Annotated in this window: 53 protein-coding genes, 2 tRNA genes and 1 other RNA gene (1 of these 56 running past the window's edge); 22 read left to right on the forward strand and 34 right to left on the reverse strand. The window is 49.9% G+C overall.

The genetic code is table 11. The features are described from left to right. The first annotated feature begins 195 nt into the window (after positions 1 to 195). Complete coding sequence (locus LMG33818_RS12115) at positions 196 to 639, forward strand: GNAT family acetyltransferase (protein WP_442323655.1); 444 nt, start codon at positions 196 to 198, stop codon at positions 637 to 639. A 188-nt stretch (positions 640 to 827) separates the two neighbouring features. Here LMG33818_RS12115 and tyrS read toward each other — a convergent pair whose 3' ends face one another. Continuing rightward, positions 828 to 2,033 carry a tyrosine--tRNA ligase gene (gene tyrS / locus LMG33818_RS12120; RefSeq protein ID WP_442323656.1) on the reverse strand — a complete coding sequence of 402 codons (1,206 nt, stop codon included), beginning with the start codon at positions 2,031 to 2,033 and terminating at the stop codon, positions 828 to 830. Positions 2,034 to 2,227: 194 nt separating this feature from the next. Here tyrS and LMG33818_RS12125 point away from each other — a divergent pair, with 194 nt between their 5' ends. The 5 genes from LMG33818_RS12125 (at position 2,228) to metW (ending at position 6,524) form a co-directional block, all read left to right on the forward strand. Next, positions 2,228 to 2,941, forward strand: coding sequence for a YggS family pyridoxal phosphate-dependent enzyme (locus tag LMG33818_RS12125; protein ID WP_442323657.1), 714 nt, complete (start codon positions 2,228 to 2,230; stop codon positions 2,939 to 2,941). Positions 2,942 to 3,155: 214 nt separating this feature from the next. After that, complete coding sequence (gene proC, locus LMG33818_RS12130; RefSeq protein WP_442323658.1) at positions 3,156 to 3,980, forward strand: pyrroline-5-carboxylate reductase; 825 nt, start codon at positions 3,156 to 3,158, stop codon at positions 3,978 to 3,980. 153 nt (positions 3,981 to 4,133) lie between these two features. After that, positions 4,134 to 4,730 carry a YggT family protein gene (locus tag LMG33818_RS12135; protein WP_442323659.1) on the forward strand — a complete coding sequence of 199 codons (597 nt, stop codon included), beginning with the start codon at positions 4,134 to 4,136 and terminating at the stop codon, positions 4,728 to 4,730. Further along, positions 4,730 to 5,938 carry a homoserine O-succinyltransferase MetX gene (gene metX / locus LMG33818_RS12140; RefSeq protein WP_442323660.1) on the forward strand — a complete coding sequence of 403 codons (1,209 nt, stop codon included), beginning with the start codon at positions 4,730 to 4,732 and terminating at the stop codon, positions 5,936 to 5,938. The genes LMG33818_RS12135 and metX overlap by 1 nt, the downstream gene beginning before the upstream one ends. Next, on the forward strand, positions 5,931 to 6,524 hold the full coding sequence (metW, locus tag LMG33818_RS12145) for a methionine biosynthesis protein MetW (protein WP_442323661.1): 594 nt from the start codon (positions 5,931 to 5,933) through the stop codon (positions 6,522 to 6,524). Before metX ends, metW begins: the two co-directional genes overlap by 8 nt. A 69-nt stretch (positions 6,525 to 6,593) precedes the next feature. Here metW and sfsA read toward each other — a convergent pair whose 3' ends face one another. After that, entirely contained in the window at positions 6,594 to 7,322 is a 729-nt protein-coding gene (gene sfsA / locus LMG33818_RS12150; RefSeq protein WP_442323662.1) for a DNA/RNA nuclease SfsA, read from the reverse strand. A 182-nt stretch (positions 7,323 to 7,504) separates the two neighbouring features. On the opposite strand from sfsA, the gene dksA reads away from it, so the two are divergent. The 7 genes from dksA (at position 7,505) to panC (ending at position 14,978) form a co-directional block, all read left to right on the forward strand. Then, on the forward strand, positions 7,505 to 7,945 hold the full coding sequence (gene dksA / locus LMG33818_RS12155) for an RNA polymerase-binding protein DksA (RefSeq protein ID WP_442323663.1): 441 nt from the start codon (positions 7,505 to 7,507) through the stop codon (positions 7,943 to 7,945). A 735-nt stretch (positions 7,946 to 8,680) separates the two neighbouring features. Then, complete coding sequence (locus LMG33818_RS12160; protein ID WP_442323664.1) at positions 8,681 to 9,397, forward strand: phosphoribosyltransferase; 717 nt, start codon at positions 8,681 to 8,683, stop codon at positions 9,395 to 9,397. A 48-nt stretch (positions 9,398 to 9,445) separates the two neighbouring features. Continuing rightward, the gene (gluQRS, locus tag LMG33818_RS12165; protein WP_442323665.1) at positions 9,446 to 10,351 is read left to right on the forward strand and encodes a tRNA glutamyl-Q(34) synthetase GluQRS; all 906 of its coding nucleotides are present in this window, start codon (positions 9,446 to 9,448) and stop codon (positions 10,349 to 10,351) included. 784 nt (positions 10,352 to 11,135) lie between these two features. Further along, a complete protein-coding gene (gene pcnB / locus LMG33818_RS12170; protein WP_442323751.1) occupies positions 11,136 to 12,482 on the forward strand; it encodes a polynucleotide adenylyltransferase PcnB in 1,347 nt (448 codons plus the stop codon). A gap of 17 nt (positions 12,483 to 12,499) precedes the next feature. After that, on the forward strand, positions 12,500 to 13,009 hold the full coding sequence (gene folK / locus LMG33818_RS12175) for a 2-amino-4-hydroxy-6-hydroxymethyldihydropteridine diphosphokinase (protein WP_442323666.1): 510 nt from the start codon (positions 12,500 to 12,502) through the stop codon (positions 13,007 to 13,009). A gap of 292 nt (positions 13,010 to 13,301) precedes the next feature. Continuing rightward, positions 13,302 to 14,090, forward strand: a complete 789-nt coding sequence (gene panB, locus LMG33818_RS12180; RefSeq protein ID WP_442323667.1) for a 3-methyl-2-oxobutanoate hydroxymethyltransferase — start codon at positions 13,302 to 13,304, stop codon at positions 14,088 to 14,090. 21 nt (positions 14,091 to 14,111) lie between these two features. Further along, complete coding sequence (gene panC / locus LMG33818_RS12185; RefSeq protein ID WP_442323668.1) at positions 14,112 to 14,978, forward strand: pantoate--beta-alanine ligase; 867 nt, start codon at positions 14,112 to 14,114, stop codon at positions 14,976 to 14,978. A 115-nt stretch (positions 14,979 to 15,093) separates the two neighbouring features. On the opposite strand, the gene LMG33818_RS12190 is transcribed toward panC, so the two are convergent. The 16 genes from LMG33818_RS12190 to rlmE form a co-directional block, all read right to left on the reverse strand. Next, a complete protein-coding gene (locus LMG33818_RS12190; RefSeq protein ID WP_442323669.1) occupies positions 15,094 to 16,497 on the reverse strand; it encodes an amino acid permease in 1,404 nt (467 codons plus the stop codon). 487 nt (positions 16,498 to 16,984) lie between these two features. Beyond that, on the reverse strand, positions 16,985 to 19,111 hold the full coding sequence (gene pnp / locus LMG33818_RS12195) for a polyribonucleotide nucleotidyltransferase (protein ID WP_442323670.1): 2,127 nt from the start codon (positions 19,109 to 19,111) through the stop codon (positions 16,985 to 16,987). Between the two features lie 176 nt (positions 19,112 to 19,287). Beyond that, complete coding sequence (gene rpsO / locus LMG33818_RS12200) at positions 19,288 to 19,557, reverse strand: 30S ribosomal protein S15 (protein ID WP_442323671.1); 270 nt, start codon at positions 19,555 to 19,557, stop codon at positions 19,288 to 19,290. Between the two features lie 84 nt (positions 19,558 to 19,641). Further along, positions 19,642 to 20,583 carry a tRNA pseudouridine(55) synthase TruB gene (gene truB, locus LMG33818_RS12205; RefSeq protein WP_442323672.1) on the reverse strand — a complete coding sequence of 314 codons (942 nt, stop codon included), beginning with the start codon at positions 20,581 to 20,583 and terminating at the stop codon, positions 19,642 to 19,644. Beyond that, on the reverse strand, positions 20,583 to 20,999 hold the full coding sequence (rbfA, locus tag LMG33818_RS12210) for a 30S ribosome-binding factor RbfA (RefSeq protein ID WP_442323673.1): 417 nt from the start codon (positions 20,997 to 20,999) through the stop codon (positions 20,583 to 20,585). Before rbfA ends, truB begins: the two co-directional genes overlap by 1 nt. Before the next feature lie 90 nt (positions 21,000 to 21,089). After that, positions 21,090 to 23,618, reverse strand: a complete 2,529-nt coding sequence (gene infB, locus LMG33818_RS12215) for a translation initiation factor IF-2 (protein ID WP_442323674.1) — start codon at positions 23,616 to 23,618, stop codon at positions 21,090 to 21,092. A gap of 76 nt (positions 23,619 to 23,694) precedes the next feature. After that, entirely contained in the window at positions 23,695 to 25,191 is a 1,497-nt protein-coding gene (nusA, locus tag LMG33818_RS12220; RefSeq protein ID WP_442323675.1) for a transcription termination factor NusA, read from the reverse strand. A gap of 104 nt (positions 25,192 to 25,295) precedes the next feature. Continuing rightward, positions 25,296 to 25,757, reverse strand: coding sequence for a ribosome maturation factor RimP (gene rimP / locus LMG33818_RS12225; protein ID WP_442323752.1), 462 nt, complete (start codon positions 25,755 to 25,757; stop codon positions 25,296 to 25,298). Positions 25,758 to 26,119: 362 nt separating this feature from the next. After that, positions 26,120 to 26,196: transfer RNA gene (locus tag LMG33818_RS12230), tRNA-Met, on the reverse strand. A gap of 227 nt (positions 26,197 to 26,423) precedes the next feature. Further along, positions 26,424 to 26,510 (reverse strand) — tRNA-Leu (locus tag LMG33818_RS12235). A 279-nt stretch (positions 26,511 to 26,789) separates the two neighbouring features. After that, a complete protein-coding gene (gene secG, locus LMG33818_RS12240; protein ID WP_442323676.1) occupies positions 26,790 to 27,275 on the reverse strand; it encodes a preprotein translocase subunit SecG in 486 nt (161 codons plus the stop codon). 4 nt (positions 27,276 to 27,279) lie between these two features. Further along, complete coding sequence (tpiA, locus tag LMG33818_RS12245; protein WP_442323677.1) at positions 27,280 to 28,029, reverse strand: triose-phosphate isomerase; 750 nt, start codon at positions 28,027 to 28,029, stop codon at positions 27,280 to 27,282. A 99-nt stretch (positions 28,030 to 28,128) separates the two neighbouring features. Continuing rightward, positions 28,129 to 29,514 carry a phosphoglucosamine mutase gene (glmM, locus tag LMG33818_RS12250; protein WP_442323678.1) on the reverse strand — a complete coding sequence of 462 codons (1,386 nt, stop codon included), beginning with the start codon at positions 29,512 to 29,514 and terminating at the stop codon, positions 28,129 to 28,131. A 16-nt stretch (positions 29,515 to 29,530) separates the two neighbouring features. Continuing rightward, a complete protein-coding gene (gene folP / locus LMG33818_RS12255; RefSeq protein ID WP_442323679.1) occupies positions 29,531 to 30,421 on the reverse strand; it encodes a dihydropteroate synthase in 891 nt (296 codons plus the stop codon). Between the two features lie 204 nt (positions 30,422 to 30,625). Next, entirely contained in the window at positions 30,626 to 32,608 is a 1,983-nt protein-coding gene (ftsH, locus tag LMG33818_RS12260; protein WP_442323680.1) for an ATP-dependent zinc metalloprotease FtsH, read from the reverse strand. A gap of 464 nt (positions 32,609 to 33,072) precedes the next feature. Next, a complete protein-coding gene (rlmE, locus tag LMG33818_RS12265; RefSeq protein ID WP_442323753.1) occupies positions 33,073 to 33,750 on the reverse strand; it encodes a 23S rRNA (uridine(2552)-2'-O)-methyltransferase RlmE in 678 nt (225 codons plus the stop codon). A 222-nt stretch (positions 33,751 to 33,972) separates the two neighbouring features. On the opposite strand from rlmE, the gene LMG33818_RS12270 reads away from it, so the two are divergent. Continuing rightward, positions 33,973 to 34,284 carry a YhbY family RNA-binding protein gene (locus LMG33818_RS12270; protein WP_442323681.1) on the forward strand — a complete coding sequence of 104 codons (312 nt, stop codon included), beginning with the start codon at positions 33,973 to 33,975 and terminating at the stop codon, positions 34,282 to 34,284. 385 nt (positions 34,285 to 34,669) lie between these two features. Here LMG33818_RS12270 and LMG33818_RS12275 read toward each other — a convergent pair whose 3' ends face one another. The 9 genes from LMG33818_RS12275 to grpE all read right to left on the reverse strand — a co-directional run bounded on the left by LMG33818_RS12275 (position 34,670) and on the right by grpE (position 47,386). After that, complete coding sequence (locus LMG33818_RS12275) at positions 34,670 to 35,488, reverse strand: sulfite exporter TauE/SafE family protein (RefSeq protein WP_442323682.1); 819 nt, start codon at positions 35,486 to 35,488, stop codon at positions 34,670 to 34,672. A gap of 188 nt (positions 35,489 to 35,676) precedes the next feature. Continuing rightward, positions 35,677 to 36,153 (reverse strand): transcription elongation factor GreA, encoded by a 477-nt coding sequence (gene greA, locus LMG33818_RS12280; RefSeq protein WP_442323683.1) that lies wholly within the window; start codon positions 36,151 to 36,153, stop codon positions 35,677 to 35,679. Beyond that, complete coding sequence (gene carB / locus LMG33818_RS12285; protein WP_442323684.1) at positions 36,150 to 39,404, reverse strand: carbamoyl-phosphate synthase large subunit; 3,255 nt, start codon at positions 39,402 to 39,404, stop codon at positions 36,150 to 36,152. The genes greA and carB overlap by 4 nt, the downstream gene beginning before the upstream one ends. 162 nt (positions 39,405 to 39,566) lie before the next feature. Further along, positions 39,567 to 40,718 (reverse strand): glutamine-hydrolyzing carbamoyl-phosphate synthase small subunit, encoded by a 1,152-nt coding sequence (carA, locus tag LMG33818_RS12290; protein WP_442323685.1) that lies wholly within the window; start codon positions 40,716 to 40,718, stop codon positions 39,567 to 39,569. A 396-nt stretch (positions 40,719 to 41,114) separates the two neighbouring features. Next, positions 41,115 to 42,173, reverse strand: a complete 1,059-nt coding sequence (locus tag LMG33818_RS12295) for an MBL fold metallo-hydrolase (RefSeq protein WP_442323686.1) — start codon at positions 42,171 to 42,173, stop codon at positions 41,115 to 41,117. 171 nt (positions 42,174 to 42,344) lie between these two features. After that, positions 42,345 to 43,148: a 4-hydroxy-tetrahydrodipicolinate reductase gene (gene dapB / locus LMG33818_RS12300; protein ID WP_442323687.1), complete on the reverse strand. Its 804-nt coding sequence runs from the start codon at positions 43,146 to 43,148 to the stop codon at positions 42,345 to 42,347. A gap of 178 nt (positions 43,149 to 43,326) precedes the next feature. Beyond that, complete coding sequence (dnaJ, locus tag LMG33818_RS12305) at positions 43,327 to 44,481, reverse strand: molecular chaperone DnaJ (RefSeq protein WP_442323688.1); 1,155 nt, start codon at positions 44,479 to 44,481, stop codon at positions 43,327 to 43,329. 235 nt (positions 44,482 to 44,716) lie between these two features. After that, on the reverse strand, positions 44,717 to 46,642 hold the full coding sequence (gene dnaK / locus LMG33818_RS12310) for a molecular chaperone DnaK (protein WP_442323689.1): 1,926 nt from the start codon (positions 46,640 to 46,642) through the stop codon (positions 44,717 to 44,719). Positions 46,643 to 46,816: 174 nt separating this feature from the next. Further along, the gene (gene grpE / locus LMG33818_RS12315) at positions 46,817 to 47,386 is read right to left on the reverse strand and encodes a nucleotide exchange factor GrpE (RefSeq protein ID WP_442323690.1); all 570 of its coding nucleotides are present in this window, start codon (positions 47,384 to 47,386) and stop codon (positions 46,817 to 46,819) included. A gap of 414 nt (positions 47,387 to 47,800) precedes the next feature. Here grpE and recN point away from each other — a divergent pair, with 414 nt between their 5' ends. Continuing rightward, positions 47,801 to 49,480 (forward strand): DNA repair protein RecN, encoded by a 1,680-nt coding sequence (recN, locus tag LMG33818_RS12320; protein WP_442323691.1) that lies wholly within the window; start codon positions 47,801 to 47,803, stop codon positions 49,478 to 49,480. Positions 49,481 to 49,719: 239 nt separating this feature from the next. On the opposite strand, the gene fur is transcribed toward recN, so the two are convergent. After that, entirely contained in the window at positions 49,720 to 50,190 is a 471-nt protein-coding gene (gene fur, locus LMG33818_RS12325; RefSeq protein ID WP_442323692.1) for a ferric iron uptake transcriptional regulator, read from the reverse strand. Between the two features lie 75 nt (positions 50,191 to 50,265). Between fur and LMG33818_RS12330 the strand changes: the two genes are divergently transcribed. After that, complete coding sequence (locus LMG33818_RS12330; RefSeq protein ID WP_442323693.1) at positions 50,266 to 50,676, forward strand: outer membrane protein assembly factor BamE; 411 nt, start codon at positions 50,266 to 50,268, stop codon at positions 50,674 to 50,676. A gap of 130 nt (positions 50,677 to 50,806) precedes the next feature. Here the strand turns inward: LMG33818_RS12330 and LMG33818_RS12335 are convergent, their stop codons facing one another. Together LMG33818_RS12335 and LMG33818_RS12340 are read right to left on the reverse strand one after the other, a co-directional pair. Continuing rightward, positions 50,807 to 51,124, reverse strand: coding sequence for an RnfH family protein (locus tag LMG33818_RS12335; protein ID WP_442323694.1), 318 nt, complete (start codon positions 51,122 to 51,124; stop codon positions 50,807 to 50,809). After that, positions 51,114 to 51,548 carry a type II toxin-antitoxin system RatA family toxin gene (locus LMG33818_RS12340; protein ID WP_442323695.1) on the reverse strand — a complete coding sequence of 145 codons (435 nt, stop codon included), beginning with the start codon at positions 51,546 to 51,548 and terminating at the stop codon, positions 51,114 to 51,116. The genes LMG33818_RS12335 and LMG33818_RS12340 overlap by 11 nt, the downstream gene beginning before the upstream one ends. A gap of 181 nt (positions 51,549 to 51,729) precedes the next feature. On the opposite strand from LMG33818_RS12340, the gene smpB reads away from it, so the two are divergent. From smpB to LMG33818_RS12360, 4 genes are all read left to right on the forward strand, one after another. Next, positions 51,730 to 52,209 (forward strand): SsrA-binding protein SmpB, encoded by a 480-nt coding sequence (gene smpB / locus LMG33818_RS12345; RefSeq protein WP_442323696.1) that lies wholly within the window; start codon positions 51,730 to 51,732, stop codon positions 52,207 to 52,209. Between the two features lie 105 nt (positions 52,210 to 52,314). Next, positions 52,315 to 52,697: a transfer-messenger RNA gene (gene ssrA, locus LMG33818_RS12350) on the forward strand. A gap of 353 nt (positions 52,698 to 53,050) precedes the next feature. Beyond that, a complete protein-coding gene (locus LMG33818_RS12355) occupies positions 53,051 to 53,296 on the forward strand; it encodes a type II toxin-antitoxin system HicB family antitoxin (RefSeq protein WP_442323697.1) in 246 nt (81 codons plus the stop codon). Positions 53,297 to 53,371: 75 nt separating this feature from the next. Next, positions 53,372 to 53,785 carry a phage virion morphogenesis protein gene (locus LMG33818_RS12360; RefSeq protein ID WP_442323754.1) on the forward strand — a complete coding sequence of 138 codons (414 nt, stop codon included), beginning with the start codon at positions 53,372 to 53,374 and terminating at the stop codon, positions 53,783 to 53,785. Here the strand turns inward: LMG33818_RS12360 and LMG33818_RS12365 are convergent. The 3 genes from LMG33818_RS12365 to LMG33818_RS12375 form a co-directional block, all read right to left on the reverse strand. After that, positions 53,782 to 54,054, reverse strand: coding sequence for a type II toxin-antitoxin system YafQ family toxin (locus LMG33818_RS12365; protein ID WP_442323698.1), 273 nt, complete (start codon positions 54,052 to 54,054; stop codon positions 53,782 to 53,784). The two genes, LMG33818_RS12360 and LMG33818_RS12365, sit on opposite strands and share 4 nt — an antisense overlap. Continuing rightward, the gene (locus tag LMG33818_RS12370) at positions 54,054 to 54,323 is read right to left on the reverse strand and encodes a type II toxin-antitoxin system RelB/DinJ family antitoxin (RefSeq protein WP_442323699.1); all 270 of its coding nucleotides are present in this window, start codon (positions 54,321 to 54,323) and stop codon (positions 54,054 to 54,056) included. Before LMG33818_RS12370 ends, LMG33818_RS12365 begins: the two co-directional genes overlap by 1 nt. 356 nt (positions 54,324 to 54,679) lie before the next feature. Further along, positions 54,680 to 55,888 carry a hypothetical protein gene (locus tag LMG33818_RS12375; protein ID WP_442323700.1) on the reverse strand — a complete coding sequence of 403 codons (1,209 nt, stop codon included), beginning with the start codon at positions 55,886 to 55,888 and terminating at the stop codon, positions 54,680 to 54,682. Between the two features lie 102 nt (positions 55,889 to 55,990). Here LMG33818_RS12375 and LMG33818_RS12380 point away from each other — a divergent pair, with 102 nt between their 5' ends. Beyond that, a complete protein-coding gene (locus LMG33818_RS12380) occupies positions 55,991 to 56,422 on the forward strand; it encodes a phage baseplate assembly protein V (RefSeq protein WP_442323701.1) in 432 nt (143 codons plus the stop codon). A 52-nt stretch (positions 56,423 to 56,474) separates the two neighbouring features. On the opposite strand, the gene LMG33818_RS12385 is transcribed toward LMG33818_RS12380, so the two are convergent. Beyond that, positions 56,475 to 56,672, reverse strand: a complete 198-nt coding sequence (locus LMG33818_RS12385; protein ID WP_442323702.1) for a hypothetical protein — start codon at positions 56,670 to 56,672, stop codon at positions 56,475 to 56,477. 777 nt (positions 56,673 to 57,449) lie between these two features. On the opposite strand from LMG33818_RS12385, the gene LMG33818_RS12390 reads away from it, so the two are divergent. Continuing rightward, positions 57,450 to 57,671, forward strand: the 5' portion of a protein-coding gene (locus LMG33818_RS12390; RefSeq protein ID WP_442323703.1) for a lysis system i-spanin subunit Rz. 354 nt of this gene lie beyond the right edge of the window; the window shows 222 of its 576 coding nt (coding positions 1-222); its start codon is at positions 57,450 to 57,452; its stop codon lies off the right edge, out of view.

Consider the following 57,671-nt stretch of genomic DNA (forward strand, 5'->3'; position numbering starts at 1 on the left):
CCAAACAGCGAACCGCCAACCGTAAAAAACAAAGCAAAATCAATTGATTAAATTAAACTCAACTTCGTTACTTACTCAACCGCTGCCAGGCCTTGCCTCTGCAGCGGTGGCGTATAGTATAGAGTACAGCTTCCGTATGCAAGTGTTTTTTCAACCTAATACAAACGACATCATAACCAGGCAGGATAAACACAGATGGCACCAAGCTTTACGATTCGCCCATTTAATCACGACGATACTGAAAAGGTAGTTTCATTGTGGAAACATTCCGGGCTCACACGCCCCTGGAATGATCCATACAAGGATATCCAACGAAAAATGGAGGAAGAGCCCGAGCTCTTTCTGATAGGTGAATTGGGCGATCACGTCATCGGAAGCGCCATGGTAGGTTATGATGGGCACAGGGGGTGGCTTTACTATCTTGCTATCGAAGAGCAGCACCGCCAGAAAGGTTATGCTCGGGCGCTGATTGATGCAGCAGAATACTTATTGCGGGATAGAGGGTGCCCCAAAATCCACCTGATGGTGCGTCGTGACAATACGCAGGTTATCGGCTTATATGAAAGCCTGGACTATTCGGAAGTGGATACAGTAGTGCTCGGCAAGCGATTGATAAGTGACGAAGTTTCATCGCAATAAGCGATAAGACAAAAGCCCCCAACCAAACATGTTCATTTGTCAGCACGCAATAAAAAACGCCTGAAACATTTAACGACTTCAGGCGTTGTTCACGAATTGCCATTTCTGACGTACGAGTTGGCAGTGTGCTTCATGCTTCCCTAACGAGCCGTCGAAGAAAATCTTACAGCCCAAGGGAGCATTCCCCTTTACTCTGCTTTGACGGTGACCTTGGCAAAGTTACGCTTACCGGCCTGAATCACATATTCCCTATCGAATTCGAGCACGGCATCCTTCGCAATAACTTCGCTATCCACTTTGACGCGACCATTTTTCAATAAGTCCTTGGCCTGCGCACTGTTCTTGACCAATCCGGCACGATTCAATACATAACCAATAGGTGCGCCGGAATCCCCCGAAAACGTTACTTCAACTTCCTCAATATCTTCCGGAAGCTCACCATCGCCAAGCACATTACCGCTGGCCTTATGCGCATTCGCCGCTGCGTCTTCCCCGTGATAACGCGCAATAATCTCGCGCGCAAATTCCATTTTGATATCGCGAGGGTTGGCACCATTCTCAACTTGCTGACGCAAGGCTTTCAACTCGTCATTACTTTTTAGAGAGAGCAGATCCAGGTATTTCCAGATGAGTGAATCCGGCATGGACACCAGTTTGTTGAACATCACGCCGGGGGAGTCTTCAAGACCGACATAATTATTGAGGGACTTGGACATCTTTTGCACACCATCCAGACCTTCCAGCAAGGGCATGGTGATAACGACCTGTGGCGTCTGCCCCTCATGTTTCTGAAGTTCACGCCCCATCAACAGATTGAACTTCTGATCCGTCCCACCAAGCTCAATATCTGCTTCCAGCGCGACAGAGTCATATCCCTGCACCAGTGGATAAAGAAACTCATGAATGGCAATGGACTGGTTGGCATTATAGCGTTTCTCGAAATCATCACGCTCCAACATGCGCGCCACCGTGCTCTGCGCAGCCAGCTTGATCATGTCAGAGGCCGTCATGTTACCGAACCATTCAGAGTTGAAGCGTACTTCGGTTTTCTCAGGGTCAAGGATCTTGAACACCTGTTCACGATATGTATCGGCGTTGGCTTTCACCGCCTCAGGCGTCAGCGGCTTGCGCGTCGCGCTTTTACCAGTGGGATCACCGATCATTCCAGTAAAATCACCAATCAGAAAAATGACCGTATGCCCAAGATCCTGAAACTGGCGCAGCTTGGTCAACAGTACACTGTGACCGAGGTGCAGGTCAGGTGCAGTCGGATCGAAGCCGGCCTTGACGCGAAGTTTCTTGCCGGAGCGCAGTTTATCCATCAATGCGTCTTCCAGCAGAATTTCATCTGTACCACGCTTGATTAGCTCAAACGCATCAACAACATCACTCATTTTTATCTCTCAAGAGGTACAAGTGGCCCAAGGATTAGGAAGAAATCTGTATTCATCCTTAGCCGCTTTTGATTAAGACTATCTACCGATTATAACATGATGAAACAAGACTGTTGCCGTTTGCTGATACAGCTTACAATCAGAAGCCATTTGGCCGGTATACCTTGGTCATACATTTAGCAGGAAACGTTTCTATGTGTCACCCCAATACCGCAGAAGACCGTCTGAAAGGCGTGCGCCACCGATTACATCAAGCATTGATGAATGCCAATAGGGCCGAGGGTTCCGTTCATCTGCTGGCTGTCAGTAAAATGAAGAGCGCCGAAGAGGTACGCGAGCTGTTTGTTCTGGGCCAACATGCCTTTGGTGAAAATTATCTTCAGCAGGCATTGGAAAAGCAGGCGTTATTAAAGGATCTGGATATCGAATGGCACTTTATTGGCCCCATTCAATCCAACAAAACCCGAGAAATCGCCAGCCATTTTGATTGGGTTCACAGCATGGATCGTGAAAAAATAGCCCAACGGCTGAATGATCAACGTCCGGAAGACAAACCACCGCTAAATGTCTGCCTACAAGTGAATGTAAGCGGGGAAGCAAGCAAATCGGGCGTTGCCCTGTCTGACCTCCCTTCACTTGCGGAGTTCGTCAGTCGGTTGCCCAATTTGAGACTAAGAGGATTAATGGCCATTCCTGCACCGGCTGAAACACAGGAAGCTCAACGCAGACCATTCGCCCAGTTAAGACTCGCACTGGAAAAACTGCAGCAAGTACTGCCCGATGCGCCTCTGGATACACTCTCAATGGGGATGAGTGGAGATCTGGAAGCCGCGATCATGGAGGGCGCCACAATGGTACGTGTGGGAACGGCCCTCTTTGGGCCTCGGCCGCCTTTCAAGTCAACGTAACTGAGAGGCACACCGATACTATTGCAATAGTGAGAAAAAGAACTACTCACGACTCGTCATTTCAAATGGCACGATTACTCGACCATATATGTAAAGATAAAGTATAGATACACCCTCATTTGAAACGTTCCAGGCTTTGAAAAGTTTCAGACAAACAGCCTCGGTATTATTCGTGCAATCACATCATCAAGAATCAGTTTTACAGGGAAAGCACATGCCTCAGCAGATCAGTTTTATCGGCGCCGGTCATATGGCCGCCGCAATTATCAAAGGGTTGATTGCCAATGGGCATCCCGCTTCCAGTATTACTGCCACTGCAACGCGTGAAAGCACACTGGCCCCATTGAAAAGTGATTTGTCGATAAACACCACGACAGATAACAACGCGGCCGTTGCCTCCGCCGATGTTGTCATACTTGCGGTGAAGCCTCAGATTTTATCTGACGTCTGCCAGTCGCTAAAAGAGGTCGTACAGAAGCACAAACCATTAATACTTTCTGTGGCAGCCGGTGTTCGCTGTGAAGCCATTGAACGCTGGCTTGGCGGCAATATCAGCGTCATTAGAACGATGCCCAATACGCCATCACTGGTCGGTAGAGGCGCGTGCGGCATGTATGCCAATGAAAACGTGAATCAAAGCCAGCGGGATGAAGCTGACAAGCTGATGCAGTCTGTGGGTATCACTGCCTGGGTAGAAAAAGAGACGCTACTGAGTGCCGTCACTGCTATTGCCGGTAGTGCTCCCGCTTATTTTTACTATATGATCGAAGCGCTTGAAAAAGCGGGGGTCAAACAGGGGCTTGAATTGAAAGAGGCACGCCGCCTGGCAATCCAGACCGCGTTGGGCGCCGCTGAAATGTGCGTACAGAGCGATGAAACACCTGAAACATTGAAAAAGCAGGTAATGTCACCCAATGGTACGACAGAACGGGCGGTATGGGCGCTTAGTGATGGTGGTTTTGAATCGTTGGTTCAGTCGGCCTGTGATGCATGCCATGATCGTGCAGAAGAACTGGCCGACCAGCTCGATCATCCTTAGGGCATCGATTTTTCACGCATACGATTTTTCATACATACGATTTTTCATACATACAAAGATACTGAACATCGCAGCATTAATGCATGTGCACCTTGCTGTTATAGAGTTTGACGTATTTATTAGAAGCACTGTTTTGCGTCGTATGGAGGCGCCATGAGTTTTCAATTGGGCAATTTTGCCCTCACGCTGATCAACACCATTTTCAATCTGTTTACGTTTCTGCTAATGCTTCGTTTTGCATTACAGGCAGCGCGTGCAGATACCATGAACCCCATTAATCAGGGTATCCTCGGGGCTACAGATTGGTTGATCGCACCTATTCAGCGTTCCCTGCATCCAATATCAGGGCGTTACGAATACGTCACTGTTATCGCAGCGGTGCTCGTCAAAATCATTGGCATCACTCTGATCTTCAAGCTGTTTGAAGGAGTTTATCTCCCCTTCTATAACTTGTTCATTGCCGGTATAGCCGGTGCGCTGAATGCCATTGTTTCGATCTATTATTTCGCGCTGATTATTATGGTCGCAATCAGCTGGATAGCACCAAGTGCCAATCATCCGGGCGCCATACTGATCTATCAACTGACACAACCAATTCTGCAGCCATTGCAGAGAGTCCTGCCGTCATTTGGTGGACTCGATTTCAGCCCGATTGTCGCGTTCCTCCTGATCACATTCGCCGATAATCTGATTGTGAATCGACTGGTCATCATGTCAATGATCCCTGCAAGGGTAGTAATTGGATATTAATGGATACTGAAATCCCCCAGAACTCTATTGGAATGGTTGAACCACAGGTGGCGCATTTTGATACGCCCCTCGATCTCGTCTGCGGAAAATCGCTCGGTGCCTATGACCTCATGTATGAGACCTATGGGACGCTAAATGCCGAGCGCAGCAACGCCATTCTGATCTGCCATGCACTGACCGGCGATCACCATGCTGCCGGCTATTATCCCGATGATAAAAAACCGGGATGGTGGAATGCCTATATTGGCCCGGGTAAAAGTATCGACACCAACAAGTACTACGTTATTGCGCTGAATAATCTGGGTGGATGCAACGGTAGTACGGGGCCGATGTCAATCAATCCCGAGACTGGGCGTATCTGGGGGCCAGACTTTCCACTCATGACTGTCAGGGACTGGGTTAATAGCCAATCGCGGCTGGCCGATTATCTAGGCATCGATCGCTTTGCGGCGGTCGTCGGAGGTAGCCTTGGTGGTATGCAAGTGCTCCAGTGGTCACTGGATTATCCGGAACGGCTAGCGAACGCGGTTATCATTGCCTCGACCCCCAAGCTAACGGCACAGAATATCGCCTTTAATGAAGTGGCGCGTCAGGCCATTCGTTCTGATCCCGAATTCCATCAGGGCTGGTATGCCGAACAGGATACGTTGCCCCGGCGCGGGCTGCGTCTTGCCCGCATGGTAGGGCATATTACCTATCTGTCAGAACTGGCCATGGGAACAAAATTCGGGCGTGATATCCGCAATACGCTGAACTTTGGTTATGGCATTGAGTTCGAAGTCGAATCCTATTTGCGCTATCAGGGGGAATCGTTTTCAGGACGCTTTGATGCCAATACGTATCTGCTAATGACCAAGGCACTGGATTATTTTGATCCCGCCGGTGAATTTGAGGGGGATCTTGCCGCAGCCCTGGCTCCTGCTCAATGCCGTTTTCTGGTCATCAGCTTTGCCACGGATTGGCGTTTCGCCCCGAGCCGTTCCAAGGAGTTGGTAGATGCCTTGGTATTAGCCGGCAAGCGGGTCAGTTATGCCAACGTGGATTCTCCTTATGGGCATGATGCCTTTCTGATTCCTCATCCCCGTTATGAAGCTGTATTGGGGGGATATCTGAATCATGCTAGCGACGCCCTTTCTCTCACACACGCTCAATATTCCGTACAGCAAGCGAACGGCACCACACAACAGGGAGGCGCTGACCATGGCTGAATTACGCGCTGATCTGGAGCTCATTCAAGAGTGGGTAGCGCCCGGCGCACGAGTGCTCGATCTGGCATGTGGTGACGGTACACTATTGAAATACCTGGCGGATAACAAGCACGTTTCCGGCTATGGGTTGGAAATCAATCCTGACGAAATCAATCAGTGTATTGCCAAGGGTGTGGATGTTATCGAGCAAAACATTGACGATGGGCTCTCCAACTTTCCTGACACCTCATTCGACGTCGTTATCATGAGTCAGGCCCTGCAGGCACTCCATCGGCCGGATAAAGCATTACAGGAGATGCTCCGTGTTGCGGATGAGTGCATCATCACCTTCCCCAACTTCGCCTATTGGAAACATCGTTTACATCTAGGGCTGAAAGGTGAAATGCCACTGTCTCAGGCACTTCCCCACGAGTGGTATGACACGCCCAACATTCACTTGTCCACCTTCCGGGATTTTGCACGGCTCTGCGAAAAATTCGGCTATCAAATTACGGACAGCGTGGTAGGACGAGGGGATGCCTGGCGTATTGTGCGGCATTGGAAAAACCTATTGGGTGAAACAGCCATTTTCCGCGTGAAGCGCTAAAGAACCGCCGAGGGCGAATGCCCGATGTGCTTCAGGGCTCCAAACCCGTATAGGCAGACAAGCACTTGCTTAAAGCAATACCGGCAGAGGTCGCGTCAAACGGATCTCTGCCTCCTGTGCTCCAAGCTGGATATCGCATCCATACGCAATAACTTCCACCCCTTCTCTCACGGCCTGACGTAGCGCTGTCGCATAGGCACGATCGATTTTTTCTGCCGGTGCCACACTAGTGATCCCTGTATGTGGCACACAAAACAGCAATACGGCTCTAGTGCCTTCGTTGGCCTGCTGCATCAACAGTTCCAGATGTTTGAGTCCACGTTTACTTACCGCATCCGGAAAAAGGCCTGCGCCGCCTGATTCCAGCGTGTCTTCAAGCAACGTGACCTGTTTGACCTCGACCAGACACGGGCCTTTCTCGAAATCAAGACGGAAGTCCAGACGTCCTTCGCCTACTTTGTACTCGGGCTGGATATGTAGCGGATGCTCAAGGGGGGCAATAGCACCAGAGATGATGCCCTCCTTCACCAATGCATTGGCTTTTGACGTATTTACGGATGCATAGGCAGGGCCGCGAATCGTTTCGACTTCGGTAAATTCCCAACTCCAGGCCAGTTTCCGTGCCGGGTTATCATGATGGGATAACCAGACCTTACTGCCCGCTTCCTTCAGGCCCGTCATCGCACCTGTATTGGCACAATGCGCAACCACTGTTTCCCCCGAATCCAGTTCAACGTCAGCTAAAAATCGCTTGTAGCGGCGAATCAATTTTCCTGTCTGAAGAGCGTCGTATCTCAATGAAATTTCCTGAAAACATTCTGAAATGAACAATATTCTATAATTTTATTTAGCAAATAAACTTGCATTAAGGTGTTTTTTTCTATAAAAGACACAATCCTTCGGTAACCGAACACCACCTGAAGAGGTGAAATCGCGGTGCCCTTTGGGCCCTGGATACACTGTGTTACGAGGCATCCAACATGGCAGTAGCTGAAAAGCAACCTGAAGCACCAGAACAGTTCGTCCCCTACCAGCCGGCAGCGGGCGAAGAATATATGAACGAGAAGCAACTCCAGCATTTTCGTAACATTCTGCTGGAGTGGAAGCATGATTTGATGCAGGAAGTTGATCGCACTGTGCGCCATCTCCAGGAAGACGGCAGCAACAACTTTGCCGATCCTTCTGACCGTGCGACGCAGGAAGAAGGGTTCAGCCTTGAGCTGAGAACCCGCGATCGCGAACGCAAGCTGCTCAGAAAGATCAATCAAACGATCGAACGTATCGATGAAGACGATTACGGCTTCTGCGAAGCATGCGGCGTGGAAATCGGTATTCGTCGCCTTGAAGCGCGTCCTACGGCAACACTCTGTGTTGACTGCAAGACATTGGCAGAACTCAAGGAAAAACAACTGAACGGCTGATTCAACCAAATTCATGATATCCGGCACTTAACTGCAAAAAGCAGCATTACCCGCCAAAAAATATTCATGAATTTAAATTTATCAGCGTTGTTTCATGTTCGCAGTAGTAGATAAAAGTAGTGTGCAAAAAGAGGGGTGAGGTCGCCATTACCGAAGGCGCGGGCTTCATCCCTGCTTTTGCTGCTATAGCTTTTGCTGCTATAGCGAACTCTTTCGTCTACTCAATAGTTTTCTATCCCGTAGTCTTCTATCAATCGTCTCTCAACACTGGTACGCCCTTTTCTTCTTACGCCCTTCTCTTCTATTAGGTACGTTCTATTCTTCTATTTCCTGACTTGTCTTTCCTTGGCTACTTTTGTGTAAATACCACACGCCCCGCTCTACCCCAGTTATTATTTGCCGTACTCTCCATATTCATTCCGTCCTCACCATCCGTTTGTCCCTACCTTGCATTCCGTCCCTAACATGGTGAACACGAGTGTGGCGCCTCTCATAGCATTTCTACTGCGAAGATAAATGCAGTCAATCAACATGGTGTTGTATGCACTAAATCCCGGTTTTCAGCACATATTCAAACAATTACGGTTTGATAAATAACTTGCCTGCAAATTTACGTCGGCTATTGTTATTCTTAAAGGTATTCTCTTATCCCTCAATGCTTTGTGTGAACGGTCGATTCAGCCCCACATAAGCATTTGATCTCTTACTCTTCAGGCCTTCACATCAGGAATAAAAATGAATAAAACGTCCTCGGAGTCGCTCCCTACCGAATACAACGTTTATTTCCATGCTACTCCAGAGGGGGCGCCTGATTGCCCGGCAGGCTACTATCGTGCGCAACTGCATGATAACAGCGTGTTGGACCTCCCTATTCAGCCTTTTCCCAATAAACGCTCGGCTATTGCCCTACTGATGTCCAATGAGACGTCATTCGATGTGGAGCAAGCCATCATTGAACGCATGTTTCAGCAAATCGAAGCCATTCAGCCTGAAGTCATTGTGGGCGTGCCTACGCTTGGGCTGGGTTATGCACGCGAGCTCGCCAAGCGATTGGGCCACAAGCACTATGTATCTCTCGGACAATCACGCAAGTTCTGGTACAAGGAAGAATTCAGTCAGCCGGCCAGTTCCATTACGTCTCTGGGAACCAATCGTTATCTTTATATCGACCCGGGGCTTGTCGCCCGTATCGTCGGGAAAAAGGTACTGCTGATTGATGATGTGATTACAACGGCAGGGACTGCTAAAGCGGCCCTGCAACTGGTCACACGATTAGGCGCCCATCCGGTGGGTATTGCAGTAGCGCTAACGGAAGGGGATCAATGGGTTGCAACATTGGAAAATTTCGAGAAAGGTTGGTCAGATAAAGTGACCTCACTAGGGCATATTCCTCATTTCAAGCGTGCGGGGAATACATGGAAAGCGCAGCCTGATCGTTTTTATACGCCCTGATGATGCGCTAACCCAATACTTTTTATTCCTGAAAACCATCGACCTCTCATGTTACCTACTTACCGCGGTCGTTTCGCGCCCACGCCCTCTGGCCCTCTGCATTTGGGCTCGCTCACCACCGCTGTCGCGAGCTGGCTGGACGCGCGCGCGCATCATGGGCAATGGCTAGTGCGGATTGAAGATGTTGACCTCCCTCGCTGCCCTCCCGGCACCAGTGATCTGATTCTCCAACAATTGGTTGCATACGGATTGGAATGGGATGGCAATGTCAGCTTTCAGCATGATCATGACCAACGCTATCAGGAGGCATTGAATTCTCTTGTCAAACAACATCAAGCCTATGACTGTAGTTGCTCACGCAAGGAGTGGCAGTCATATCCACATTACCCGGGTTGGTGCCGGCAGGGGAATCGTCACCCGGAACGCCCGGCTGCCTGGCGACTCAATACGGGCAGGCAAGAGCCCTCACCAAACGATAACATTGAGTGGGAAGACCTGTGGCTAGGATATCAACGTTGGTCACTCGCCGAGTTGGGTGACGTCGTGTTGAAGCGCAAGGATGGCCTGTGGGCATACCAGCTTGCGGTGGTGGTTGATGATGCAGCCGAGGGAATCACCCATGTTATTCGAGGGGAGGATTTACTCGATAACACGCCCTGGCAAATCAGGTTGCAGGAAAATCTTGGTTTTCCAATACCACGATACGCACATATGCCGCTCGTTAAGGCAGAGAATGGGCAAAAACTCTCCAAACAGAACCTTGCACCTGCTCTGCCAAATCAACCGCAGGCTATCCGTCATACCTTGCACCACGCATTACAGCTACTGGGATTGGCCCCGCCTGATGCACTACAACACGAGCGTATAGAAGCACAACTGACCTGGGCGTTGGCACATTGGACGCTTACGCAGGCAGAATCAACCCTTCCAGACAAAACGCAGGCATCGCCCTGACAATCGTGCACCAAAAGCGACACCACCATGTCCAAAAGTGAACAGAATATGCCTTGATGAGACAAAGGTGCGCTTACCCAATATTCATGAAAAAATTATAAAACCAATAACCCAATGTTTTTAAACCATTTTTTATAAGTTGGCACAAATACCGCTTATTAATAGGCAAGAAAAACAAAAACGATTACAAGCGAAGAACAAAAACAATTCACTTCGCGGTTGGGTGAGCATAACAACAACAAGAAATGTGAGCCGTAATCGTAGACACGCACCAAAAAACAAAAGGTGTTGGGTAACATTGTAGGTGGGAATTCGCTGAGAATGTGTGTTTTCCATGTGATCCAATAAAAATAACGTCACAGGTTAACCCGCTGACAACAAAAACAAGATAGCAGGCACATTCTCTATTCATTCTTTCCTGACATGTCTTTTGAGAAGGTTTGCTTTGATCTTCTCGAATGCTTTCGCCTTCCGGCCAGCGTTTTAAGCTTATATCCCTGACACAATCCTCTCGAACAACGTTGCCTTTCTTTCCCCCCCCAGAAAAGATACATGACCAGCACCTCGATGGCGTTCTTTCTTCCCGCATCATTCGGATTCACAGGTGAAATACGATTATTTTCCTGAAATCAACCGTATTTTTTCTCTAACGCTCCCCGGCTCACTTTGCAAGCCTGCAATGCTTGGTTAAACTGACAGCATATGCGCGCTGGTTATACCAGTTCTAGCTTAATTTATTCATATCGGGTATCGGTAAGGTTTGAAAACCTCAATCAATGATCTTATGGCAAGTCCTTCCCCTCATATTATTCCCCGCGAGGAGCATCAGCTTTCACGCAATATGCTGAGCGAAAATGCGCTCAAGGTTCTCCAACGGTTGAACAAGGCCGGCTACTCTGCGTATCTGGTCGGTGGTTGCGTGCGCGATGGACTATTGGGGATGACACCCAAGGATTTCGACGTTGCAACCAATGCCACGCCGGACCAGGTAAAGGCACTTTTCCGTAATGCCATGATCATTGGCCGCCGATTCCGGATTGTGCATGTTCGTTTTGGTCGTGAAGTAATAGAGGTCACCACGTTCCGTGGCACTCACGAAGAGAACAATGATGGTAATCGATCCCAACGTTCTGAAGCAGGCATGTTACTGCGTGACAACGTATGGGGCAGTGTCGATGAAGACGCTATGCGTCGTGACTTCACCATCAATGCGCTCTACTACGATGCTCAGGATCGCTCGATTCATGATTGGGCAAACGGTGCCGAGGATCTAAAAGAGGGTCAAGTACGCCTGATTGGAGATCCGGAAACCCGTTATCGTGAAGATCCCGTACGTATGCTGCGTGCCGTTCGCTTTGCAGCCAAGCTGGATTTCGAGATTGAATCGCATACGGCCGAGCCCTTGCACGAATTGGCCCCCCTACTTCTTTCTATCTCCCCTGCTCGTATGTTTGACGAAGTCCTCAAACTGTTCCTGAGCGGCGCGGCACTGAAAACGTATCATCGCCTGCGTGAACAGGGGCTCTTCGCCATGCTGTTCCCCGCCACTTTCGACGCGCTGAGTGTCGTACCCTGGGCAGAAAAACTGATTGAGCAATCGTTGATCAATACGGATGAACGGGTACGTCTGGACAAGCCTGTCACACCGGCATTCCTGTATGGCGCCCTATTATGGCCCGCGGTGGTAATGGACACGCAAGCCTTCATGATAGAGGGCGTCCCTTTGGTACCTGCGCAACAGCAGGCTGCCCAGCAGGTACTTGGCCGTCAACTCCAACACACTGCCATTCCCAAGCGCTTCAGCATGCCCATGCGTGATATTTGGGATCTTCAGTTACGCCTGCCTCGCCGCAAGGGAAAGCGCGCTGAACAGATTCTCAACCAACAGCGCTTCCGTGCAGGCTTCGACTTCCTGCTATTGCGTGAACAGGCGGGGGAAATTCCTCCGGGTTTGGGTGAATGGTGGCAGCAATACCAGGATGCCGGTGAAGCCGAGCGCCAAGCCATGGCCAGTAACGTGCCGTCCAAACCGACGGATAATGAAGACTTGCCCCCCATGTCGAGCGAAAATACCCCACCGCCACGCAAACGCAGGCGGCCGCGGCGGCGTACTCCGCGTAAAAACCAGTAATCACGGTTATCGTGATCATGTACGCTCATTATCCTCACCGTGCTTTTATCGGTATTGGCAGCAACCTGAATAACCCACTTGAGCAGGTACAGCGGGCCATTACTGCACTTGCAAGGCTACCGCTGTGCGAGATGGTAGCTGTATCCCCCCTCTATCGCACACAACCTGTGGGGCCGCAGGATCAGGATGACTTCATCAATGGTGCAGTAGAGCTGCTGACCGCCTATAGTCCGCTGGCTCTGCTTGACCAGCTTCAGCGTCTTGAGCAACAACAGCGCCGTATCAGAGTCCGCCATTGGGGGCCAAGGACGCTGGATCTTGACCTCTTGTTATACGATGAACAGATAATGGATCATGCACGCCTGCAAGTACCTCACAAGGAATTTCTAAAGCGTCCATTTGCCTGGAAACCGGTGATCGATATAGCCCCTGATGTACGGCTTCCGGATGGTTCATATCTGCATGAATACATACAAATGGGCGACGCCAACGATATGGTACAGATCGGTACACTATCTTCGACCTGATATCGCGATACCATAGAAGCGATGCCACGGAAAGCTTGTTTACCTGCTTTACTGCCTTCCTCATGTAAAAGTACTCTGGAGCTCATCTCTTCAGGCAGCTGCGTCTCTATACCCTACTCAACTGATTCATCAACACCTATACTGATGCAGTGTTACCCATACAGCTTCATCAATGCCTATACTGCCGATACCTGATACTCAATTTTAAACCAGAACAAGGCAGCGGCATGAGCTACATGCCATCCATATCAATATTATCCACAGCCATCACCATTTTTAGTGGGAGTTTCTCATGGCGATTACCCTCTCAACCTTGAATGGACACCGTGAATCCAATACACCATTCAGCTGTTTGACAGCCTATGATGCCACGCTTGCCCGTTTGGCAAGTGATGCGGGAGTTGAAGTATTACTGGTGGGTGATTCCCTCGGTATGGTCGTACAGGGGCATACAAGCACGGTCCCTGTGACTATCGATCAGATGGTGTACCACACTGAATGTATTGCGCGAGCGGGTGTGGATAGTTTGATTATGGCGGACTTACCCTTCATGTCCGCACCTTCGACCGAAACTCTTCTGGATAATGCCGCGCGGTTAATGCGTGCCGGCGCGCACATGGTGAAGATTGAAGGTGCTGGTTGGCTACAAGCAGGCATTCAGGCACTTGCCCAGCAAGGGATACCTGTCTGCGTACATTTGGGACTCACGCCACAGCACGTCAATGCCCTGGGAGGCTATCGAGTTCAGGGAATGGACCCGGATGAAGCGCAGGCTATCATCGATGATGCACTGGCGCTGGAGCAAGCGGGGGCAGCTGCTATTTTGCTGGAATGCGTGCCTCGGGATCTGGCACTGGATGTGCGTGATGCACTGACCGTGCCCGTCATTGGAATCGGGGCAGGCCCGGATGTGGATGGGCAAATACTGGTCATGCACGATATGCTGGGTGCCACGACGGGGCATGTGCCTCGTTTTGTAAAAAACTTCCTGCTGGATGAAGTGTCTATACAGGATGCCTTTCTTTCTTATCATGAGGCCGTGGTCCACCGTGAATTTCCGGCACCTGAGCACTGCTATTAGCCACTCTGATATACAAGTACCATGAAAACCTTTACTACAATTGAAGAAGTGCGCACGTTTGTTCGCACTGCAAGACACGCATCGCAACGTATTGCCTTTGTTCCCACTATGGGAAATCTGCATGATGGCCACATGGCACTGGTGAAAGCAGCTAAAAAACACGCAGATGTGGTCATCACTTCCATTTTCGTCAACCCAATCCAGTTTGGCCCAAACGAAGACCTTGAGAGTTACCCTCGCACATTAACGGCAGACCGTCAGGCGTTGGAAACCGTAAAGTGCGATGGGCTGTTTCTACCTACGGTTGATACGTTATCCCCCAATGGTATGGATACATTGACGAAGGTCCATGTCCCCGGCCCCTCCGAGGGATTATGTGCTACCTCACGACCCAATCATTTCGACGGCGTCTCGACCGTTGTCTCAATTCTATTCAATATTGTTCAGCCGGACATTGCCTGCTTCGGCAAGAAGGATTATCAACAGCTTGCCATCATTCGCAAAATGGTAGATGACCTGCATTTGCCGATTGAAATCATCGGTGTTGATACGGTGCGAGAATCCTCTGGGCTTGCCCTCTCTTCCCGTAATGGTTATCTGGATGATGAACAGCACCAACAGGCAGCAAATCTACAGCGGGTCTTGAAAATGGCAGAGAGCGCGCTATTGGAGGGAACACCACGAGATACCGTATTAATCTATGCGCGCACAGAGCTTGAGACTCAGGGATTCGAAGTGGATTATCTTGAGTTACGCCGAAAGGATCTTTCCCCACTCGGGGTAAACGACCTTATCGAAGGAAATGCCATTTTGCTGGCTGCGGCTTATTTGGGAAGTACGCGTTTGCTGGATAATCGAGAGATTAAAAAAGAACACCCTAACGAGTAAACGACTCCGTTAGGGTGTTGCGTCTTCCTACCGTTTTATTTCCCTATATCACTGTGGGCGTCGCACTCTCATGTATGCATTCAGCCAACGGGACCCTCACAGTGAATCAGATACGTCAGGTAGATTCTGAAACGGCCGCTGATTTCCTCGCACGGTACTTCATCTTTATTCTATAGAAAATGTAGCACCAGATAATAAAGGGAATACTGAAGTAGATCGAAATCCGCTGCCCCGGGTCGCAAGCCATACCGACACAAGCGATAAGGCAGAACAGGATAGCGCCAATGGGTACCCATGGATAAAAGCGAACACGGTAATGGAGATCCTTCACATCCCCTCCCCGCTTCACATACTGCCGTCGGAAAGCCATCTGCGCCGCAGCAATCACCATCCAGACCACCACTGAGGCAAATCCCGAGATCGAGATCAGTGCCAGATACACCGTCCCCGGTGCATAAATGCTACTGGCGAGTGATGCCAAAGCCCCCAGCAAACTCAGCAATACGGCATTGACCGGCGCACCAAAGCGGGAGACACGTGTATAACGTTTGGAAATAAAGCCCTGATTCCCCAGGGTCCACAACATGCGAGCGGATGCGTACAAGCCTGAATTGGCAGCAGAGAGCATAGCCGTCAGAATCACCAGATTCATGATATCGCCGACGTAAGGCAAACCCACATGGCTAAAAACGGTCACGAAAGGGCTTTGCTCAACATTGGCGTCTTCGCGGGGGATGAGGGCTGCCAATACAATAATGGTGCCGATGAAGAAGATAGCCAGCCGGGCGATCGTCACGCGAATTGCTTTACGAAGACTATTTTGCGGATCCTCGGCCTCGCCGGACGCAATCCCTACCAGCTCCGAGCCCGAGAACGCGAAGAGCACCACAACCAACGTCATGAAGACTGACCAGATTCCTGTTGGGAAGAGGCCTTCGCGGGTGAAGTTGTCAAGATAATGGGTGTGTATGTCTCCCCTGTGCGGGAAGCCTAGAATCAGCCAGATACCCACCGCTAGAAATACTATGACTGTGGCTACCTTGATCAACGATAACCAGAACTCTGTTTCGGCAAAGATCTTGACTGAAAACAAATTCAACGCAAGTATCACGACGCCAAACAGTAGGCTCCAGCTCCATACCGGCACATTGGGGTACCAATGCTGCATCAGCATGCCGGCACCGGTAAATTCAGACCCTATCGCAACGGTCCAGTTCAGCCAATAAAGCCAGGCAATAGTATAACCTGTGCCTGGCCCCAGATAACGTGTTGCATACACACTAAAAGAACCGGAATTCGGTGTATATACCGCCAGTTCCCCCAGACATACCATCACCATGTACATGACCAACGCGCCGATCGCGTAAGCCAGTACCGCACCCAATGGGCCTGCCTGATTGATCGAGTAACCGGAACTCAGGAACAATCCGGTACCGATAACCCCGCCCAACGCCAGCATTACCATGTGGCGTGTCTGCATCCCTGTTTTTAATTCCTGATCAGAATCCTGCTGTGCCATATGACTCTTCCAAACATTCTTTCTAAAATCTTCTTCCAAAAACGCCTTATGAACGTTTTTGATGCTTCAGGGATACGTGCCGATTCTCTACCAATTAATCACTAATGTACGTAATACAATGTGGACGGTGACAATTTTACATAGGGAGAGCCTAACCCTACATTACAACGGAAGGCGAAATACCCTCGATCACCCTTCTACTCTTATGATAGCACCGTACTGATATTTTTTTGTCCGGCGCCTCTTCACACATTCCTGGCAGTCCATTGATGTATAAAACGAGCCAACATTCTCAAGTCACAGAATATTTGTATATCAATTTCACGCAAAAGCCCCAACAGAATGAGAGGAACGAGCCGACTTGCACATCGCGAACCACTCAATCCCATCGGGGCTTTATTCATCAGGCATTACCTTTTTAACTCATTTTAGTTAGCTTCAAATAGCATCGGCTAACTTCAAGTATGTTAAAGAAATGCCTAAACGATCACTCACCATCGGCAAGAGACGCTTCGAAAGCTTCTTTCTCTTCCGGAGTGACTTCTTTGATAGACAGCTTCACACGGCCACGATTGTCAATATCGAGTACCTTGACGGTCACCATGTCGCCTTCATTCAAATAGTCCTTCACGTCATTAACACGCTCGGGCACGATTTGAGAAATGTGAACCAGACCGTCTGTTCCCGGCATGAAATTCACGAAAGCACCAAAGTCGGCAATACGAACGACTTTACCACGGTACAGTGCATTGATTTCGGGCTCAGCCACAATCGCCTGCACGGTATCGACCGCTTTTTTGGAGCCGGCCTTGGTATCCGCATAAATACGAACTGTACCATCATCCTGAATGTCGATGGATGCCCCAGTGTCTTCGCAGATCTGGCGAATGGTTGCGCCACCTTTACCGATGACATCACGAATCTTGTCGCTGTCGATCTTGAAGGTCACCATGGAAGGTGCGTGGTCAGCCACTTCTTCACGACCAGAGCTGATCACTTCGTTCATCTGCTTGAGGATATGCAAACGTGCTTCATAAGCCTGCTCCAGAGCACGCTCCATGATCGCTTCATTGATACCTTCAATCTTGATGTCCATCTGCAGTGCAGTGACGCCATTCTCTGAACCGGCAACCTTGAAGTCCATATCGCCAAGGTGATCTTCATCACCCAGAATATCGGTCAGTACGGCAAAACGTTCACCATCCTTCACCAGCCCCATCGCGATACCGGCAACAGGCGCCTTCAGCGGAACACCGGCGTCCATCAGTGCCAATGACGCACCACAGACAGATGCCATGGAGCTGGAACCGTTGGATTCAGTAATCTCGGACACAACACGTACGGTATAGGGGAAGGTGTCATCGCCAGGAACCATCGCCTGTACACCGCGCTTCGCCAGACGGCCATGGCCGATCTCACGACGCTTCGGAGAACCAAAGAAGCCGGCTTCGCCTACGCTGTAGGGAGGGAAGTTATAGTGGAACAGGAAACGTTCCTGACGCTCACCTTCCAGCCCTTCGATTGTCTGGGATTCACGCATAGTGCCCAGAGTCGCACTTACGATAGCCTGTGTTTCACCACGAGTGAAAAGAGCCGAACCGTGAGTACGCGGCAAAACACCCACTTCGATCGCCAGCGGGCGAACGGTACGCTGATCGCGCCCGTCAATACGCGGCTCACCATTCAGGACACGCTCACGTACGACGCGTTTTTCCAATGAAGCAAAGGCACCGGCCACATCAGACTCATCAAACTGACTGGATTCATTACCCAACAGTTCGATCGCCTGCTGACGCAGTTCAGACAATGCATCCTGACGCTGAAGTTTGTCTGTAATGCGATAAGCCTCACCGACCTTGCTTTCAAAGCCAGCGGCCAGTGACTGCTTGAGTTCCGTATTTTCAGGGGCAGGTTGCCAATCCCACTTGGGTTTGCCCGCTTCTTCGGCAAACTCACGGATAGCCTGAATGGACTGTTGCATTTCCTGATGGGCAAACAGCACTGCACCCAGCATTTCGTCTTCGGTCAGCTCTTTGGCTTCAGACTCAACCATCAGTACCGCTTTATCGGTACCAGCAACCACCATGTCGAGCTCGGAGGTGGCCAGCTCTTCATTGGTCGGGTTGATGAAATAACCGCGCTCTTCAGTAAATGCAACACGCGCCGCACCCAGAGGGCCATGGAATGGCACACCGCTGATGGAAAGCGCCGCAGAGGTACCCAACATGGCGGCAATATCAGGATCATTCTGTTTGTCGGCTGACATCACCGTACAGATCACCTGAACTTCATTCATGAAGCCTTTGGGGAAAAGCGGGCGGATAGGACGGTCGATCAAGCGAGACGTTAGTGTCTCTTTCTCGGTCGGGCGGCCTTCACGCTTGAAGAAACCACCGGGAATTTTACCTACGGCGTAGGTCTTTTCCTGATAGTGAACGGACAGGGGAAAGAAGTCCTGATCCGGTTTTACATCCTTGCGAGCCACCACTGTACAGAGGACGGAGGTGTTCTCGATGGTAATCAATACGCTACCGGTTGCCTGACGTGCAATGCGTCCGGTCTCCAGCGTGACGGTCTTGCCACCGTACTGGAAAGTCTTTTTGACAGGATTCACTCTGAATTCCTTTGATATATGTATACGATCGTGTTCGCGTTTTATGCGCTCAAGCAGCAATATTAGAGACTTGCGGGGCCGCTGTCACGACCCGAGATGACATTAGTGCCTGCCATGAACAAAAACAGGCAGCCACAAAGGGCTGCCCGCTTGATACGCATAAGCAACTATCGCAATTAGCGACGGAGGCCGAGACGCTTGATCAGGTCCTGATAACGTTCAAAGCTTTTGCCTTTGAGGTAGTCCAGCAGTTTACGACGCTGGTTAACCATGCGGAGCATACCGCGGCGAGAGTGAACGTCCTGTTTGTGGGACTTGAAGTGCTGCTGCAGGCCATTGATGTTGGCAGTCAGCAGAGCGACCTGAACTTCAGGGGAGCCAGTGTCATTTTCGCTCTGACCGTATTCCTTAACGATGGCTGCTTTGGTTTCAGCAGTTAATGCCATGAGTCATTCTCCAGATTAATATGCTTTGAAAAAAGCAATGCATTCAAAGACCACGCATATTTGCAGTCTTCTCTAAAATAGCGCCTAGGCAGATACCTGAGGTGCGCTACGTATCAGACGCTTCGGGGCAAGTAGCCCTTCTTCCGTCAACGTGACAAGCCCTAAAAGGTGATTATCACTGTAGACCCGCAAGGGATCCATCTGAGTGGCTGATGCCTCCATTTGGACGCGATCATCCACCGGTATTCTTTGCCCAAGGGCCAATTTTGCCGCGAGCTCTGCGGTGATATCGACACGGGACAAATGCTGAATCAGAGAATCCATCGGCAACAGGCGTGCATCACGCTCATCACCCAGGGTTTCAAGCTGTTCGAGGGAATACATTCCCTCTGCATCAAAAGGCCCAGTGTTCAATCGACGCAGGGCAGTCAAATGCGCACCGCATCCGAGGACTTCGCCGATATCCATACCAAGTGTACGTATGTATGTACCCTTGCTACAGGTCACATCAAGATCGAACCAGCCAGCATCCGCATTCCATTCGACAAGGTGCATATGATATAGGTTTATGCGCCTCGGTGCACGCTTAATCTCTATTCCCTGACGTGCCAGCTCATATAATGGCGTGCCATTATGCTTGAGCGCCGAATACATGGGCGGTGTTTGCTCTATTTCACCCTGAAATTGCGCAATGGCTGCCAGAACATGTGCCTCGGTGATATCTGTGAAGGATCGCGTCTGCAGCACCTGCCCTTCTGCATCCCCTGTATCTGTCGTGGTACCCAACTGCACACGGGCAACGTAGCGTTTGTCAGCTTCCAGGGCATAGGAAGAGAACTTGGTCGCTTCACCAAAACAAACCGGCAAGAGACCCGTTGCCATGGGATCAAGAGTCCCTGTATGCCCAGCCTTCGATGCCTGAAATAGCCAGCGGGCTCGGGAAAGCGCCTGATTCGAGCTCAACCCCTTGGGTTTGTCGAGCAGCAATACACCATCCAGATCACGGCCGCGTCTACGTCGAGCCATTATTCACCCTTGGACCCTGAATCAGACGCATCTGTTGAACCGTCTGCTTCATGATGTTGCTGATCACTTTCTACTGCGCGATCAATCAGCTGCGACAGTTTATTACCACGCGCAACACTTTCATCGTAGTGAAAGCGCAGTTCGGGCACATGGCGCAGCTTCATCCGGCGAGCCACCTGTGTACGCAGGAAGCCAGACGCATGCTTAAGAATTCTGCTGTTTTCCTTGACGCGTTCGGGGTCATTTTCCCCCAGCAGCGTAAAATATATGTCGGCATAACCGAGATCACGGCTTACCTTGGCATCATTGATTGTAATCATGCCAAGACGTGGATCCTTGACGTCACGCTGAACCAGCACCGCCAACTCCTGTTTGAGCTGCTCGGCTACACGATCAGTACGACTGAATTCTCTCATTCGGACTCCTTATCATTTTTCCAGGGCCCAGAAACACAAACAACCAAGCAGGGTACACTACCCTGCCTGGTCGCATGGAACGTTAACACCTTACAGTGTGCGTTCGACTTCTACCTGATCGAAGACCTCGATCTTGTCACCCACCTGAACGTCATTGTAGTTACGTACACCGATACCACACTCCATACCGTTACGTACTTCGTTAACGTCATCCTTGAAGCGACGCAGAGATTCCAGTTCACCTTCATAGATCACCACGTTGTCGCGCAGGACACGGATTTTCTTGTTACGGTAAACGGTGCCTTCAACCACCATACAGCCGGCAATAGCGCCGATTTTTGGTGCACGGAAGACATCACGAACCTCAGCAACACCGACGATCTGCTCTTTCCATTCCGGAGCGAGCTTACCGCTCATTGCCTGTTTCACTTCATCGATCAGCTGGTAGATAACGCTGTAGTAGCGCAGATCGATACCTTCGCGGTCAATGATTTCACGGGCACTGGCATCAGCACGAACGTTAAAGCCGATGATAATGGCATCACTGGCGACTGCCAGGTTTGCATCGGTACCGGTGATTCCACCCACACCCGAGGACACGACAGCGACCTTGACTTCATCATTGGAAAGTTCTTCCAGTGCTGAGCGGATGGCTTCCAGTGAACCCTGTACATCTGCCTTGAGGACGATATTAACCACTGCGGTTTCATCCTGCCCCATCTGGCTGAACATGTTCTCGAGCTTGGCTTTCTGCTGGCGTGCCAGACGTACATCGCGATATTTGCCCTGACGGAAGTTGGCGACTTCACGTGCCTTTTTCTCATCAGCGACCACGTTGAACTCTTCACCCGCATCCGGCGTACCATCAAGGCCAAGAATCTCTACCGGCATGGAAGGGCCAGCAGAATCAACCTGTTTACCCAGCTCGTTCACCAGTGCACGGACACGGCCGTAACGCAAGCCAGCCAGTACGATATCACCCTTGTTAAGCGTACCGTTCTGTACCAGCACGGTTGCAACCGGGCCACGACCGCGGTCAAGGCGGGATTCGATGACCACACCTTTCGCTGGCGCTTCAGGCACAGCCTTGAGTTCCAGTACTTCTGAAACAAGCAGGACACCTTCGATCAGATCATCAACGCCCTGACCAGACTTGGCCGAAACTTCGATGAACTGGGTATCGCCACCCCAGTCTTCGGAAATAACACCATACTGAGACAGCTCGTTACGAACGCGTTCTGGATCGGCACCGGGCTTGTCGATCTTGTTGATCGCCACCACCAATGGCACTTCAGCAGCACGAGCGTGCTCGATCGCTTCGATCGTTTGAGGCATCACACCGTCATCAGCTGCGACCACAAGGATAACGACGTCTGTCGCCTTGGCACCACGCGCACGCATGGCGGTAAAGGCGGCGTGTCCGGGGGTATCCAGGAAGGTCACATGGCCATCACCCTGCTGCACGTGATAGGCACCGATGTGCTGGGTAATACCACCCGCTTCACCCGTGGCCACTTTAGTGCGACGAATGTAGTCAAGCAAAGAGGTTTTACCGTGGTCAACGTGCCCCATCACCGTCACTACCGGTGCACGGGTCACTTCCTCACCTTCATAGGAAATACCTTCGAGCACTTCTGTCTCGACAGCATTGTCCTTGATCAGCTTCGGCGTATGGCCCATCTCTTCCACAACAATGACCGCAGTATCCTGATCAATGGTCTGGTTGATGGTCACGGCTGCGCCCATGGTAAACATGGTCTTGATGACTTCAGCTGCCTTGACAGACATGCGGTCAGCCAGGTCCGCCACACTAATCGATTCGGGAATATTGACTTCACGAACGATCGTTTGGGTAGGACGTTGGAAACCATGCTGATTGTTCTGATTATCGCGGCTACGACGGCCACCGCGACGCTCGGAACGCTTGGCTTTCTTACCCGGGCTGCCACGACGCTCATTGCGCTGTTCACGACGATCTTCTTCATCATCATGGCGGCTGTTACCCTTGCGGCCACGAGCTGATTGATCACGGCTACGACGATTGTCATTGCGGGGCTCTTTGAGCGGCGCATTGGCAACGGGATCAGCCTCCGTGCTTTCTTCTTCCTGAGCTTCATTAGAGGTAGAAGATGCTTCGTCAGCAGGTTGCGCCTGCTTGCTGGCATTGCCCGCATTTGCAGGTTGTGCTTCAGCCACCTCTGCTTCGGCAACGACTGCCGCCTTGTTGCTTACCGCAGCAGCTTCTTCCGCTTTCTGCTGCTGAGAAGGCACTTCAGCGGTTTCCGCAGCAGGTGCATTTGCTACATCTTCTTCCTGTTCCTGCTCCGGTTCAGGACGCACGTAGGTACGTTTTTTACGCACTTGTACCTCGATCGTTTTGTTGCGATCGCCGGTACGAATCTTGCTTTTTGTCTTGCGGGTCAGCGTAATGCGGTTACGAGCCGCTGCCGGCCCCCCACTTTGAGCCTGTAGATGGTCCAGCAAACGGCGTTTGTCTTCATCAGACACGACGTCGTTTTCTGCTTTCTGAGGCAAACCCGCCTCGCCCATCTGTTCAAGAAGGCGTTCAACACTACGCCCTACTTTACTCGCAAAATCTTTAACTGTTGTTTCTGCCATTTTGACCCTCCTGAACCCGTTTCCCTTGCGTCAAGCGAATTGGCAAGCCGCCGTTGAGCAGCCTTGCGAATCGCTATCAGTCATCATTTTCAAACCAAGGTGCACGGGCGGTCATGATCAATGCTGCGGCGCGTTCTTCGTCCACGCCGTCAATATCCTTAAGATCATCGACTGATTGCTCAGCCAAGTCTTCCATTGTACGTATACCGCGTGAAGCCAAAGCGACAGCCGTATCGTTATCCATGCCATCCATCGATAACAGATCCTCGGCGGGCGCTCCCCCTTCAGCTGAGGCTTCTTCACTTGCAATGGCAAGGTTCAGCAACTCATCCTTGGCACGTGCACGAAGCTCTTCGACGAGATCTTCGTCCAAGGCTTCAATTTCGAGCATTTCATCCAGCGGTACGTAGGCAATCTCTTCCAAAGAGGTAAAGCCCTCTTCTACCAGCAGACTTGCCAGTTCTTCATCAATTTCGAGATGATTGATGAAGTACTCGATGAAACTATCGACTTCCTGATCACGCTTACCTTGTGCTTCTTCTTCGGTCATCACGTTCAGCGTCCAGCCTGTCAGCTCGGAAGCCAAACGTACGTTCTGGCCGCTACGACCAATAGCTTGTGCCAGATTGTCTTCTGCAACAGCCACATCCATGGAATGGGTTTCTTCATCCACGAGGATAGAAGCGACTTCCGCAGGCGCCATCGCATTGATGACCAGCTGAGCGGGGTTATCGTCCCACAGGATGATATCCACGCGCTCATTGCCCAACTCATTGGAGACTGCCTGTACGCGTGAACCCCGCATACCAACGCAGGCACCTACCGGATCAATACGGCGATCGCTGGTTTTTACTGCAATCTTTGCACGTGAACCCGGATCGCGTGCCGCGCCCTTGATTTCAATTAACTGTTCGGCAATCTCAGGTACTTCAATGCGGAACAGCTCAACCAAAAAGGCCGGGCGAACACGTGACAGAATCAGCTGAGAACCCTTGGCTTCGGGGTCCACTTTCCACAATAATGCACGAACACGCTCGTTCAAACGATAACGCTCTCCGGGGATCAGCTCGCCGCGAGGCAGAAAACCTTCCGCATTTTCGCCCAGATCAATGATCAGGCCATCACGAGTGGTTTTCTTGACACCACCGGAGATAATTTCACCTTCACGCTCGCTATATTGACGAACAATTTCGGCGCGTTCGGCTTCACGTACCTTTTGAACGATGACCTGTTTGGCTGTTTGTGCCGCGATACGACCGAAGCTCTCGGATTCGATCTGCTCTTCATACACGTCGTGCAAGGCCAACGGTGGCTCACGTTCCTCAGCCGCTGACTCTGGAATTTGACGTACCGAAGTGGTGTAGTCCTCATCAGGAACTACAGTCCAGCGACGAAAAGTTTCGTAATCTCCGCTCACGCGATCAATGGTTACCCGAATGTCAACATCCTGACCATCAAACCGTTTACGTGTAGCACTCGCTAAAGCCGCTTCCACTGCCTCGAAAATAACACTACGAGGAACACCTTTTTCATTCGAAATTGCGTCAACGACCAGCAAAATCTCTTTGCTCATGTCTTTGCCTCGCCAGAAAAATCATTGGGTGTTGCTATCATACTGCGATAAGAACATGCCTGTGCATGCGCCTACCACGCTATTTTTCAGCTGCTTTTTGTCAGCTATTTCTCAAACGTGGGCACAACCTGCGCGCGCTCAACCGATTCAATGGGAAAAGCAAATTCCTCATTATCGACACGAAGAATGACCTCATCATCTTCTACGCCAGTCAATGCCCCCTGAAACTTGCGACGCCCTTCGAATGGCTCACGAAGTCGGACACTCACCAAGTGGCCGACATAACGCTCAAACTGTTCCAAGGTATACAGAGGGCGATCCATCCCTGGAGAAGAAACTTCCAGGTTATAGTGCCCACTGATGGGATCTTCAACATCCAGCAATGCGCTGATCTGACGGCTGACGGTTGCGCAATCATCCACATTCACGCCATTTTCACCATCAATGAAAACTGTCAAGCGGGAATGCTTGCCCTGAGCCAGATAATCAACACCCCACAATTCAAATCCCAGCGATTCAACCGTTGGCTGGATCAGTGACTGTATCGCCTGTTCTTTTGTCGCCATAAACGTAGCCCCTTTAACAAACGGGTCATTGAACACTGCAAGCCGCCAGGCGCTAACAGCACACATGCAATCATGGCCTGAACCACGCCCCAACGATGAACACATCAGGTTCTTGATTGTTCGGACGCTTGATTGCTTGCCATCATGCTAAAAAACTTTTTTGAGGCTGAACAGAAGACCAGAGACACCAGCACCGCGCGGTTATCGCAGGCACCCTGACATCACTGAACTCGTAAAAGGAAGCCGACTGACAGCTCAAGACTCGACAAGCTGCCACCGCACAAGGGACTGGCGGACACAAGACCCACTGACCGCCTAACAAAAAACCCCTTCGTGCATGAAGGGGTTTTTCGAAAAAAACTTGGTAGCGGGGGCCGGATTTGAACCAACGACCTTCGGGTTATGAGCCCGACGAGCTACCAGACTGCTCCACCCCGCACCACATCGAAACTTCACTCTCTACCATGCACAATAGATGTACAATCACGTCCTGACAATGTACTCAACCATGCACCGTAACTGTAATGAATAGACCACAACACAATGGCAACTCATCTACATTGTATCAGGTGTTTCGAGACCCGATACCGACATTACCAGGATGACAACTGAAAAAGTCATGATTGCTTTTAACAACATAGCAACACTAACAGAAAAACATTCAGTTGGTGCCGAAGGCGGGACTTGAACCCGCACGCCCTTACGAGCACTACCCCCTCAAGATAGCGTGTCTACCAATTCCACCACTTCGGCTTAGGGTGCGAACTATACAGAATTGATGACTGGGTAACAAGGCATTTCGTAAAAATAATGCTCTTAAATCAATCAGTTCTCTTGAATCTATTCGTTTCATAACTCATGGATTCAAGCTGATCAAACCCAGCAACAGCCTGCCGCTGACTCGTTCACACTTACTATTTCCACACTTACCGTTCCCGCACCTACTATTCTTCAGACAAAAGCCACTTTCATTAATCCAGAACATCTGTTAACCAGAATATCTGACCATGTGAGGACAAGGAACCAAAGCGATTAATGCTGCGTGCTTCCATCTTTAGATGGCGCATTATTATCCACTTTTGATTGACCAGCGTCAAGTGACGGTGTTGCTGAAGTGGACTGGGCACCCTGAGCATGCGAGTCCGCCTCAGAAGGTGATTGCGTAGACTGAGATGTCTGCCCTTCACTCGCAGAAGAGGTTCCAGAGGCATCCTGTTGCTGTTGCTGTTGCTGTTGCTGTTGCTGAATCATGCTCGCACTGGGTAAACCACTGGTTGCGTTGGACGACATATGGTTCGCCCACCATCCCAATCCCAGCGATGTGATGAAAAACAGCGCAGCCAATCCCCCTGTCAGTTTGGCAAGAAAACTACTGCTACCACGGGAGCCGAACACAGTTTGTGATGCTCCACCACCGAAAGCAGCTCCTGCCTCGGCACCTTTACCCTGCTGTAGCAGTACAAGAACCACGAGCGCAATCGCCAGTAAAACATGTACCGTCAAAATTAGAAATTGCATGAATTCAACCTGCTTCTTTACAAATTTTCAAAAAGTCATCGACCTTGAGCGATGCTCCACCAATCAAACCGCCGTCAATATCCTGTTGTGCCAATAAGGCACCAGCATTATCGGCATTCATGCTACCACCATAGAGCAGTCGCATGCTTTCCCCAAGCTGCACATCGAACTCCCTCAAATAATTGCGGATCAACAACATGACTTCCTGCGCATCTTCGGGTGTTGATGTGCGCCCACTTCCTATAGCCCAAATAGGTTCATAGGCAATAACCAACTGTTTGCGCTGTTCGGCATCCAGTGAGGCGATGACAGCATCAATTTCCTGCAGAACGATCTTGCGAGTTGCCCCGGATTCTCGTTCTTCCTGAGTCTCACCCACACACAGAATGGGCTTCAGACCATTTTCAATCGCCGCAATGACGCGTTTTCTAACGTCCTCATTGCTTTCATGAAATAACGTACGACGTTCAGAATGGCCTACCAGAACGTAATCCACACCTACATCGCCAAGCATCGCACCACTGACTTCCCCGGTAAAGGCCCCATGGGGCTCGGGATTCAATGTTTGTGCGCCGACACTTACTCCCAGAGGAGCAACTTTCTCCTTCATATGTTGAATAAAAGGGAAAGGTGGCAAGACAACAACTTCGACATTCGCAGGCAATGTAGTTTGGCTAATACGTTTCTGAAATTCATCGACGAGTGCCGATGAACCATTCATTTTCCAATTACCTGCAATTAGTGGCATCCGCATGAACAGATCTCCCATCGGGTGGCAAATGGTACTCAAGGGTGCGGCGCAATACAAATTATGGTTATAAAAAAGTCATCAAAAACAGGAAATCGCCCATTTTTAGCTGATTACCTGCTGAATACTCTCAGCGATGCGTCCGGCCAACGCCTCAATATCAAAACGGGGATGGGCTTCGACCATGACGCGAATCAACGGTTCAGTACCGGAGGGACGCAACAGCACACGCCCATCCTTGCCGAGGATGGATTCAACCGCCGCCACTTCGTCGATCACCTTCTGTGACGAAATCACTCCATCCCGATCCGCATCAACAGGCAAACGGACATTAATCAAACGCTGCGGCGCCTTGTCATAATTGATCAACAACTGCTCAAGTGACCGACCAAAGCGTTTCATGATCGAGAGCACTTGTAGCGCAGCAATGATGCCGTCACCTGTTGTATGCGCGAATTTGCACACAATATGCCCCGAAGATTCACCGCCCAGCAACCATCCACGTTCACTCAACACTTCATTGACATAACGATCTCCAACCTGCGCCCGCTCAAACGGAATACCGGCCGCTTCGAATGCCTGAGCCAGACCAAGGTTGCTCATCAGGGTTCCGACGACACCGCCACCCAAAACTCCACGGCGGTGGCGATCAAAGGCAATCAGGTACAGGATTTCATCGCCATCCACCTCACGACCATTGCTGTCAATCAGAATCACACGGTCGCCATCACCGTCGAAAGCAATCCCGACATCGGCTCGTTCCTCAATCACTTTCGCACGAAGTGCAACAGTATGGGTCGAACCCACTTCCCGGTTGATATTGAGTCCGTTGGGGCTGATCCCGATGGTGGTCACCTCGGCACCCAGTTCACGAAATACACTGGGAGCGATGTGATATGTGGCACCATTGGCGCAATCAAGAACGACTTTCAGCCCTTCGAAGTCGGCACGCTCAGGTACCGTGGACTTGCAGAATTCAATATAACGTGCAGCCGCATCATCGATACGATTGGCACGTCCAAGCTCAGCAGCGCCTTTAGTGATAAAGGGCTGATCAAGCTCATGTTCAATTTCAAGTTCGATCTGGTCGTTCAGCTTTGTACCGGCACTGTTGAAGAATTTTATCCCATTATCGGCATACGGATTATGTGAAGCACTAATCACGATCCCCATATGCGCGCGGAATGTTTGGGTCATGTAGGCAATACCCGGGGTTGGCATGGGGCCAAGCAGAAATACATTCACACCCGCGGCAGACAAACCGGCTTCCAGCGCTGCTTCAAACATGTACCCGGAAATACGAGTATCCTTGCCGATCACTACGCGCGCATTATTGTGCTGTCGTGCCAGTACGCACCCGGCAGCCCAGCCCAATTTGAGAACAAAGTCAGCCGTAATGGGTGGTTGGCCAACAGTGCCACGAATCCCATCTGTGCCAAAATACTTCCGTGTTGTTTTTTTCGCCCCGGGGGGAAGATGAAAATCACTCATGCCCATATCGTTGCTCTCACGACTTGTCTGTACTCATGACTGCCCATGTGAGTGCCAAAGCATCAGCCGTTGCACCCACATCATGTGTTCTGATAATTCGTGCTCCACGCTCCACAGCCATGGTGGAAAGCGCCAGCCCGCCATAAAGCCGCCCACCTCGCGAGTCATTTACACTGCGCACAGCCCCCGCCTCATCTGCCAGCACCTGACCAATCATCCCTTTTCGGGAGGTACCAACAAGAATCGGCAAGCCGAGCGCCTGCAGCGAGGCCATTTCATTCATCAAGCGCAGATTATGGTCCAGATTCTTGCCAAACCCAAATCCGGGGTCAATGACCAGATGATCCCGTGAAATACCTGCGGCCAAACAGCGCTCGACATGTCTCTGTAGAAAAGCGTAAACCGCCACTTCAACAGGTTCATCATAATGCGGTGCCTGTTGCATCACTTGTGGTTCACCTTTCATATGCATAAGGCTGACCGACAACTTGCTTTCAACAGCAGCTTCAAGCGCGCCAGGGCGCGTCAAAGAACGCACATCATTAACCATAAAAGCCCCAAGGCGCGCACCTTCCCGGATAACAGCAGGAGAACTGGTATCCAATGACACAAGCGCCCCGTATTCCTTCACCAAACGTTCGATGACCGGGCAAACACGATCCAATTCTTCCTGTTCGGGTACGGGGGAAGCTCCGGGACGGGTAGATTCCCCACCCACATCAATAATGGAGGCTCCCTGTTGAAGCATGGATGCAGCCTGGGTCATGGCACTATCGAGAGACGAATACTTCCCACCGTCGGAAAACGAATCGGGCGTAACGTTGAGGATTCCCATCACATGCGGAGTGGAAAGATCGAGAGTGTGACCAGCCCCGTGAACACAGGGCTGGGGTAGATAGTCATTCATTCTGATATGTACTTATTGCTTCAACGAAAAGAAATATTTCGCCCGATTTGAATACAATTTAGAGGGTTGTGCGTCTAAATATCAAGGTACTTTGTATCGCCTTAATACAAAGTACAACGTGTTATATCAAACTGATGGACCGCGTCCTACTCTTGATACAAATACGACCGCCAAAGGCGGCCGTATCCATTGAAACGGAGAACATCAGGAAGAAGGGCCTTCCAACGGGTCTCCCGGGTGTGAACCGCTCGTCCCATCCGTTCCCTTGGGTTGGGTATCATCACCATGGGAAGCGGTATTTCCGGAATCACTCATATTGATGGTCGTACCACCACTACTTGAGCCGGGCCCGCTATCCCCTTTGGGTGGAGATGGAAAACGTCCTTCCATGATCTCCTTGATCTGATCGGTATCAATGGTTTCGTATTGAATCAACGCCTGCGCCATCAAATCGAGCTTGTCTCTGTTCTCATGAAGAATGCGCTTGGCAGTTTCGTAACATTCATCGATGATTTTTCGCACTTCCCGATCCAGTTTGGTGGAGGTTTCACCCGAACTGAATTTGGAGCCACCACCACCGGGACCACCAAGGAACTGATGCGATTCGTCTTCATCGTACATCAGTGGGCCCATTTCTGAAGAAAGCCCCCACTTGGCGACCATGCTATGCGCAATTTCGGTCGCACGCTTGATATCGTTGGAGGCCCCGGTCGTCACACCATTTGGCCCCAGCGTCATCTCTTCAGCGATACGGCCGCCAAAAAGCGAGCACAGCTGGCTGATCAACTGCTGACGGGAATAGCTATAGCGATCCTCATTCGGCAGGAACATGGTGACACCGAGAGCGCGTCCACGAGGAATAATAGTCACCTTGTAGACGGGATCATGATCCGGAACAATCAAACCAATGATCGCATGCCCCGCTTCGTGATACGCCGTGTTGCTCTTCTCTTTCTCGGACATGACCATGGAGCGGCGTTCTGCACCCATCATGATTTTATCCTTGGCCTCTTCGAGCTCTTTCATCCCAACCACACGAAGGTTACGACGTGCAGCAAACAGTGCCGCCTCGTTAACCACGTTGGCAAGCTCCGCACCAGAGAAACCGGGCGTACCACGAGCAATCAGCTCAGGACGTACATCATCGGCCAAAGGCACCTTGCGCAGGTGGACATTGAGAATCGCTGTACGGCCACGAATATCGGGCAACCCAACCGTCACCTGACGGTCAAAACGGCCCGGTCTAAGCAACGCAGGATCAAGTACATCAGGACGGTTGGTCGCAGCAATAACAATAGTACCGTCATTGGCTTCGAAACCATCCATTTCGACCAGCAACTGGTTAAGAGTCTGTTCACGCTCATCGTGACCGCCACCGCCCATACCGGAACCACGGGAACGACCAACGGCATCAATCTCGTCGATAAAGATAATGCAAGGGGCCTGTTTCTTGGCCTGTTCGAACATATCGCGGACACGTGAAGCACCCACACCAACAAACATTTCAACAAAATCAGAACCTGAAATGCTGAAGAAAGGCACATGCGCCTCACCGGCAATCGCTTTCGCCAGCAGCGTTTTACCTGTCCCCGGCGGCCCCACCATCAGCAGGCCACGCGGAATCTTGCCACCCAACCGCTGGAACTTGGCGGGATCCTTGAGGAAGTCTACAACTTCTTCCACTTCTTCCTTGGCTTCATCACAGCCGGCAACATCCTTGAACGTTGTCTTGACCTGATCCTGCGAAAGCAGCTTGGCTTTTGACTTGCCGAAGCTCATCGGGCCGCCCTTGCCACCAGCGCCTCCTTGCATCTGACGCATAAAGAAGAAGCAAATTGCCAACAACAGCAAAATCGGGAAGCAGGTAATCAACAATCGAACCCAGATGCTCTGTTCCTGAGGTGCGCGCCCTTCGATCACTACCTTGTGCTGAAGAAGCTCACCAATCAGATGAGGATCTTCAGCTGCAGGGCGTACACTCTGGAAGTTGGAACCATCTTCCCGTTCGCCGCGGATAACAAAACCGTCAATAGTGACACGGCTCACCTGATCGTTATCGACCTGTTGGACAAACTGGGAATACGGTATCGACTGCGGAGAGGAGTCGGTACTAAAATTATTGATAACCCCCAGCACCAGGGCGATGACGATAATCCAAAGTATTACGTGCTTGGCCATATGGTTCAAGGAACACCCTCGCTACGTTCAGGAGGTAGGTGGTCATTTACACCACCTACATTACGTTCTTAAGTGGCGAACACTGATTATTCATGTGTACCGCCATATCATCCACTTTACTCTAAAAATCCCGCCACATAAATTCACTTGCAATGAAAAGCAAGTACTGAATCACCATGAAGAACATGAATAACAGGATAGCTCATGATAATGAGCCATTTTTCCTAAGCCTGCCCCTGTTCCACACCGATGGCAACACTTATTTAAGAAAACAGGACCTTTATTAAGGCAGAGCAAAACTCAGCTCAGAGAAGAAGAAACCTGTTATCTATATGGGGGCGCCTTTACCCGTAAACAACCCGCCACAGACGATAATTGCAAAGCCCCCTCCAATTACCTGAAAGCGACACTTGAAAAGTCGCATCAACATTTGCCATTGGGGCTTAAGCCTCACTCTCTACTGCCCACGACTTTCATGCTCCCTTGAATCCCACCCCGAGCAGATACATTTCACGAGAACGTGCTCGCGAAGCTGAAGGTTTACGAGTGACGACCTTATTAAAGGACGACCGCATATCTTTCAGATACGCTTCATATCCTTCTCCCTGAAATACCTTGGCAAGAAAACAGCCATTTGGCTTGAGCACCTGGCGGGCCAAATCAAGGGCCAGTTCAACCAGATACATGGCACTAGGCTGATCAATGGCACTTTGCCCACTCATATTGGGAGCCATATCAGAAATCACCAGATCGACTTCAGACTCCCCCAAAGTGGCGAGTATTTCGTTGAGAACACTCTCTTCTGTAAAGTCACCCTGAACAAAATCTACACCGGGTAACGCTTCCATTTCCAAAATATCAGAGGCAACGATACGCCCCTGATCCCCTATTTTTTCAGCCACTACCTGGCTCCACCCCCCGGGCGCTGCCCCCAGGTCTATGACAGTCATCCCTTTTCGCAAGAGCTGGTCTTTCTCATCAATTTCGAGAAGTTTATAGCTGGCGCGTGAACGATAACCATCCGCCCAGGAACGCTTTACATACTGGTCGTCAAAATGCTCTCGCAACCAGCCTGCGCTAGAGCGACTTGATGAGTTTTTACGCTTGGACGATGAGCCATTGCCATCACGATGGGAGGGAGAGCGAGCCACGGCATTACCTACTTGTGGACGAGTGAATAGTGAGGAGAAACTGCTTACACAGACATCGGATACCCAAACCGTGAAGAGCGGCCTTGGGGATCCAGCTACGTGATCAGACATATTTTTTAACGATAGTATACTTCATCCGGAATAATACTATCGAAGCGTGCATGCCTGGGTTAAAATACCGAGTCTTTTTCAAGCAATTTTCATACAGGCGCATAAATTATCATGCCACTTACTTCAGCTCAAAAGAAAAGCTTTCGTTCAATTGGCCATCATCTGGACCCTGTCGTTCAAATTTCTGAAAACGGAATTACTGAGGGTGCGCTTAATGAACTGGATCGTGCCCTGAATGATCATGAGCTGGTCAAGATCAAGCTAATGAGCCCTGATCGCGATGAACGTCAGGAACAGTTGACTCAGATCTGCGAGAACAGCAAGGCTGAGCTGGTACAGAAAATCGGCAAGATGGCGCTTCTGTATCGCCGGAACCCGCAAACGAGTGACCGTCTCTCCAACGTACGCCGCTTCAGCGAGTAACCCGCAACCAATATCGCCAGGCCTTTTTCTTTCAGGCCTTTATTCTTTCTACGGTATGCCTTTTGAATATTGGAAACGTCAATGGTTGGGACGGGCCAGACAGGAAATACATCTCTCCTTCCTGAAAGATTGTATTCTTTACGCGTTATGCCGTACTAATGATATGGCGCATGGCGTATGCAATGGCTCAACATTGGAGCAAAATAAAATACCGCTGCCGCATGTATTCCTTCCTGATCAACGTTTGCAAAAATAACGTCTGTAAAAAGGCATAATTGCATACATGCCTGAATCCTGGTTGAAGATCCCATCCTCTCCAGATATCGATTCAAAGCGGGAGCCAAAATAGCCTCCCGTTTTTTTACTGCCTGCTAGCGAGTGACAATCAAAAGGCATGCCACACCAAATCCAGTCCTATAAGCAACAATAGAACCGCAAACAGGCCTTTCAGCCATAGTTGTGGTAGCCGATGGGAAATGAATACGCCAACGCGAGCAAAAGGCATGCTTGTGATGACAATACCAATAAAGGCGGGTAGATAAATATAGCCAAGACTATAGGCAGGCAAATGCGGTGTATGCAGGCCTAATAACATGGCAGAGAGCGCTCCGAAGATCGCTACTGGCAAACCACAAGCGGCGGAAGTCCCCACTGCGCCATGCATGGGCATCTTTTTCCATGAAAGGATGGGGACCGAAATAGCGCCACCCCCGACACCGAACAGGGAGGACAAAAATCCCACGATACCTCCTGCACCTCCCAACCATCCTTTAGAGGGCACTTCGAAGCGCTCCCCTTCATTCGTGTCGCTCACGCCTTTTTTATCTCTCAGCCCCCAGGCCAACCTGGCCGCCATCACCAGATCAAATATGCCAATCACCACCTGCAAACGTTGCCCGGGGATGAAATAACCCGCCAATTGCCCCAGAAAAGCACCCACTAAAATACCCACGGCCATATAACGCACCATGAGCCAATTAACAGCGCCTTTACGATGATGCCCCAACATTGAATTGATAGAGGTAAAAATAATGGTCGCCAATGAGGTGCCGACCGCCAGGTGTGCAATCACACTAGCGTCCATTCCTTGCACGCCAAACATGTAAATAAGCACAGGGACAATAATCAACCCGCCCCCGACGCCGAACAAACCTGCCAGCGTGCCTGCACAAGCCCCCACAATCAAATAAAGAAGAAAGGACATTTAACAACCTTATCGTTGATCATTTTCATCGGTTATAGCGTATTACCATCACCACAAGCATACGCCATTCTTTGTCTAATAACAGAAGCCGAAGATTTGAATCTGCATCATCATCGTAAAATTTCCAAAAAGAAAAACGCCCATGGCATTCACCATGGGCGTTCCTCAGTCAGGCACGAAAGTCGTATTTAGATATGCTCTACTTCACTGATTTCGTACTCTACATCACCCCCGGGGGTACGTACATTCACGACATCACCTTCATCCTTGGCGATCAATGCACGAGCAATGGGTGAGGTGACAGAGATTTTACCTTCCTTGATGTTGGCCTCATCTTCACCCACGATGCGGTAACGAACAGTTTCATCCGTATCCAGATTCAATAGGGTGACGGTAACACCAAAAATAACCTTGCCACTTTTAGGCATCTTGGTCACGTCAATCACTTGCGCAGAGGAAAGCTTGGACTCGATCTCTGTGATACGACCCTCGATAAACCCCTGCTTTTCACGAGCTGAATGATATTCGGCATTCTCTTTCAAATCACCATGATCACGGGCTTCCGCAATCGCGTTGATGATATTCGGGCGCTCAACGCTCTTGAGCTGCGCCAGCTCTTCGCGAAGGCTTTTTTCACCTTCGACTGTCATGGGCACCTTATTCATGCCAATTCTCCTGCATGCAAATCCTTGAGACGACGCACAACGATCTGGTCACCATATTCCAGTGCCAGACAAACGGCACTAGCCCCTGCAATCGTTGTTGCATAGGGTACTTTAGACGCCAGAGCGGTACGACGAATCTCGGAAGAATCACTGATGGCCTGCCGACCTTCGGTAGTGTTAACGATGTACTGTACTTCACCGTTTTTCAACAGATCCACAATATGTGGACGGCCTTCAGATACTTTATTGACAGGCTTAACGGGTAGGCCAGCATCGGCAAGCGCCTTGGCTGTTCCTCGAGTGGCTATCAACTCGAAACCTAATGTTATCAAAGACTGAGCCACACTGATAACTGCCACTTTATCCGGATTACGGACAGAAAGGAAGGCAACCTTCGGCCCATCGCCATTTAATTGAGGAATTGGCTCGTTTGCACCCAGCTGAGCCTTAAAGAATGCTTCAGCAAAAGTACGTCCGCTACCCATGACCTCACCGGTGGACTTCATCTCCGGGGAGAGAATCGGATCGACACCGGTAAACTTGGCAAACGGGAAGACCGCTTCCTTCACACTGTAGAAATCAGGCACGATTTCCTGCGTAAACTCCTGTTTGGGCAGATCAATCCCTACCATGCAGCGTGCGGCAATTTGTGCCAGTGAGCGTCCGATGCACTTGGAGACAAAGGGGACTGTCCTGGAGGCACGAGGATTCACCTCGATGATGTAGATGTTGCCATCCTGCCAGGCCAGCTGAACATTCATCAGCCCGACCACATTCAGCTCTTTTGCCATGGCTACCACCTGACGGCGCATTTCATCCTGCACCTCAGTTGGGAGAGAATAAGGCGGCAGAGAACAGGCGGAGTCACCCGAGTGCACACCTGCCTGCTCAACATGTTGCATCACCCCGCCGATAACGACATTTTCACCATCGCTCACGGCATCAATATCGATTTCGATGGCAGCAGAGAGGAAATGATCAAGCAGTACCGGGCTGTCATTGGAGACCTTGACCGCTGAAGTCATGTAGCGCTCGAGCTCCTGCGGTGAGTAGACAATCTCCATGGCACGGCCACCCAGCACGTAGGAAGGGCGCACCACCAGCGGATAACCAATCTTTTCAGCCTTGACAAGTGCCTGCTCATAACTGCGTGCCGTCGCGTTCGCAGGCTGCAACAGATTCAGTTTTTCGATCATGTGCTGGAAGCGCTCACGATCCTCTGCACGGTCAATGGCATCCGGTGTGGTACCCACAATCGGCACACCCGCCGCTTCAAGATCACGCGCAAGTTTAAGCGGTGTTTGCCCACCAAACTGAACGATTACACCCACCGGTTTTTCGAGTGCGACAATTTCCAGTACGTCTTCCAGGGTGACCGGATCGAAGTAGAGGCGATCAGACGTATCGTAATCAGTCGAAACCGTCTCGGGGTTACAGTTGACCATGATGGTTTCATAGCCTTCTTCACGCATGGCGATGGCGGCATGAACACAGCAATAGTCGAACTCGATCCCCTGACCGATGCGGTTCGGGCCACCTCCCAACACCATGATCTTCTCACGATTGCTGGGATTGGATTCACACTCTTCTTCATAAGTGGAATACATGTATGCCGTAGACGTTGCAAATTCCGCCGCACACGTATCAACACGCTTATAGACAGGATGGATCGAGAGCGAATGACGCTGATTACGCACATCATGTTCGGTAACCGTTTTCTCGCCCGCTTTAGAGAACAGATCAGCCAAACGACGGTCAGAAAAGCCCATCCGCTTCCAGCGATACAGCTGACGTGCATCGACAGACGCCAATTCACTTTGGCTAATCTGTTTTTCAGCCTTGATCAGCTCTTCCATTTGGTGCAGGAACCACGGATCGATTTTCGTCAGCTCGAAAACGTCTTCGAGAGACAGGCCCGCGCGCATGGCATCCGCAACATAGAAGATACGATCAGCACCCGGGCGCTGAAGCTCTCCTTTCATGTGTGCCATGGCATCGGCATCCATGCTTTCCATTTTCGGGTCCAACCCGTCAACCCCGATCTCAAGCCCACGAAGTGCTTTCTGCAGCGATTCCTGGAAAGAACGCCCGATCGCCATGACCTCACCCACTGACTTCATCTGCGTAGTCAGGCGGTCATTGGCCTGCGGGAATTTCTCGAAAGTAAAACGAGGGATCTTGGTAACAACGTAGTCGATAGAGGGCTCGAACGATGCTGGCGTCGCACCGCCGGTAATGTCATTCTGCAATTCATCCAGCGTATAACCAATCGCCAGTTTTGCCGCAATCTTGGCAATGGGGAACCCCGTCGCTTTGGACGCCAGTGCAGAAGAGCGACTGACACGCGGGTTCATCTCGATAACCACCATGCGGCCATCTTCGGGATTCACACCAAACTGAACGTTCGAACCACCGGTTTCCACCCCGATTTCACGCAGAACAGCCAGAGATGCATCACGCATCACCTGATACTCTTTATCCGTGAGTGTCTGGGCAGGCGCAACCGTAATCGAGTCACCGGTATGCACCCCCATCGGATCAAAGTTTTCGATGGAACAAATGATGATGCAGTTGTCCTTTTTATCACGGACAACCTCCATCTCGTACTCTTTCCAACCAAGCAGCGACTCATCAATCAGCAGCTCATGGGTGGGGGAAAGATCAAACCCTCTATGGCAGATCTCTTCGAACTCTTCACGGTTATAGGCCACCCCACCACCAGAGCCGCCCATGGTAAATGACGGGCGAATAATACAGGGAAAGCCAACTTCAGCCTGAATTTCCCATGCTTCTTCCATGGAATGCCCAACGCGTGCACGGGGCGTTTCCAGCCCGATCTTGCGCATGGCCTGATCGAAACGGTCTCGATCTTCCGCTTTATCGATCGTGTCAGCATTCGCGCCGATCATTTCGACATTGTATTTCTTCAATACGCCATGACGCTCCAGATCCAGCGCACAGTTCAGCGCAGTCTGCCCACCCATGGTCGGGAGCAATGCATCCGGGCGCTCTTTCTCGATAATGCGCTCGACGACATCCCAGGTAATGGGTTCGATATAGGTCGCGTCAGCCATCACAGGATCAGTCATGATCGTGGCGGGGTTGGAGTTCACCAGAATAACGCGAATCCCTTCCTCGCGGAGCGCTTTACAGGCCTGCGCGCCGGAGTAGTCAAATTCACAGGCCTGACCAATCACAATGGGGCCGGCACCAAGGATCAGGATGCTTTTGATATCTGTACGTTTGGGCATGGCGTTAGTGAGTTCCTATGATTTGCTGGATGACAACGAAGCTCGTCATCACCAAAAACAGTTAAATCAGGGTAGGTGCAGTGCAAAGCAATAGTGCTAACACACCGTCAAAAGCCCTACCCGATAAGCGGCAGTGCCACCGAAGTAGTTCATGAATCACCGTCAGGCGCTTTTACGCTCTTCCATCATCGTGACAAAGCGGTCAAACAAAGGCGCGACATCATGAGGGCCCGGACTGGCCTCGGGGTGTCCCTGGAAGCTGAATGCCGGGCAGTCTGTGCGCTCAACACCCTGCAAGGTGCCATCAAAAAGGGAACGATGCGTTGCCTTCAGATTTTCAGGCAGCGTTTTTTCATCTGCGGCAAAACCATGGTTCTGACTGGTGATCAGTACCTTGCCACTTGCCAGATCCTGCACCGGGTGGTTAGCCCCATGGTGCCCCGTTTCCATCTTCACGGTATTAGCACCACTGGCGAGCGCCAGGAGCTGATGCCCAAGGCAGATACCAAATAGCGGAAGCTGCTTTTCACAGAAGACTTTGATTGCATCAATGGCATAATCGCAGGGTTCAGGGTCTCCCGGTCCATTGGAGAGGAAAACGCCATCCGGATTCATCGCCAATACCTCTTCTGCCGAAGTATCAGCCGGAACGATGGTCAATCGACACCCCCGTTCAGTGAGCATCCGAAGAATGTTGTATTTAGTGCCGAAATCGTAGGCAACTACGTGGTAAGGCAACTGTTCTGCCGTTTTTTCGTCATACCCCTTCGCGAGCGTCCACTCCCCCTGATGCCACTGCAACGGCTGTTTAGTGGAGGCCTCACGCGCCAAATCCATCCCTTTCAACCCGGGAAAATTCTGTGCCAGCTTGAGTGCATAGGCTTCAGCATCAGGCCCCGACGCTGCAGCACCTGTCACGATAGCACCCTTCTGCGCACCTTTTTCACGCAGTACACGCGTCAGTCTGCGGGTATCTATATCGGCAATTCCAACGATTCCTTGAGCGTTAAGATAATCACCCAGCGATTGGTTGCTGCGGAAATTGCTATAAAGGCGAGGAAGATCACGGATAACGAGGCCCGCAGCACAGATATAGGCTGACTCAACATCTTCAGCATTCACACCAGTGTTGCCAATATGAGGGTAAGTCAGCGTCACAATCTGACGAAGATAGGAGGGATCAGTAAGAATTTCCTGATAACCGGTCATGGCCGTGTTGAAGACGACTTCACCACTGGTTTGACCGTCAGCACCGATTGACAGGCCGTGAAATATACTACCGTCCGCCAGGGCCAGTATCGCAGGTTTGTTCAAGGCGCATTCCTCCAAAGGGAAGGTAACTTTGCATGATGACTCATCGCCAAAACCAGTCTATAAGAGAGCAAGGGGCAACGAGCACCATACCGAGTGTTGAATGAGGTCCAACATTAACTGGAATCATCTATCATTGACCCAAGTCAACGACGGAATAGCTTAAGCAAAGGCAGCAACCAAAGGCCTGTTTGGGCAGGAAAACGTGTATGGCCCGATTTGGTTTGATGCAGGCGAAAAAAACGGGACGAATCCCAAGGGTTTCATCCCGCCTGATGTTGACACCCTTGGGTCGCCAACACGCGATTGCGCTGCCTCATCTCCCGCCACTTGTTGCTCGCAGGACACCTTGTAGGAAAACCCTTGCTTGAGGCCAAATTTTTTAAATTCTACGCTATTTTAAGCAGAAGAACCAGAGGGCTTAAGCGAGACACGCGAAAAAAGTAGACTCTTGCCTCTATCTGGCACGATGAATGTATCGTGTGGTAGTTCGCTCTCATTGAGGGCCGTTTTCAAGCGTTGCTCAGGTTCAAATTGCCGGTCATCAGCCAATGCAAAACAACCAAAGTGGCATGCGATGCTTTGCCGAGAATTCAGCAGGTGATGCGCCCGAAGAGCTTCGTCGGGCCCCATGTGTACAGGCTGCATAAACCACGCCGGGCGAAAGGCACCGATAGGAAGAATGGATAATGCCATGGCCCCAAAGTGTGTATTGATTTCATTGAAGAAATCACCAAACCCCGTATCTCCCGCAAAGTAAAGAGGGCCGAGACCGTTTTCATAGACAAAGCCACCCCACAACGTGCGACGTTTATCCCAGATAGAGCGCGCTCCCCAATGTTTGGCAGGCACCAGCGAAAGCGATTTCCCGGCAAGTTCTGCTTTTTCCCACCAATCCAGCTCAACCACATGATTGATACCGGCATCGTACGCTAACTCACCATTTCCCAAAGGCGTATAGAGCGTGAGATCAGGAAAGCGCTTTGCCAGCTGACGCAACGCCCAAACATCACAATGGTCGTAGTGGTTGTGACTCAGCCAAATAGCATCTATAGGTGGCAAATTATCCAACGCAATCCCCGGCGCACAGTAACGCTTTGGCCCTGCAAACGTGAAGGGGCTCACTCGTTCTGACCAAACAGGATCCGTCAGAATATTCAGCCCGTTCAATTGAATCAGAAACGTAGAATGATTGATGAACGTTACTCGGACATGGTCACGATCAACCGGCGCTTCATCATGCCACGCGTGCTCAGGCCCTGCTTGCCACTGCCATGGCACTAGCGTGGCCTTGCGCTCCTTACGCCAGCGTTTAAGAGATTCACGGTCAAGATCGGGCATGGGAGGAACATTCTGAAAACGTTCACCATCAAAGTGATCGGAAACAGGCCCATTGTAACGGTAGCCACATGCCAGCCCTTTGAGAGTTAACCATGACAATGGTTTTAACTTCCTCATTCACCCATTCCTCTTTTCACGAACGCCACGTTCATTACTACTCGTTATCATTGCCCGGAGATAACGCTGTTTGCCACCACTACATTTGCCGCTAAATTTTCCACCACCGTTGAGGGTACCAGCGACAGAAAATAATGGTGATCGAGGGCACTATTGACAGATAACACCCGGTTATTTAAGACCCAGCATATCCTGCATGTCGTAGCGCCCCGCAGGTTGTTGTGCCAACCATAAAGCAGCACGAACAGCGCCATTGGCAAACGTCATTCGGCTGGAGGCTTTATGCGTAATTTCGATACGCTCACCTTCTGTGGCAAACATGACAGTATGTTCGCCGACAATGTCACCAGCCCGAATCACAGAGAATCCAATCTCTTTATCGGTACGCGGCCCACACTTACCCTCCCGGGAGAAAACCCCATCCGTATTGAGGTTGCGCCCTAGCGCTTCCGCCACCGCATTGCCCATCATCAGAGCCGTACCAGAAGGTGCATCGACCTTGTGCCGATGATGCGCCTCAATCACTTCGATATCGTAACCGGCATCACCCAATGCCCTGGCTGCAGTCTTCAACAAATTCAATGACAGGTTCACCCCCGTACTCATGTTAGCGGCAAAGAGAACGGGCACTTGTTGAGCATAGCTATCCAATTGGTGATCCTGCGTTGAATCCAGCCCCGTTGTACCAACGACGGATGCTTTCCCCTGTTGCGCGCAGAAGGCTAAAGCTTCAAGCGTTGTCTCCGGTTGGGTAAAGTCGATCAAGACATCGAAATCCGGGCTTTCCGCCAGAGAGGTAGTCGTCACCACACCGATACGCCCAAGGCCACACAGCTCCCCAATATCCACGCCGGCAAGAGAACTACCGGGGCGAACAACAGCCGCAGTCAATTCTGCACCTTCCGTTTCATGCACCGCCTGAACCAACATGCGTCCCATTCGCCCTGATGCACCCAATACTGCAATACGTGTCATTTGATTACCCTTAATCATCAACCCCTGCCAAACAGGGAAAAGTACGTCTGTTCACTACATCATACTGATATCAGGACGAAGAAACGACAGGCTACAGGCCTCTACGACACATAAAAAAAACCGGAAAGAGCAAATACTCTTTCCGGTTCAGAATGATCAAGGATTAGATGAGCAGCGATTAGCCACGCATATCCTCAAAGAATTTTTTAACGCCATCAAACCAACTGCTTTTGCGAGGCGAGTGCTTGGTTCCCGTTCCATCCAGGCTTTCCTGGAAGTTACGCAGCAATTCTTTCTGCTTATCATTCAGATTAACGGGCGTCTCTATCACAACACGACAAAGGAGGTCACCCGGTCCACCACCGTGGACAGACTTGACACCTTTACCACGCAAACGGAACTGGCGCCCTGTCTGAGTCTCTGCAGGAATTTTGAGGCTCACACGACCATCCAGCGTCGGTACGTCCAGCTCACCACCCAATGTAGCATCCACAAAGCTAATAGGGACTTCACAATAGAGGTCTCGGCCATCGCGCTTGAAGATAGAATGATTTTTTACGGAAATCTGGACATAGAGATCGCCTGCGGGCCCGCCATTGACACCACCTTCCCCTTCACCGTTCAGGCGAATGCGGTCACCATTATCGACTCCGGCCGGAATCTTGACCGATAGCGTTTTGGTTTCCTGTACACGCCCTTCACCATGGCAGACGGAGCAAGGCGTATCGGGAATTTCACCCGCACCGTGACAGGTAGGGCATGTTTGCTGAACAGCAAAGAAACCCTGTTGCATGCGTACCTGCCCCATACCGTTACACGTGGTACAGGTATGTTTCTTGGTACCCGGCTCAGCGCCTTCTCCATGGCAATGGCTACACTCTGCCAATCGGGGGACGCGGATATCAACGGTAGTCCCTGCTACGGCTTCCTCAAGATCAATCTCAAGGTTATAGCGTAGGTCGGACCCGCGCATGGCCCCATTAGGACCGCGACCACGGCCTCCGCCGCCACCTCCACCGAAGATATCACCAAAAACATCGCCAAAGATGTCGCTAAAGCCGCCTGCACCTGCACCGAAACCACCGCCACCAAAGCCGCCGGCCTGACCATCGACACCAGCGTGTCCGAACTGGTCATAGGCAGAGCGCTTCTCTTCGACCGAGAGCACTTCATAAGCTTCGGAAACTTCCCTGAACTTTACTGCCGCGGTTTCATCACCGGGATTACGGTCAGGATGGTATTTCTGTGCCAGGCGTCGAAAGGCTTTTTTGATTTCCTTTTGGTCAGCACTTTTGTCGACACCGAGGACTTCGTAATAATCACGTTTTGCCATGAGTCCAACGGCCTCCAGATAGCCGCCTGGGCCAGATGTTCCACGAACACCTGATGATTGCCCTTTATTCTGGTGTAAAAAATCACGGTTGGGCAAGCACAATAATGGAGCCAATGCCCCTTCTGTCCTTGCCCAATGTATTAATCATGAAATGGCGCGGAAGCCTAAACTCCCACGCCTATCAGATAAAGGCTGAACATCAGCCTTTATCAGGATGCCTATTTGCACATCTCACTTACTTTTTCTTGTCGTCGTCGACTTCTTCGTACTCGGCATCAACGACATCATCTTCTTTCTTGCCTTGCTGGGCCTGTTCCGCACCTTCAGCACCGCCCTGCTGTGCCTGATCGGCATGCACTTTCTGGGCAAGGCTGCTGGAGGCTTCGGTCAACGCATCAAGTTTGGACTGGATGGCTGACTGGTCATCGCCTTTAAGCGCTTCTTCAAGCTCAGAGATCGCAGATTCGATTTTTTCTTTCTCACCTGCTTCTGCTTTATCACCTGCTTCTTCCAGTGTTTTACGAGCAGCATGAACCATACCGTCCGCTTGGTTACGCAGCTGAACCAGCTCTTCGAATTTTTTGTCTTCCGCCTGGTGGGCTTCAGCATCGCTGACCATCTGATCGATTTCTTCATCGCTCAGACCACCAGAAGCCTTGATAACAATGGATTGTTCCTTGTTGGTCTGCTTATCTTTTGCAGAAACGTTCAGGATACCGTTGGCATCAATATCGAAAGCAACTTCGATTTGAGGCGTACCGCGAGGTGCCGGCGGAATATCGCTCAGATCGAAACGACCTAGAGACTTGTTCTGAGCCGCTTGCTTGCGCTCACCCTGCAGTACATGGATGGTCACTGCAGTCTGGTTGTCTTCAGCAGTCGAGAATGTCTGTGTTTTCTTGGTCGGAATCGTTGTATTTTTCTCGATCAGCGGAGTCATTACACCGCCCATGGTTTCGATACCCAGCGTCAGCGGAGTAACGTCGAGAAGCAGTACGTCGTTAACGTCACCGCCCAAAACACCCCCTTGAATAGCCGCACCAATGGCAACCGCTTCGTCAGGGTTTACATCCTTGCGAGCATCCTTGCCGAAGAATTCAGCCACTTTCTGCTGAACCAAAGGCATACGTGTCTGACCACCCACCAGAATCACATCATCAATACCGGAAGCAGAAAGGTCAGCATCAGACAGCGCCTGTTTGCAAGGTTCGAGAGACCGCTGCACCAGATCTTCAACCAGAGATTCCAGTTTTGCACGAGACACTTTCAGGTTCAGGTGCTTCGGCCCAGTGTTGTCTGCCGTAATGTATGGCAGGTTAACATCGGTCTGCTGAGCGCTGGACAGTTCGATTTTCGCTTTTTCAGCGGCTTCTTTCAGACGCTGCATCGCCAGAGAATCACCGGAAAGATCAATACCGCTCTCTTTCTTGAATTCACTGACCAGATAGTCGATCAGTTTATTGTCGAAATCTTCACCACCGAGGAAAGTATCACCGTTGGTAGAAAGTACTTCGAACTGGGTTTCGCCATCAACATCGGCTACTTCGATAATGGAAATATCGAAAGTACCACCACCCAAGTCATAAACAGCGATGGTTTTATCACCGCGAGACTTGTCCATGCCATAGGCCAATGCCGCAGCAGTAGGCTCGTTGATGATACGTTTTACATCGAGCCCCGCGATACGACCGGCATCCTTGGTAGCCTGACGCTGAGAATCATTGAAATAAGCAGGAACTGTGATAACAGCTTCGGTCACGGTTTCACCGAGATAATCTTCAGCTGTTTTCTTCATTTTTTTCAGCACTTCAGCGCTGACCTGCGGGGGAGCCATTTTATCGCCCTTGACTTCAACCCATGCATCACCATTGTCGGCCTCAACAATTTTGTAAGGCACGATCTTGATGTCTTTCTGTACTTCAGCGTCGCTGAATTTACGACCGATCAAACGTTTTACGGCATACAGCGTATTGGTCGGGTTAGTAACTGCCTGGCGCTTGGCCGCCTGACCTACCAACGTCTGACCATCGTCAGTGTAGGCAACGATGGAAGGTGTAGTACGTGCACCTTCAGCATTTTCAATTACTCGGGGTGACTTACCATCCAGTACTGCTACGCAAGAGTTGGTAGTACCCAAGTCAATACCAATAATACGTCCCATGTAGAATCACCTCATGACTTGTGCTTGTGACTGAAGTCAAATACCGCGACTCCAGAAAATTGTTAATTCATGCAATCGCCCGGATTGCTTGTCTAAATACAGATATAGGGGCATAAATTTCACTTTCAAGGCCCCATCACCATCATTTTTACCATTATGAGCAAAAAATCAGTCTTAAGGTGCCTTGCTGACAGCCACCATAGCAGGTCTGATCACACGACCGTTCAGTAGGTACCCTTTTTGCATTACGTCCACGACAGTATTGGGCTCAACATCAGGATTGGGCACCATGGCCATGGCTTCATGATATTCTGGATTGAAGGGCTCGCCTTGCGGATCGATAACCTCCAACCCTGCCTTCTGAAAAGCATCCTGTTGCATATCACGGGTCATGCGAAGGCCTTCCAAATGTACATCGTCCACGCCTTCTTGGTGCATTGTTTCATACGCCTTTTCCAACGTATCGGCGACGGGCAATAGACTTTTGACAAATTTCTCCAACGCAAACTTGCGCGCCTTGTCCACATCCTGCTCAGCACGGCGACGGACATTTTGGGCTTCAGCAGCCACACGCATGGACTGTTCCTTGGTGTGTGCCAGCTCCCCCTCCAGCTCTTCAATACGAGCCTTCAATTCACTGGTGGAGTCGTCCACCCTTTCGCCATCAACGGCTTCATCGTTACTGTTTTCAGCTTCGTTGACCTCAGGCTCTTCATGCCGAGGGTCATGAGCATCATGAGTCATCTGGTTACTCCTGATAAATAAAGGGTTATGCCCTGACATATAGCCATGCGGGCTATATGTCCAAAAAGTGGAACGCGAATCCTCAGCCTCATTGAATATGAACATCACGTTTGCCAACACAAATCATGACAACACAGATAGAGACAATGAAAACCCGCTTCAAAAAACCATATCTTCAAAAACCATATAAAGAAGATGGGGCCCAAGAATTCAATCTCAAGTCAGGCAACAATATAATTTTTACTGTATATAATTACATGCATGGTGTATAACTCTACCAACCACTGTATAAGTTAACATGCTTTTTTATGGTCAAAGGGCTTTGACTCCAGACCTGATACATTGATTTCAGGCGGCCGGTAGTCTCCGGGCCCAGCCAGTTTCCAATTCCGGTATTTCCGGATCGGAGGTTTCATGCTCACACAACTCACGATTCGCAATTACGTCATCGTTGATCATCTTGAACTTGATTTTCGACAGGGAATGACAGCCATTACTGGCGAAACAGGGGCAGGAAAGTCCATTCTGCTGGATGCACTGTCGCTTTGCCTGGGCGGGCGATACGAAGCAGGTAGTGTGAAACAGGGGGAAGAAAAGGCCGAACTGTCCGCCTGTTTCGATGTGTCTCGGTTACCCGCCGCACAAGCATGGCTGAATGCACGTGAACTGGAGGCAGACACCTGCATTCTTCGGCGTGTGATTACGTCCAGTGGGCGTAGCAAGGCATGGATCAACGGGTCTCCCTGTACGTTAGCGGATCTAAAAGCCCTGAGCGACCACCTGATCGACATCCATGCCCAGCACGCCCATCAATCCCTTCTTCGTGAACAGCAACATCAGGCATTGCTGGATGAATACGCAGGAATTGGAAGCGATGTCGAAAAACTGAGCCAGATTTACCACCGATGGTCCAAGGCACGTCAACGGCTCAAAACAGCACAGCAAACTGATAGCGAGGCCAATGCGAAACGTCAGCTTTTACGCTATCAAGTCGAAGAATTGGATGAACTTGCTCTGCAGGAGGGAGAGCTTGAACAACTGGAGCACGAGCAAACGCAATTGGCACATGCCGAACAGGCACAGATGCAAACACAGCAAGCTCTAAATTTTTGTGATGATGACGAACAGGGTGCTACTACCCTGATCGCTCAGGCCCGTCAGGCGCTGGAATCTCTGCCCGAACTCAATAATCCGGCCATTGCCTCTGCGCTGGCACTTCTTTCTGAAGCAGGTATCCAGCTGGACGAAGCGAGCAGTGAACTCAGTCACTATTTGAACAGCGCCGAACTCGATCCTGAGCGCCTGAATCAAGTGGAATCGCGCCTGGCGAGCGTTCACCAAATTGCCAGAAAGCATCACATCATGCCTGAAGAAATCATCTCGTTTGCACAACACCTCAGGGATCAATTGGCGCAATTGGAACCCGGCGAGGAAGACCTTGAGGCTCTGACACAAGAAGTACGCCAGTTAAGGGATGACTGGAGAACACTGGCACAAAGCATCTCCCAACAGAGATATTCCCACGCAACAACGCTAGCTCAACGCATTCAAGAGCAATTGGTCTATCTGGGTATGGAAAAATCCTGCTTTGAGGTCTCTGTCACACAACGGGATGCTGCACACCCTGAGGGAATGGATCATGTCACTTTTCTGTTCTCTGCCAATCCAGGGCAGCCGCCACGTCCACTCCACAAGGTGGCTTCAGGAGGTGAACTTTCACGTATCAGCCTCGCCATTCAGGTGGTAGCAGCTGCCCACAGCACTATCCCGACCCTCGTTTTTGATGAGGTAGATGTCGGCATTTCCGGTGCGACTGCAGAAATCGTGGGGCAGTTACTGCGGGAGCTGGGGCAAACAGGCGCACAGCTTTTATGTATCACCCATCTCCCCCAAGTGGCGGCTCAGGCGCATCAGCATCTTCACATCGAGAAGCAGAAGGATGACACAAGCACTCATACCCACATGGCCCTACTGGACGAGAGCGGTCGTATTCGTGAGCTGGCCAGAATGCTGGGTGGAATTCATTTGTCTGAACGAACACTCGCCCATGCACATGAAATGCTGCAAGGCGCCCAACAACCCGCACAACATTAAGTTTTTACGGCAGGAAGGGGCCTGATGGCTGCACAGGTCTCTTGCCATAATTGCGAGGAACATGCTTCCAGAGCAATATGGGGCGATCGCAGCCCCTTTCAAACGTCTTGAGAAAGGAAAATCACGCCAGCAATTAGCCAACGCCTTTTATTGTAAAAACCGCGCAATCGAATGCTAGTGGTGGGAGGGTTACAAAGGCCGGACAACACCCGGCCCCTTACAGAGAACGTGAGCAACCCTCAACGCTTCCCGTTATTACCCGGCGTATGTGGCGCACCATCCTGTCGCGTTGCTGTTGACCCCTTGGGGCGCACATAAAGGACGAGCGCATGATCAACCAGCTCATAGCCCCGTTGCTCGGCTACTTCACGCTGCCTGCGCTCGATCTCATGATCAAAGAACTCCACCACTTCACCTGTCTCCAGGCACAGCATATGATCATGATGATCTTCTTGGGAAAGTTCGAATACAGCATGCCCCCCGTCAAAATTATGACGCATTACCAAGCCTGCCGCTTCAAATTGGGTCAGTACTCGGTATACAGTGGCAAGACCGACATCCTCACCTGCTTCCAACAGGGAACGATAGACGTCCTCAGCACTCATATGGAGGTCTTCTTCTCGAGTAGCTTCGAGAATTTGCAGAATTTTGACTCTAGGCAGTGTTACTTTTAATCCTGCCTTACGTAATTCCTGATTTCTGTCGGCCATTAGGAAGCTCTTCGCAGTCACTGGGTATTTCGGTTATGATCGACCAACGCAAACGATATGGAAAGTCTTGGGCAAATGCAAAATTCAATTAAAATCATCACTATCTGCTGCATCATCGGCATGTTAAGCGGCTGCAGCCTCTTCCGGGTATACAGATTCGACCAGCAACAGGGGAACCTGATCACCAATAACATGGTACAGGAACTTCAGGTCGGCATGACGCGTGACCAGGTCATTTACATCCTGGGCACCCCTGTATTGGATAATCCCTTCGATTCAAACGAATGGGATTATGTCTACCGTCTGAATGCCGCTGATGGGAAAGTATATATCAAACGCTTATCAATCACCTTCCAAAATAACCGGGTTAGCAATATTTTAAAATCCGGCGATTTCGAGAAGACCCCGGTCGCTAGAAAAATGGGAGGGCCCGCTACCGCCATTTCCTCTCATCAGGGTACTACAGGCCAACTTTCAGGCAACTAAAAAAGCGAATGCCTTACTGGCCAGGCGTATACTCGCTACCCGACATGCCTAATCAGACGACAATCTGTTTGGGCATGTTGGCGTTTATTCCTTTCTCGGACTCGCTCATACCCGCTATTCGAAAGGCAGGCTAATGCCCTGCTCTAGTCCGCCGCGCAGCCTTGGGGTCCACTTTCAGAGGAGCGTAGGCTTCAATTCGATCCCCATCATCCAATACGTAAGATTCCGGTGATTTGATTCGTTGTCCAAAAATCCCGAGAGGGGCTTCGTACAGCCATTCGAGGGAGTTCTGGTTCTCATCAAGATTCAACAGAAACTGCTGATATGCCTCTTGAACTGTCGTGCCCGCCACTACTTTCATTGCTATCAGGCACGAACACCCTCCCGACACATAGGCGATTTCGATACTAATGATATTGGCAACATCGTTGTTGATATCAGCGCCCATACACCTGATCCGCGCGTTTGGTAAACGCATCGACCAACTGACCGGCCACCTGTCCGAACAATTGCCCGAAAGCCATCCCAATCAATCGGTTGGAAAAATCAAATTCCATGGTCAGGTTTGTGCGACAACTATTTTCGCCCAGTTCTTCAAACAACCAATGTCCAACCAGACTTTTGAAAGGACCTTTAACAAGGGAAATATCAATACGATTGGGCGCATGCAGCTCATTACGTGTCGACATACTCTGCTTGATGCCGCCTTTCGACAGAGTCATTTCTCCAATAAGATACTCATCCGTACGCTCCAACAGACGCGCTTCACGGCATCCCGGCAAAAATTGCGGATAACTTTCAAAATCATTGATCAAATCAAACATCTGCTGGCAAGAGTGTTTTACCAATGCAGATTTTTTTACTGTAGGCATGCGCCCTCCCGTACCAACACGAGGTAGATATACACTTAAATTTCACCCCGTTACAGATTCAAAGGTACAATGATACCATGCTGCGCTCAGTATACTTACTTTGGGTTATTAATTACTCTGGTAAATTTCATCAATTCCACGTAGTCGAGTAATACCCTCGCCTTTATATCAGGAACACTCCATGGGCAAAAAGAAAGGCCAGGCGCCGGGCAACAATCTGATTGCCCAGAATCGCAAGGCAAGACACGAATATCACATTGAAGAAACGTTCGAAGCGGGGCTTTCCCTGTCCGGGTGGGAAGTAAAAAGTCTACGCGCCGGCAAGGGGCAGTTAACAGACACCTACGTGCTCGTTAAAAATGGCGAAGCATGGCTGTTGGGCTCGCATATCACGCCGTTGAATACCACCAGTACTCATAGCGTAGCTGAACCGGATAGAACACGTAAGTTACTTCTGCACAAGAAAGAGATCGCACGGATCTTTTCCCGTACACAGGATAAGGGCCATAGCTGTGTACCACTGCGGTTGTTCTGGAAAGGTCACTTGGTCAAGTGCGAAATTGCATTGGTAGTGGGTAAAAAAATGCATGATAAGCGCGCCACTGAAAAAACACGGGACTGGGAGCGTCAACGCGCACGTATTATGCGCGATAATCGATGATCCGCACAGTGAAACCACTGTGCGAAATTAAGCTCGCGCTAAGCGAAAGTCCCTAAAGGTTATTGTTAATCGCATGGGCGATCTGTTATCCTCGCCAGACTCTTTGGGGGCGTTCTGGATTCGACGCTGGTGGCAAATCCCAAGGTGCATGCCGAGAGCGTAACGTATCTCGTAAATAAAACGTTGCAATTTAAATAGTCGCAAACGACGAAAACTATGCTCAGGAAGGTGCTCTGGCTGCGTAAGCTAGCTTGACACTTGTTCCACCCCGAAGCGATGTGCCCATTCATCGCGGACGGGCATGAGTCACGATTGATGGGACCGCGCGCAAGGGTGTCCTCTCCTTGTTGCGTTAAACTTTAGAGGAATCGCGTTAACGAATCCTGCCCGTTGGAGTCGTTAATGCTAAATTAAAAAACGGATCTAAGCATGTAGAGCCGACGGAGGAGTACCGGCGGACGCGGGTTCAATTCCCGCCGCCTCCACCAAATTGCAAAAGCCCAGCACCTCGGTGTTGGGCTTTTTTGTGCTTTAAAATCAATGGGTTAAGTCTATTCCCTTATCAAATAGCATATAAACCACATTGATCAAAAAACAACCAAAAAAGCAGGGTTTAGGCTACGTTTAGCATTGTATGGTCAGCATTTTGGTCAACATTGATGAGCATGAAAGCTAATAACTTTAACTTGCCGTTGCCCTTTTGTACGCCTCTAGTAATTGACGTCCCCATATCTGGTTAAAAAATGAGTCAAATACCATGCAAGGAATGCTGGAGACAATCATAATTGGAGATAGGGAATGCTCTACCTATATGCCACTCTATCTGGACAAGGTGTTGATCATGCGCTTTCCTATCATCATTCATCAGGAAAATAATTGTGCTTTCGGCATTATTATGCCCTATATGCCTGGCTGCTTTTCTTCAGGGGATACATTGGGTGATGCGTTAAAAAATGTTCATGAAGCTATCGATATTCACATGGCAGAAGTAGTCAGCAGTCATGGAGGAGTACCCGCCCCTAGTGCAATGAGTAAAGTAGTCTCTAATCCTGAATACAAAGAGGGTGCCGTTTTTTATAGAAATTGATTTATCCAAGTATTTAACGGATAGGTAATAAATCAGCTTGGTATCTTCTCCCCCAACCATAAGATTGTCACATTACTGGAGAAACTTTCCCCGCGTGAACGGCGTATGATCATGCGAAAAATAGCCGTGATTGTTCGACGGGAACAGGCGGAGCGCATCAGGCAACAGCAGAATCCCGAAGGTACCCATTATGCACCTCGAAAAATCACGTCATCTCGGCAGGGGGCGATCAGGCATAGGGCCATGTTTGGCAAACTGCGTACGGCGTGCTATTTGCACGTTCAAAGCAGTGAAAAAAGGGCGACCGTTATGTTCAGAGGGCATACGGCAGGTATTGCCCGCGTGCATCAGTATGGGCTGGTGGATCAGGTCAAAAGAGGCAGACCGGGCAAAGTAAAATATACCCGGCGAAGGTTATTGGGGGTGTCGGGGAGGACCGAAAGAAAAATTGAAGAAATGCTGATTGCCACCATCAAGAACAGGAATTAATGATTGAAAATGTCGGTATGTGTACCTGTTCTAGCCAAACGTAATGTTCGTCCTGCGATTTGATAAATAAGTAGCCAATCGGGCTCGATATGAGCATCACGCCAACCTGCCCAATTCTGCTTTAAAGGATGATCCTTATACTTTACCGGCAATGGAACTTCTTCAATCAAAAGCAGTAATAGATCACGTAATTTGCTCATATTCTTGCCGCGCTTTTGCATGCGCTTAACATCACGTTTGAACTGTACTTCTCTAGCAATATTCAGCATTAGATGCCTAGATCCTTGAATAATTCATCACTTGAATCAAACCGCTCCCCTTTTCCTTCCTCGAGCCGTTTCATGGCCGCTTGAGTAGTCTTGTTGGGGACTTCGACCTCAAAGGGAATGCGTCCCTCTTCCGCAACACGAAGAAACGTCATGCGAATTAAATCGGAAACCGTTAGTCCCATTTTATCCAATGCCTCCATTGCCCGCTCTTTGGTATCACTGGAAATACGAGCACGGACAATCGAATCGGCTCGGTGTGTTATAGCCATGTTTATCCTCCAATGTTGTGTAGCCACATTGTAGCCACGCAACACTGGTATGACAAATAGGTCTTAAGGTCAGGAAAAGATGCAATGGGTATCACCTATGCATGTGTATGGACGAGTAGATCGGATAAGATAAAAGAGGCAGGCTGGGCAAAGTGAAGTATACCCGGCGAGGGTTATTGGGGGTGACGGGGAGGACGCGCCGCTTGATAGAGAAAGAAGTGCTTAATGCTCTGGGGGAGAGGGAGCGTGTACTTTGACCATAAGAACCTCCTGATGATGGGAGGTTGTAGCTCGGTATCATCAGGAAGGCAACTGAGTATTAAGGTTGAAGTAGACACTAGAATTATTTATAGCGTCTATTTCTCAGTATCCGCATCAGTATCTTTCTTTTTCAATCCGAATATAGCCGCTATACCTGGAAGATGATTTATTTTCTCTGAGCGATCCAATACCTCAGCAGAATCTCGGCTGATAGCTATCAAAAGCATTTTGATAAGGTTTTTGAGGTCATCATCATCTGTACTGACTTCTTCTACCTGTTTTTTATACCCTTGATAAGATTCGGCCAGTGCTTGTTTCTGAGCGTAAAACTCCATTAACGCAGATTGCTGGGAAGCTTTTTTGGAAGTAAATAAAACGAGCCATACCAAAAAGACGACAATAGGCACTCTGATTGCCCAATTTTCAAATGCGCCACCTACAGTATAGTGAAAGAAAGCTGGCCCAAAAAAAGCTAGTAAAACAACACCTAAGCTAATTCCAACAGAAATATAAAAATTCTTGGAATATTTTTTGGCTTCTTCGCCAGCCGCATCTTTCCTATCTTTAAAGGATTTTGCCAACCCCATCGTCGTAGTGCTGTCCAAAGCAGCCAAGGCCTGATTATTAGTACTCTCGGCAGATTTTTTTATATCTTCCAGCTCTTGTTTTATTTTCGTATTATCTTCCTGCATCTGGCCTACTTTTTCCTTATCAGCCTTTAACTTACTGACGAGGTCTTCAGCTTCATCTTTCGATTTATTAAAATCAGAAATATTACCAATCAAGGTAGTTTGAGATGCATTTAAATTATTGTTTTCAGTTTCAACACTTTTCAATGTTTTTTTAACATCCTCTATCTGTTGAGTAATAGATTGATGTGATGTTTTAAGTGTTAACGCTTTATGCTGCAAATCATTTAAATCTCCTAATAACTGAGGAATTAGAGAGGAGCCAGGTCTTTCACTGGAAGAACTCCATACTTCGAACTTATAGGTTGCTCTTCTATTTCCCTGTGGTTCATTATCAATCACCCATTCGCCAAATGATGACAATATATTTTCATTGAAGTAATTTATTTTAAACGTAAATTTAAATGAAACCAGCCCACCCTCATCTAGCTCATACTTACCTTCAGCAATGAAATTTTCATCCTCTTCCCTATATGTACCGCCTATATTCCGCCAATATTCCCCTGTAGATAAATAAGCATTAATCTTTATATTTTTATCATCAACAATCTCCACAAAAGCATTTGCAGTAACTTGAGTATTATTTTGACGTAAAAAACAGTTAAAATTTTCCATTTTATGAATCGTTCCCTTTGATCTTTTTATCTCCCCGTACCATCATTCTCCCACACTCTCCCCGCCTCGCCCAACGCTCCTCCTCCCCTCACAATACCCCGCATGAATACTACACCCCCCATCGAACTCCTCCGTCTTATCATGAACCTTGTCCGTATTGGTCAGGTCGCTCAATGCGATTTCTCGCAGGCACCTCCACGCGTACGCGTCCAGTGTGGTGAACTGCTGACCAACTGGTTACCCTGGAATGCAGGTCGGGCCGGGGCGCTCCGTGTTTGGGCACCGCCTGCTGTGGGAGAAACCGTTATTCTGCTCTCACCCAGTGGGGATACCGCTGGGGCAGTGGTCATCGGGAGCCTTTACAATACCGCCATGCCCGCGCCGGAGGCGTCCAAAAGCGTCGTCGCGCTGCATTTTAGCGACGGGGCACGTCTTCACTACGATCAGGCCGCGCGTGTACTAACCGCCAACATCCCGGGGAGAGTCAGTGGCAATATGGCTACATTCGTTATCGAAAATATAATGACCGAGTAGAGTTCAGCATAAAAAATCTAAAGCAGGGGACTCAGCCCCCTGCCCGTATCATTTAGACTTTCTTACGCGGGTACATTTTGCCCTTGGCTAGCCATGACAATTGGCTCTTCAACGAAGCGAATGCCAACTTGCCACCAAATAAAGCAAAACCACTCCCCGACACCATATTCATCTCTTCAGGAGTTAGCTCACGGAGAGAGACGGGAGCATTGTTTCCAGATGTTTTTGCCGTTTTCTCGACAGTTTTCATGACACCTACTCAATTGATTTTTAAGGAAAAACTACGCGCATAGATATAATGACTCCCTGCGCAAATAGTAAATTGATTTTGCCAATCAAGACTGTCACACGTAATAGCAGGTTATGTGTGACGGGAGGACAAGCAGAAAGTCTGTTTTAAAGCTTAAAATAAAGAGGTGAAGATTGATGCCGATTGCATGGAGCGGTATTCTTCGTTCCGCAGTAATACCCTGTTACTGCTGGGTGTGGAAGCCCGAAACCTGTGAATCATCCCCAATTTTTCTGCCGTATTTTTACGGCAGTTTTTTATGGCGGCTTTATGCAGTCGAGTTCTCTCGACCGGTGATCACAGCTACCGGCTTTCCACACTGCGTCAAGCCGCCACCATAATAAAAATGGGCTTTTAGCGCTAAGCACATCTAACCTGCTTATCCTTTTGTGAATAACGTTACTACTGCTTATCCCAAAATTTTCGCCTACCCAAGAAATGCCAATAGGTATTTACTTTATTGCCATGTACTTAAAAAACATATTTTAAGTTAAAGGGTTATACATTAATTCCCCTTATCATTTCTCACCTAATAATTCGAGCCATTAAGTGTTGTTTAAGCTTTTAGCGCTAGAATACTCGCCAAAGAAACTTGCTCACTTTAACGTCAGCTCATTTTTGTTTCTTATCTAGATTTATTCATGACTAACAGCACGCATAGCGTCCAACGTCCTCCAAAGAGTTCGGTTATCGTATCTCCACATCCACGGTAAGAAATTAAGGGAGCAGCGTCTTAAAATGATCACGATTACTCGTTGGGTCGGGTTACTGCTGCCAAAAGCACTTTCTTTCATATTGCTGGATAGGTTGAAGCATATGAAATCACAAAGTTTATGGCTGATCATTGCGACCCTGATGGGGGCACTTGTATGGCAGTCATTGAATTTGAGTGAACAGAAACAGCTTATGACGCTACTGACAGCCCGTAATATTGAAGCGACGGCTCAATGGACACAGCAA

The sequence above is a fragment of the Cernens ardua genome, from assembly GCF_051251085.1.
Taxonomy (GTDB): domain Bacteria; phylum Pseudomonadota; class Gammaproteobacteria; order Pseudomonadales; family Halomonadaceae; genus Cernens; species Cernens ardua.

Excerpts from the sequence above, each read along its gene's own strand:
- LMG33818_RS12330 (WP_442323693.1), top strand. The coding sequence starts at position 50,266 with ATGCAAAATTCAATTAAAATCATCACTATCTGCTGCATCATCGGCATG.
- recN (WP_442323691.1), top strand. The coding sequence starts at position 47,801 with ATGCTCACACAACTCACGATTCGCAATTACGTCATCGTTGATCATCTT.
- metX (WP_442323660.1), top strand. The coding sequence starts at position 4,730 with ATGGATACTGAAATCCCCCAGAACTCTATTGGAATGGTTGAACCACAG.
- LMG33818_RS12380 (WP_442323701.1), top strand. The coding sequence starts at position 55,991 with ATGAATACTACACCCCCCATCGAACTCCTCCGTCTTATCATGAACCTT.
- LMG33818_RS12125 (WP_442323657.1), top strand. The coding sequence starts at position 2,228 with ATGTGTCACCCCAATACCGCAGAAGACCGTCTGAAAGGCGTGCGCCAC.
- tyrS (WP_442323656.1), bottom strand. The coding sequence starts at position 2,033 with ATGAGTGATGTTGTTGATGCGTTTGAGCTAATCAAGCGTGGTACAGAT.
- glmM (WP_442323678.1), bottom strand. The coding sequence starts at position 29,514 with ATGAGTGATTTTCATCTTCCCCCCGGGGCGAAAAAAACAACACGGAAG.
- LMG33818_RS12370 (WP_442323699.1), bottom strand. The coding sequence starts at position 54,323 with ATGGCTATAACACACCGAGCCGATTCGATTGTCCGTGCTCGTATTTCC.
- LMG33818_RS12190 (WP_442323669.1), bottom strand. The coding sequence starts at position 16,497 with ATGGCACAGCAGGATTCTGATCAGGAATTAAAAACAGGGATGCAGACA.
- LMG33818_RS12135 (WP_442323659.1), top strand. The coding sequence starts at position 4,134 with ATGAGTTTTCAATTGGGCAATTTTGCCCTCACGCTGATCAACACCATT.
- LMG33818_RS12375 (WP_442323700.1), bottom strand. The coding sequence starts at position 55,888 with ATGGAAAATTTTAACTGTTTTTTACGTCAAAATAATACTCAAGTTACT.
- tpiA (WP_442323677.1), bottom strand. The coding sequence starts at position 28,029 with ATGCGGATGCCACTAATTGCAGGTAATTGGAAAATGAATGGTTCATCG.
- LMG33818_RS12385 (WP_442323702.1), bottom strand. The coding sequence starts at position 56,672 with ATGAAAACTGTCGAGAAAACGGCAAAAACATCTGGAAACAATGCTCCC.
- LMG33818_RS12365 (WP_442323698.1), bottom strand. The coding sequence starts at position 54,054 with ATGCTGAATATTGCTAGAGAAGTACAGTTCAAACGTGATGTTAAGCGC.
- LMG33818_RS12115 (WP_442323655.1), top strand. The coding sequence starts at position 196 with ATGGCACCAAGCTTTACGATTCGCCCATTTAATCACGACGATACTGAA.
- dksA (WP_442323663.1), top strand. The coding sequence starts at position 7,505 with ATGGCAGTAGCTGAAAAGCAACCTGAAGCACCAGAACAGTTCGTCCCC.
- carB (WP_442323684.1), bottom strand. The coding sequence starts at position 39,404 with ATGCCCAAACGTACAGATATCAAAAGCATCCTGATCCTTGGTGCCGGC.
- panB (WP_442323667.1), top strand. The coding sequence starts at position 13,302 with ATGGCGATTACCCTCTCAACCTTGAATGGACACCGTGAATCCAATACA.
- grpE (WP_442323690.1), bottom strand. The coding sequence starts at position 47,386 with ATGACTCATGATGCTCATGACCCTCGGCATGAAGAGCCTGAGGTCAAC.
- rbfA (WP_442323673.1), bottom strand. The coding sequence starts at position 20,999 with ATGAGAGAATTCAGTCGTACTGATCGTGTAGCCGAGCAGCTCAAACAG.
- LMG33818_RS12160 (WP_442323664.1), top strand. The coding sequence starts at position 8,681 with ATGAATAAAACGTCCTCGGAGTCGCTCCCTACCGAATACAACGTTTAT.
- proC (WP_442323658.1), top strand. The coding sequence starts at position 3,156 with ATGCCTCAGCAGATCAGTTTTATCGGCGCCGGTCATATGGCCGCCGCA.
- LMG33818_RS12335 (WP_442323694.1), bottom strand. The coding sequence starts at position 51,124 with ATGGGCGCTGATATCAACAACGATGTTGCCAATATCATTAGTATCGAA.
- metW (WP_442323661.1), top strand. The coding sequence starts at position 5,931 with ATGGCTGAATTACGCGCTGATCTGGAGCTCATTCAAGAGTGGGTAGCG.
- folP (WP_442323679.1), bottom strand. The coding sequence starts at position 30,421 with ATGAATGACTATCTACCCCAGCCCTGTGTTCACGGGGCTGGTCACACT.
- fur (WP_442323692.1), bottom strand. The coding sequence starts at position 50,190 with ATGGCCGACAGAAATCAGGAATTACGTAAGGCAGGATTAAAAGTAACA.
- pcnB (WP_442323751.1), top strand. The coding sequence starts at position 11,136 with ATGGCAAGTCCTTCCCCTCATATTATTCCCCGCGAGGAGCATCAGCTT.
- dapB (WP_442323687.1), bottom strand. The coding sequence starts at position 43,148 with ATGACACGTATTGCAGTATTGGGTGCATCAGGGCGAATGGGACGCATG.
- panC (WP_442323668.1), top strand. The coding sequence starts at position 14,112 with ATGAAAACCTTTACTACAATTGAAGAAGTGCGCACGTTTGTTCGCACT.
- rimP (WP_442323752.1), bottom strand. The coding sequence starts at position 25,757 with ATGGCGACAAAAGAACAGGCGATACAGTCACTGATCCAGCCAACGGTT.
- LMG33818_RS12340 (WP_442323695.1), bottom strand. The coding sequence starts at position 51,548 with ATGCCTACAGTAAAAAAATCTGCATTGGTAAAACACTCTTGCCAGCAG.
- LMG33818_RS12355 (WP_442323697.1), top strand. The coding sequence starts at position 53,051 with ATGCGCTTTCCTATCATCATTCATCAGGAAAATAATTGTGCTTTCGGC.
- infB (WP_442323674.1), bottom strand. The coding sequence starts at position 23,618 with ATGGCAGAAACAACAGTTAAAGATTTTGCGAGTAAAGTAGGGCGTAGT.
- dnaJ (WP_442323688.1), bottom strand. The coding sequence starts at position 44,481 with ATGGCAAAACGTGATTATTACGAAGTCCTCGGTGTCGACAAAAGTGCT.
- dnaK (WP_442323689.1), bottom strand. The coding sequence starts at position 46,642 with ATGGGACGTATTATTGGTATTGACTTGGGTACTACCAACTCTTGCGTA.
- rpsO (WP_442323671.1), bottom strand. The coding sequence starts at position 19,557 with ATGGCATTAACTGCTGAAACCAAAGCAGCCATCGTTAAGGAATACGGT.
- truB (WP_442323672.1), bottom strand. The coding sequence starts at position 20,583 with ATGGCTCGACGTAGACGCGGCCGTGATCTGGATGGTGTATTGCTGCTC.
- LMG33818_RS12275 (WP_442323682.1), bottom strand. The coding sequence starts at position 35,488 with ATGTCCTTTCTTCTTTATTTGATTGTGGGGGCTTGTGCAGGCACGCTG.
- smpB (WP_442323696.1), top strand. The coding sequence starts at position 51,730 with ATGGGCAAAAAGAAAGGCCAGGCGCCGGGCAACAATCTGATTGCCCAG.
- gluQRS (WP_442323665.1), top strand. The coding sequence starts at position 9,446 with ATGTTACCTACTTACCGCGGTCGTTTCGCGCCCACGCCCTCTGGCCCT.
- nusA (WP_442323675.1), bottom strand. The coding sequence starts at position 25,191 with ATGAGCAAAGAGATTTTGCTGGTCGTTGACGCAATTTCGAATGAAAAA.
- LMG33818_RS12295 (WP_442323686.1), bottom strand. The coding sequence starts at position 42,173 with ATGAGGAAGTTAAAACCATTGTCATGGTTAACTCTCAAAGGGCTGGCA.
- greA (WP_442323683.1), bottom strand. The coding sequence starts at position 36,153 with ATGAATAAGGTGCCCATGACAGTCGAAGGTGAAAAAAGCCTTCGCGAA.
- LMG33818_RS12270 (WP_442323681.1), top strand. The coding sequence starts at position 33,973 with ATGCCACTTACTTCAGCTCAAAAGAAAAGCTTTCGTTCAATTGGCCAT.
- secG (WP_442323676.1), bottom strand. The coding sequence starts at position 27,275 with ATGCAATTTCTAATTTTGACGGTACATGTTTTACTGGCGATTGCGCTC.
- folK (WP_442323666.1), top strand. The coding sequence starts at position 12,500 with ATGTACGCTCATTATCCTCACCGTGCTTTTATCGGTATTGGCAGCAAC.